50 protein-coding genes (2 of these 50 only partly in view) are annotated in these 57,671 nt (G+C 67.2%); 19 read left to right on the top strand and 31 right to left on the bottom strand.

Features of this window, described 5'->3' with window-relative positions:
• Positions 1 to 78, bottom strand: partial view of a 1-deoxy-D-xylulose-5-phosphate synthase gene (locus EV643_RS36105; RefSeq protein WP_238166043.1) — the 5' portion only. 1,800 nt of this gene lie to the left of the window's left edge; 78 of the gene's 1,878 nt are visible here — the first part of the coding sequence; the start codon lies at positions 76 to 78; its stop codon lies off the left edge, out of view.
• Positions 1 to 977, bottom strand: partial view of an adenosyl-hopene transferase HpnH gene (hpnH, locus tag EV643_RS36100; RefSeq protein WP_238166051.1) — the 5' portion only. The gene continues 22 nt to the left of window position 1, outside the view; 977 of the gene's 999 nt are visible here — the first part of the coding sequence; the start codon lies at positions 975 to 977; its stop codon lies off the left edge, out of view. The genes EV643_RS36105 and hpnH overlap by 100 nt, the downstream gene beginning before the upstream one ends.
• Before the next feature lie 8 nt (positions 978 to 985).
• Positions 986 to 2,503 carry a 4-hydroxy-3-methylbut-2-enyl diphosphate reductase gene (gene ispH / locus EV643_RS36095; protein WP_133804708.1) on the bottom strand — a complete coding sequence of 506 codons (1,518 nt, stop codon included), beginning with the start codon at positions 2,501 to 2,503 and terminating at the stop codon, positions 986 to 988.
• On the bottom strand, positions 2,500 to 4,434 hold the full coding sequence (gene shc, locus EV643_RS36090; RefSeq protein WP_133804707.1) for a squalene--hopene cyclase: 1,935 nt from the start codon (positions 4,432 to 4,434) through the stop codon (positions 2,500 to 2,502). Before shc ends, ispH begins: the two co-directional genes overlap by 4 nt.
• Entirely contained in the window at positions 4,431 to 5,444 is a 1,014-nt protein-coding gene (locus EV643_RS36085) for a polyprenyl synthetase family protein (protein WP_133804706.1), read from the bottom strand. The genes shc and EV643_RS36085 overlap by 4 nt, the downstream gene beginning before the upstream one ends.
• Positions 5,441 to 6,781, bottom strand: coding sequence for a hydroxysqualene dehydroxylase HpnE (hpnE, locus tag EV643_RS36080; RefSeq protein ID WP_133804705.1), 1,341 nt, complete (start codon positions 6,779 to 6,781; stop codon positions 5,441 to 5,443). Before hpnE ends, EV643_RS36085 begins: the two co-directional genes overlap by 4 nt.
• On the bottom strand, positions 6,778 to 7,638 hold the full coding sequence (gene hpnD / locus EV643_RS36075) for a presqualene diphosphate synthase HpnD (protein WP_133804704.1): 861 nt from the start codon (positions 7,636 to 7,638) through the stop codon (positions 6,778 to 6,780). The genes hpnE and hpnD overlap by 4 nt, the downstream gene beginning before the upstream one ends.
• A complete protein-coding gene (hpnC, locus tag EV643_RS36070; protein ID WP_133804703.1) occupies positions 7,635 to 8,513 on the bottom strand; it encodes a squalene synthase HpnC in 879 nt (292 codons plus the stop codon). The genes hpnD and hpnC overlap by 4 nt, the downstream gene beginning before the upstream one ends.
• A gap of 176 nt (positions 8,514 to 8,689) precedes the next feature.
• On the opposite strand from hpnC, the gene EV643_RS36065 reads away from it, so the two are divergent.
• Positions 8,690 to 9,874: a PucR family transcriptional regulator gene (locus EV643_RS36065; RefSeq protein ID WP_133804702.1), complete on the top strand. Its 1,185-nt coding sequence runs from the start codon at positions 8,690 to 8,692 to the stop codon at positions 9,872 to 9,874.
• Here EV643_RS36065 and EV643_RS36060 read toward each other — a convergent pair.
• Positions 9,830 to 11,752: a bifunctional phosphatase PAP2/O-acyltransferase family protein gene (locus EV643_RS36060; protein WP_166665710.1), complete on the bottom strand. Its 1,923-nt coding sequence runs from the start codon at positions 11,750 to 11,752 to the stop codon at positions 9,830 to 9,832. The two genes, EV643_RS36065 and EV643_RS36060, sit on opposite strands and share 45 nt — an antisense overlap.
• An 81-nt stretch (positions 11,753 to 11,833) precedes the next feature.
• Positions 11,834 to 12,604 (bottom strand): SDR family NAD(P)-dependent oxidoreductase, encoded by a 771-nt coding sequence (locus EV643_RS36055; protein WP_133804700.1) that lies wholly within the window; start codon positions 12,602 to 12,604, stop codon positions 11,834 to 11,836.
• A 108-nt stretch (positions 12,605 to 12,712) separates the two neighbouring features.
• Between EV643_RS36055 and EV643_RS36050 the strand changes: the two genes are divergently transcribed.
• Complete coding sequence (locus EV643_RS36050) at positions 12,713 to 13,009, top strand: hypothetical protein (protein WP_133804699.1); 297 nt, start codon at positions 12,713 to 12,715, stop codon at positions 13,007 to 13,009.
• Between the two features lie 369 nt (positions 13,010 to 13,378).
• On the opposite strand, the gene EV643_RS36045 is transcribed toward EV643_RS36050, so the two are convergent.
• Both EV643_RS36045 and EV643_RS46135 read right to left on the bottom strand, forming a co-directional pair.
• Positions 13,379 to 14,638: an IS701 family transposase gene (locus EV643_RS36045; RefSeq protein ID WP_133804698.1), complete on the bottom strand. Its 1,260-nt coding sequence runs from the start codon at positions 14,636 to 14,638 to the stop codon at positions 13,379 to 13,381.
• A 1,030-nt stretch (positions 14,639 to 15,668) separates the two neighbouring features.
• On the bottom strand, positions 15,669 to 15,848 hold the full coding sequence (locus EV643_RS46135) for a hypothetical protein (protein ID WP_238166042.1): 180 nt from the start codon (positions 15,846 to 15,848) through the stop codon (positions 15,669 to 15,671).
• On the opposite strand from EV643_RS46135, the gene EV643_RS46130 reads away from it, so the two are divergent.
• On the top strand, positions 15,847 to 16,350 hold the full coding sequence (locus tag EV643_RS46130; protein ID WP_238166041.1) for an oligopeptide/dipeptide ABC transporter ATP-binding protein: 504 nt from the start codon (positions 15,847 to 15,849) through the stop codon (positions 16,348 to 16,350). The two genes, EV643_RS46135 and EV643_RS46130, sit on opposite strands and share 2 nt — an antisense overlap.
• Here the strand turns inward: EV643_RS46130 and EV643_RS36035 are convergent.
• The 5 genes from EV643_RS36035 to EV643_RS36015 are packed head-to-tail and all read right to left on the bottom strand — an operon-like array spanning position 16,281 to position 21,861.
• Positions 16,281 to 17,741 (bottom strand): hypothetical protein, encoded by a 1,461-nt coding sequence (locus EV643_RS36035; protein WP_133804697.1) that lies wholly within the window; start codon positions 17,739 to 17,741, stop codon positions 16,281 to 16,283. The genes EV643_RS46130 and EV643_RS36035 overlap by 70 nt on opposite strands.
• A gap of 18 nt (positions 17,742 to 17,759) precedes the next feature.
• Positions 17,760 to 18,734, bottom strand: a complete 975-nt coding sequence (locus EV643_RS36030; RefSeq protein ID WP_133804696.1) for a carbohydrate kinase family protein — start codon at positions 18,732 to 18,734, stop codon at positions 17,760 to 17,762.
• Between the two features lie 3 nt (positions 18,735 to 18,737).
• Positions 18,738 to 19,796 carry an ABC transporter ATP-binding protein gene (locus tag EV643_RS36025; protein WP_202869911.1) on the bottom strand — a complete coding sequence of 353 codons (1,059 nt, stop codon included), beginning with the start codon at positions 19,794 to 19,796 and terminating at the stop codon, positions 18,738 to 18,740.
• Complete coding sequence (locus EV643_RS36020) at positions 19,789 to 20,808, bottom strand: ABC transporter ATP-binding protein (RefSeq protein WP_133804694.1); 1,020 nt, start codon at positions 20,806 to 20,808, stop codon at positions 19,789 to 19,791. Before EV643_RS36020 ends, EV643_RS36025 begins: the two co-directional genes overlap by 8 nt.
• Before the next feature lie 15 nt (positions 20,809 to 20,823).
• Complete coding sequence (locus tag EV643_RS36015; protein WP_133804693.1) at positions 20,824 to 21,861, bottom strand: LacI family DNA-binding transcriptional regulator; 1,038 nt, start codon at positions 21,859 to 21,861, stop codon at positions 20,824 to 20,826.
• A gap of 323 nt (positions 21,862 to 22,184) precedes the next feature.
• Here EV643_RS36015 and EV643_RS36010 point away from each other — a divergent pair, with 323 nt between their 5' ends.
• The 8 genes from EV643_RS36010 to EV643_RS35975 all read left to right on the top strand — a co-directional run bounded on the left by EV643_RS36010 (position 22,185) and on the right by EV643_RS35975 (position 32,632).
• Positions 22,185 to 24,158, top strand: a complete 1,974-nt coding sequence (locus tag EV643_RS36010; RefSeq protein ID WP_133804692.1) for an ABC transporter substrate-binding protein — start codon at positions 22,185 to 22,187, stop codon at positions 24,156 to 24,158.
• Between the two features lie 30 nt (positions 24,159 to 24,188).
• A complete protein-coding gene (locus EV643_RS36005; RefSeq protein ID WP_133804691.1) occupies positions 24,189 to 25,172 on the top strand; it encodes an ABC transporter permease in 984 nt (327 codons plus the stop codon).
• 10 nt (positions 25,173 to 25,182) lie between these two features.
• Positions 25,183 to 26,424 (top strand): ABC transporter permease, encoded by a 1,242-nt coding sequence (locus EV643_RS36000; RefSeq protein WP_133804690.1) that lies wholly within the window; start codon positions 25,183 to 25,185, stop codon positions 26,422 to 26,424.
• Between the two features lie 25 nt (positions 26,425 to 26,449).
• Positions 26,450 to 27,883, top strand: a complete 1,434-nt coding sequence (locus EV643_RS35995; RefSeq protein ID WP_133804689.1) for a glycoside hydrolase family 32 protein — start codon at positions 26,450 to 26,452, stop codon at positions 27,881 to 27,883.
• Positions 27,880 to 29,361 (top strand): glycoside hydrolase family 32 protein, encoded by a 1,482-nt coding sequence (locus EV643_RS35990; RefSeq protein ID WP_133804688.1) that lies wholly within the window; start codon positions 27,880 to 27,882, stop codon positions 29,359 to 29,361. The genes EV643_RS35995 and EV643_RS35990 overlap by 4 nt, the downstream gene beginning before the upstream one ends.
• A gap of 15 nt (positions 29,362 to 29,376) precedes the next feature.
• Complete coding sequence (locus EV643_RS35985) at positions 29,377 to 30,465, top strand: glycoside hydrolase family 172 protein (RefSeq protein WP_133804687.1); 1,089 nt, start codon at positions 29,377 to 29,379, stop codon at positions 30,463 to 30,465.
• Positions 30,466 to 30,745: 280 nt separating this feature from the next.
• Positions 30,746 to 32,356 (top strand): GH32 C-terminal domain-containing protein, encoded by a 1,611-nt coding sequence (locus EV643_RS35980; RefSeq protein ID WP_133804686.1) that lies wholly within the window; start codon positions 30,746 to 30,748, stop codon positions 32,354 to 32,356.
• An 84-nt stretch (positions 32,357 to 32,440) separates the two neighbouring features.
• Positions 32,441 to 32,632, top strand: a complete 192-nt coding sequence (locus EV643_RS35975) for a hypothetical protein (protein ID WP_133804685.1) — start codon at positions 32,441 to 32,443, stop codon at positions 32,630 to 32,632.
• A gap of 433 nt (positions 32,633 to 33,065) precedes the next feature.
• Here EV643_RS35975 and EV643_RS35970 read toward each other — a convergent pair whose 3' ends face one another.
• From EV643_RS35970 to EV643_RS35960, 3 genes are read right to left on the bottom strand one after another with little or no spacing between them, the layout of a single operon-like run.
• The gene (locus EV643_RS35970; protein WP_133804684.1) at positions 33,066 to 33,893 is read right to left on the bottom strand and encodes an alpha/beta fold hydrolase; all 828 of its coding nucleotides are present in this window, start codon (positions 33,891 to 33,893) and stop codon (positions 33,066 to 33,068) included.
• Between the two features lie 39 nt (positions 33,894 to 33,932).
• The gene (locus tag EV643_RS35965; protein ID WP_133804683.1) at positions 33,933 to 35,396 is read right to left on the bottom strand and encodes a benzaldehyde dehydrogenase; all 1,464 of its coding nucleotides are present in this window, start codon (positions 35,394 to 35,396) and stop codon (positions 33,933 to 33,935) included.
• Positions 35,393 to 36,937, bottom strand: a complete 1,545-nt coding sequence (locus EV643_RS35960; RefSeq protein WP_133804682.1) for a GMC family oxidoreductase — start codon at positions 36,935 to 36,937, stop codon at positions 35,393 to 35,395. The genes EV643_RS35965 and EV643_RS35960 overlap by 4 nt, the downstream gene beginning before the upstream one ends.
• A gap of 142 nt (positions 36,938 to 37,079) precedes the next feature.
• On the opposite strand from EV643_RS35960, the gene EV643_RS35955 reads away from it, so the two are divergent.
• Entirely contained in the window at positions 37,080 to 38,027 is a 948-nt protein-coding gene (locus EV643_RS35955; protein ID WP_166665709.1) for an AraC-like ligand-binding domain-containing protein, read from the top strand.
• A 78-nt stretch (positions 38,028 to 38,105) separates the two neighbouring features.
• Positions 38,106 to 38,981, top strand: coding sequence for a PaaX family transcriptional regulator (locus tag EV643_RS35950; protein ID WP_202869910.1), 876 nt, complete (start codon positions 38,106 to 38,108; stop codon positions 38,979 to 38,981).
• A gap of 2 nt (positions 38,982 to 38,983) precedes the next feature.
• Here the strand turns inward: EV643_RS35950 and EV643_RS35945 are convergent, their stop codons facing one another.
• From EV643_RS35945 to EV643_RS35905, 9 genes are all read right to left on the bottom strand, one after another.
• Positions 38,984 to 39,979 carry an NAD(P)/FAD-dependent oxidoreductase gene (locus EV643_RS35945; RefSeq protein WP_133804679.1) on the bottom strand — a complete coding sequence of 332 codons (996 nt, stop codon included), beginning with the start codon at positions 39,977 to 39,979 and terminating at the stop codon, positions 38,984 to 38,986.
• 1 nt (position 39,980) lies between these two features.
• Positions 39,981 to 41,663, bottom strand: coding sequence for a 2,3-epoxybenzoyl-CoA dihydrolase (gene boxC / locus EV643_RS35940; protein WP_133804678.1), 1,683 nt, complete (start codon positions 41,661 to 41,663; stop codon positions 39,981 to 39,983).
• A complete protein-coding gene (boxB, locus tag EV643_RS35935) occupies positions 41,663 to 43,141 on the bottom strand; it encodes a benzoyl-CoA 2,3-epoxidase subunit BoxB (RefSeq protein WP_133804677.1) in 1,479 nt (492 codons plus the stop codon). The genes boxC and boxB overlap by 1 nt, the downstream gene beginning before the upstream one ends.
• Before the next feature lie 79 nt (positions 43,142 to 43,220).
• On the bottom strand, positions 43,221 to 44,771 hold the full coding sequence (gene paaZ, locus EV643_RS35930; RefSeq protein ID WP_133804676.1) for a phenylacetic acid degradation bifunctional protein PaaZ: 1,551 nt from the start codon (positions 44,769 to 44,771) through the stop codon (positions 43,221 to 43,223).
• Positions 44,772 to 44,873: 102 nt separating this feature from the next.
• Entirely contained in the window at positions 44,874 to 45,314 is a 441-nt protein-coding gene (locus tag EV643_RS45130; RefSeq protein ID WP_202869909.1) for a DUF6158 family protein, read from the bottom strand.
• Between the two features lie 11 nt (positions 45,315 to 45,325).
• Positions 45,326 to 45,850, bottom strand: coding sequence for a gamma carbonic anhydrase family protein (locus EV643_RS35920; RefSeq protein ID WP_133804675.1), 525 nt, complete (start codon positions 45,848 to 45,850; stop codon positions 45,326 to 45,328).
• Between the two features lie 3 nt (positions 45,851 to 45,853).
• Positions 45,854 to 46,711, bottom strand: coding sequence for an amidohydrolase family protein (locus EV643_RS35915; RefSeq protein WP_133804674.1), 858 nt, complete (start codon positions 46,709 to 46,711; stop codon positions 45,854 to 45,856).
• Positions 46,712 to 46,719: 8 nt separating this feature from the next.
• On the bottom strand, positions 46,720 to 47,049 hold the full coding sequence (fdxA, locus tag EV643_RS35910; protein WP_133804673.1) for a ferredoxin: 330 nt from the start codon (positions 47,047 to 47,049) through the stop codon (positions 46,720 to 46,722).
• An 11-nt stretch (positions 47,050 to 47,060) separates the two neighbouring features.
• Positions 47,061 to 48,632, bottom strand: a complete 1,572-nt coding sequence (locus EV643_RS35905) for a benzoate-CoA ligase family protein (RefSeq protein ID WP_133804672.1) — start codon at positions 48,630 to 48,632, stop codon at positions 47,061 to 47,063.
• 954 nt (positions 48,633 to 49,586) lie between these two features.
• Here EV643_RS35905 and EV643_RS35900 point away from each other — a divergent pair.
• Positions 49,587 to 49,832: a hypothetical protein gene (locus EV643_RS35900; protein WP_133804671.1), complete on the top strand. Its 246-nt coding sequence runs from the start codon at positions 49,587 to 49,589 to the stop codon at positions 49,830 to 49,832.
• A 234-nt stretch (positions 49,833 to 50,066) separates the two neighbouring features.
• Here EV643_RS35900 and EV643_RS35895 read toward each other — a convergent pair whose 3' ends face one another.
• The gene (locus EV643_RS35895; RefSeq protein WP_133804670.1) at positions 50,067 to 50,693 is read right to left on the bottom strand and encodes a TetR/AcrR family transcriptional regulator; all 627 of its coding nucleotides are present in this window, start codon (positions 50,691 to 50,693) and stop codon (positions 50,067 to 50,069) included.
• Positions 50,694 to 50,852: 159 nt separating this feature from the next.
• Between EV643_RS35895 and EV643_RS35890 the strand changes: the two genes are divergently transcribed.
• The 4 genes from EV643_RS35890 to uidA all read left to right on the top strand — a co-directional run bounded on the left by EV643_RS35890 (position 50,853) and on the right by uidA (position 55,843).
• Entirely contained in the window at positions 50,853 to 52,139 is a 1,287-nt protein-coding gene (locus tag EV643_RS35890; RefSeq protein ID WP_133804669.1) for a sugar ABC transporter substrate-binding protein, read from the top strand.
• 59 nt (positions 52,140 to 52,198) lie between these two features.
• The gene (locus EV643_RS35885) at positions 52,199 to 53,092 is read left to right on the top strand and encodes a carbohydrate ABC transporter permease (protein WP_202869908.1); all 894 of its coding nucleotides are present in this window, start codon (positions 52,199 to 52,201) and stop codon (positions 53,090 to 53,092) included.
• Position 53,093: 1 nt separating this feature from the next.
• On the top strand, positions 53,094 to 53,966 hold the full coding sequence (locus tag EV643_RS35880) for a carbohydrate ABC transporter permease (RefSeq protein ID WP_133804667.1): 873 nt from the start codon (positions 53,094 to 53,096) through the stop codon (positions 53,964 to 53,966).
• An 86-nt stretch (positions 53,967 to 54,052) separates the two neighbouring features.
• The gene (gene uidA, locus EV643_RS35875) at positions 54,053 to 55,843 is read left to right on the top strand and encodes a beta-glucuronidase (protein WP_133804666.1); all 1,791 of its coding nucleotides are present in this window, start codon (positions 54,053 to 54,055) and stop codon (positions 55,841 to 55,843) included.
• 360 nt (positions 55,844 to 56,203) lie between these two features.
• Here uidA and EV643_RS35870 read toward each other — a convergent pair whose 3' ends face one another.
• The gene (locus EV643_RS35870; protein WP_133804665.1) at positions 56,204 to 56,623 is read right to left on the bottom strand and encodes a VOC family protein; all 420 of its coding nucleotides are present in this window, start codon (positions 56,621 to 56,623) and stop codon (positions 56,204 to 56,206) included.
• 97 nt (positions 56,624 to 56,720) lie between these two features.
• Between EV643_RS35870 and EV643_RS35865 the strand changes: the two genes are divergently transcribed.
• Positions 56,721 to 57,098, top strand: coding sequence for a winged helix-turn-helix transcriptional regulator (locus EV643_RS35865; RefSeq protein WP_166665708.1), 378 nt, complete (start codon positions 56,721 to 56,723; stop codon positions 57,096 to 57,098).
• The last annotated feature ends 573 nt before the right edge of the window (positions 57,099 to 57,671 follow it).

The following is a 57,671-nucleotide window of genomic DNA, read 5'->3' as shown; positions in this document are numbered from 1 at the left end:
ATGGTCTCCCGCAGTGACCGCATGGTCGCCACCACAGCCGTCGGCTCGTAGCCGCAGTGCGCCATACAGTTCGCGCACCGCGGATCCTTGCCGCGACCGTACGCGTTCCAGTCCGTGTCCTCGAGCAGTTCCTTGTACGTCGCGACGTACTCGTCATCCATCAGGTAGCACGGCCGCTGCCAGCCCTTGAGCGAGTACGACGGAATCGCCCACGCCGTGCAGGAGAAGTCGACCTTGCCCTCGAGGAAGTCCAGGAACAGCGGCGAGTGGTTCAGCCGCCACTTCTTCCGGCGCCCACCGGCGAAGGCCTTCGCGAACAGCTGCCGGGTCTCCTCGGGACCGAGCCAGTGCTCCTGGTCCGGCGCCTTCTCGTACGCGAACCCGGGCGAGATCTGCATGTTGTCGACGCCGAGCTCGTCGTTGAGATAGTCCAGTACGTCGATGACGTCCTGCGGCGTGTCGGTGTCGAAGAAGGTGGTGTTGGTCATCACCCGGAACCCGGCGGCCTGGGCCTGTTTGATGGCGGCGACAGCCTGGTCGAAGACACCGTCCTTGCACACCGACGCGTCGTGGCGCTCGCGCAACCCGTCGATGTGCACCATCCAGGCGAAGTTGCGGTGCGGCGTGAACTTGTGCAGATGCTTGGGCAGCAGCAACGCGTTGGTGCACAGGAAGACGATCTTCCGCCGGGCCAGCAGTTGCCGGACGATCTCGTCGATCTGCTGGTGCATCAACGGCTCGCCGCCGGCGATCGACACCATCGGGGCGCCGCTCTCCTCGATCGCGGCGACCGCCTGCTCGACCGGCATCCGCTGCTTCAGGATCGAGGCGGGGTGCTGGATCTTGCCGCAGCCGGCGCAGGCGAGATTGCAGGCGAACAGCGGCTCGAGTTCGACCAGCAGTGCGAACTTCTCCCGTCGCAGCAGCTTCTGCTTGAGCAGAAAACTACCGAGGCGGATCGACTGACGCAGCGGCATGGCCACGGTCAGCTCACCTCCCGGGGCAGAGTGAATCGGATGTGCTCGTCGACGACGCTGATCTCGGTGACAGTCACCTGGCCGAGGCCGGACAGACACCGCACCAGGTCGTCAACGAGCCGGGGTGGTGCGGATGCTCCGGCGGTGACGCCGATACGTCGTACGCCGCGCAGCCAGTGCAGGTCTACGGCGCTCGCGTCGTCGACGAGATGCGCCTTGACCCCCTCGGCCACGGCGACCTCCGCGAGCCGATGGGAGTTGGACGAGTTCGCAGATCCAAGCACGAGGACAAGGTCGGTGTCTCGCGCGACGGCGCGGACCGCCTGCTGCCGGTTCGTGGTGGCGTAGCAGATGTCGTCGCTGCGCGGACCGGTCAGCGCGGGGAACCGGTCACGCAGAACGGTCGCCGTCTGCTCGGCCTCGTCGACGGCGAGGGTGGTTTGCATGACGTAGGAGACTCGTCGCGGATCGGCGACGCTCACCCGCCCGGCCTCGTCGGGATCGGTCACGACGATCACCTGACCGGGCGCCTCACCTTGAGTGCCGACGACCTCCTCGTGGTCGCGATGACCGATCAGGAACACGGTGTTGCCGCGAGCAACAAAGCGGCGTACTTCGCTGTGCACCTTGGCGACCAGCGGGCAGGTGGCGTCGATCAGCCGGAGGTTGCGTGCGGCGGCGTCGGTACGGACCTGCGGGGCGACGCCGTGGGCGGCGAGCACGGTGATGCTGCCCTCGGGCACCTCTGCGACCTCCTCGACGAAGACTGCGCCGCGCCGCTCCAGCTCACTGACAACGTGGATGTTGTGCACGATCTGACGGCGTACGTAGACCGGCGGCCCGAACTTCGCCAGCGCACGTTCCACGATCTCGATGGCGCGCTCGACGCCCGCGCAGAAGGACCGCGGACCCGCGAGGACGACCTCGCGATCATCGGTCGCGGCGGCCCAGGCATCGATAACCGGCGCCGCGCGACGCAAGGCCCACAAGGCTTTCGGCCCGCGAACCAGCGTCCCTGGACGGAGTAGCCGGTGGCCCGCCGTGTCGACGACGGCGCGGATCACGGCTGCCTGTCCTGGTGGTGCGGCAGCGGCCAGCAGGGCCGACTCCGTGTCGACAGCGAGAGCGCCGGTCACTCCGAGCGTACGGCGGGCATCCGGCGCATCGACGATCCGCGGGGTCGTCTCGACGGGCCCGTGGTGTACCCGCAGGCCGGCACGCCGCAACGAACCCACGAGGAACGGGGACGCATAGCTTGGAATCGGCTCGGCGCCACCCCGGATCTCGTCCGCGACGACCAGGTCGCCGGGCCGGAGTTCGTTGCCGAGACCACCGGCCACCCCGGCCACCAGCACCGGCCGCCTGCCGGGCGGTCCGGCCAGCTCCGCCTCACCCTTCTCCTCCGGTTCTCCGGTCTGCCCGAGTCCGCCGTCCGAGGAGCGTCCGGTGCGGAGAACGTCGGCCGTGAGCCGGTCGCGGAGTGCGAGCCACTCGGACAGCAACGGCGTACTGACGATTCCGGTCATCGGGTACTCCGCGCGACGAAGCGGCCGAGCGCCCAGATCGGGAAGACGAGCCGGTAGATCTCGTAGTTGATGTAGAAGTCGCCCGGAAAGCCCGTGCCGGTGTACAGCTCCTCGTCCCAGCCGCCGTCCGCCAGCTGAGTGCGGACGAGGTACTCCACACCCTGGTCGACCGAGGCGGTGTCTTCACCGGCGGCAAGCAGAGCGAGCAGCGCCCAGGCGGTCTGTGAGGCGGTCGACTCACCTCGACCGATCCAGGCCGGATCGTCGTACGAGCGCAGGTCCTCGCCCCAACCTCCGTCATCGTTCTGGTGATCCTCGAGCCACCTCACGGCTGCTCGCACCGCCGGCGCGCCGGCCGGTATCCCCACCGCAATCAGCGCCGGCACGACAGCGCCGGTGCCATAGACGTGATTGGCACCCCAGCGACCGAACCACGATCCGTCAGCCTCCTGCGCGTCGAGCAGCCACCGTACGCCGTGCCGGCACGGCTCCTCGGCCGTACGGCCTTCGGCGGCGAGCATTTCGACCACATGTGCGGTGACGTCGGCCGACGGTGGATCGATGACGGCACCGAAATCGCAGAACGGCAACGCGTTCGCCAGCGTGTGGGTGTTGTCCGCGTCAAACGCGCCCCACCCGCCGTCACCGGACTGCATCCCGGTCGTCCACACGACCGCACGATCGATCGCCGCCCGCACCCGCGCGGCATCCGGGTGATCCACCCGGCGCAGGGCCAACACGATCTCGGCGGTGTCGTCGGTGTCGGGATAGTTGTCGTTGGCAAACTCGAAGGCCCACCCGCCCGGCGGCAGCCTGGGACGGCGCACTTGCAAGTCACCACCGGCCAGAATCTGCTCGTCCAGCAACCAGTCGGTCGCTCTGAGGACGGCCGGATCGTCCGCCGGAACGCCTGCGTCGAGCAGGGCGGCGAGTGCGAGCCCGGTGTCCCACACCGGCGACTGGCACGCCTCCAGCCACCGCACAGGTCCGTCGGACGAGGAGGCCTGGACAGTGAAGCCTTCGAGCCCTTCGATCCCGGCACGCATCGCCGGGTGGTCGAGCGAGTACCCCATCCGGTGCAGCGCGATGAGCGAATACACCCACGGCGGCTGGATGCCGCCCCAGCCGCCGTCGGCTTCCTGACGCGCCAGGATCCACTCGACGGCGAGGCGCATCGCCTTCTGCCGCAGGTGTTTGAGCGGCCGACGCCCGTAGCTGTGCAGCACAGGGTCGAGCCGCTGGAAGAACCCAGCGATGCTGTACGCCGGTCGTCGTGGCGGCGGCGGTGCCCCGGTCTTCAGCTCTGCAATGCCGAACTCCACGGGATGCACGGGCTCGAGGGCGCTGACGATGGTGAGCGGCACGATGGTCTGACGAGCCCAGCAACCCCAGTTGTAGATGTTGAGAGGCGCCCACGCCGGCAGGTACATGATCTCCGGCGGCAGCGCAGGACAGTCGTCCCAGCTCCACAGCCCGAACAGCGCGAGCCAGATATGGCTGAACACGCGAGCCCGCTCGACCCCACCCTTGGACCGGACGAACTCGGCGGCCTGGCGCATGTGCCGCGCATCGGGCTGATCACCGGCGAACCGCAGGGCGACCCACGCCTCGACAGTGGTCGACAGGTCGCCTGGCCCACCATGGAACGTCGCCCATGACCCGTCCACCCGTTGCTGGGAACGGATCCAGCGGGCCGTCTCCTCGTTCGTCCGCTGCGTCGCGATGCCGAGGAACGCCCGGAGCATCAGGTCCTCGGCGTCCATCGTCACGTTGGTGGCCAGCAGACCCTTCCACCAGCCGTCCTCGTGCTGCTGCCCCCGCAGGTGTTCCACCGCCGCGCCCAGGGCCGCCCGCGCGTCGGCCGCCGCACCAACCGCGTCAGGCGCCGTACCGATTGCGGCAGGTGGGTCGATGCGTTCCCCAGCCGTCATGACTGCCTCTCGATCACGAAGCGGGCGACCTGACCGAGCCGGTTCCGGACGACGTCGTCGAGCCCTGCTTGGTCGAGAGCATGCTCGGCCAGGCCGATGCGGTCCCGCGCTTCCTGAGTTGCCCAGTCCCGACCACCGGCACGCTCGATCAGCTGAGCGGCGTACCGGAGCTCGTCCTCCGTCAGACCGCCGTCGCGGCGCAGCCACGCGGCCAGCTCCCGCCCGGCCTCGCCACCGTGATCGAGCGACCAGGTCACCGGCAACGTCTTCTTTCGCGCGACCAGATCGGCGAACACCGGCTTGCCCGTGACCACAGGTGATCCCCAGATCCCGAGCAGGTCGTCGACGAGCTGGAACGCCATCCCCAGCTCGGCACCGAACCTGGACAGCCCGGCGACCACCGCCTGCGGCGCCCCGGCCAGAATCGCGCCGATCGCCGCGCTGACCCCGAGCAGGGCGCCGGTCTTGCCGGCCGCCATCTCGAGGCACTCGTCCAGCGTCACGTCGTTCCGCTGCTCGAAGGCGAGATCCAGCACCTGCCCGCGAATCAGCTCCCGAGTGGCGATCGCCACTGCCTGGCCGGCTGCTTGCCGGTACGGCGATTCGCTCTCGGTCAACACCTCGTGGGCAAGGGAAAGGAGCGCGTCACCAGCCAGTACGGCGGTCGCGTCGCCCCAGACAGCCCAGACGGTCCGGCGGTGGCGGCGCTCGGTGTCGCGATCCATCAGATCGTCGTGCAGCAGGGAGAAGTTGTGGACGAGCTCGACCGCCACTGCGCCCGGCAATCCCGGTTCGGGCACGCCCGTGACCGCTTCGGCCGCGAGCAGGGCGAGCGCGGGTCGCAGGCTCTTGCCCGGGTTGGCCTCGGTCGGCCTCCCGTGCTCGTCCGACCAGCCGAGGTGGTACGAAACGACCAGCCGAGTGAAGGGATCGAGGCGCTCGACGGCCTGGCGCAGGGCCGGCGCGACCAGGCCGCGACTGCGGTCGAGGGTTTCCGCGGTGATCGTCATACCACTGCCTCCCGACGTTCAGCTGGGCACCGTTGGAGCAGCGCGGCCACTGCGGCCGCTCCGCTGCGGACAGCGCCCTCCATGGTTGCGGGCCAGCCGGTGTCGGTCCAAGCACCGGCCAGGTAGAGCCCGGGTAGCGCCGTACGCGCCGACGCACGCAGGCCGACGGTGCCCGGCCGCTGCCGGAAGGTGGCCTGCCGTTCCCGGGTGACGAAGAACTCCAGTACACGGGTCTCGGCGGAGACCCGCAGCAGACGTTCCAGGTGTGGAAGGAACCGGTCGCGCAGCGCCGAGACCGGTGTATCGACGATGTCGTCCGCCGCCGACAGCGACACCGCGATGTACTGCCCCTGACTGAGTCCAGCCTGGCTGGAGCGGTCGAACACCCACTGCAGCGGGCTGTCGACCGCCGCGAAGAACGGCTCGTCGAGCACGACCCGGTCGTAGATGACGTGGAGGTTGACGATCGGCGTGCTACCGAGCTCCTCTGCCCAGCCCGGCTCCAGCTCAATCGCGCCTGGCGGGGTGAGTGTCTCCACGGCCGCTGGAGGAACGGCGAGTACGACGTCGTTGAAGGCGCCACCGTCCACCGTCCAGCCCTCACCGGCCGGTACGACGTCACGGACCTTGCACCGGGTTCGCACGGTCACCCCCGCCGCGGTCAGCGCACGGAAGGCCGCGTCGCCGTGCAACTCCTGGAGCGGTACCAGGGACCAACCGATGTCGGCTGCGGCGGCTGACTCCAGCAGGCCGACCTGGAAGACCGTCGCGGCGAGTGCCAGGGACGCACGCTCAGCCGGAGCGTTCAGCGTCGCGATGCCGATCAGGTCCCAGACGGCCTCGATGGCCCGCCGATCCTGACCGTGCGCGGTGAGCCAATCACCGAAGGACCGACGGTCGACCTCGGGATCTGTGCGATCCACCCGACCAAGCGCCAAAGCGGCGCGCACCACTCGCGCCTGAGCCGTCGGGCTCAACCATCGATAGCGCGCCAAGGTAGACCCGAGGTGGAGTGGCGCCGGCAATCCCGTACGGCGAAGTCGCCCGGCTCGCGCATCGAGCTCACTGCGGACCGGTACGTCGAGCCGGTCCTGCACGGTGACCCGGTCAGCGACGCCCAGCCGCTCCAGAAATCCCTGATACGCCGTGCAGCACCGCAGGAACACATGTTGGCCGTTGTCGATCCACAGTCCGTCGCGCTGGAACGAGTGAGTGAGCCCACCGAGCCGGGGTCGTGCTTCGAACAGCGTGACAGCACAGCCTTCGTCGGCGCATCGCAGTGCCGCGGTGAGGCCGGCCAGGCCACCCCCGACGACTGCGACGCGCCGGGCGGTCATCGTCCTCCCCCGGCCAGGGCGGTCACGGCGACGCGCGCCTTCTGGGCGACGCTGAGCGACAACCTTTGGTCGTAGACGAGGACCGGGTCGGCAGCGATACGGTCGAGCAGATGGTGGTAGATCCCGGCCATTGCCCGGCAGCATGCCGCGCTGCGCCGGTCGAGGTGTGGGACGAGCCGCAGGCCGAGCGAATACCAGTCGCCCGCGCGCCCGGCGGCGTACCGGATGTAGGCGGCCAGCCTGCCCGCTGGGTCGTCCAGCGCGCCGAGGTCGTCGACACGCAGTTCCACGCCGTACCGGTCGAGCTCGTCCTGTGGGAGGTAGACGCGGCCGTTGCCGAGGTCTTCGCGGATGTCGCGCAGGATGTTGGTCTGCTGCAGGGCGACCCCGAGTTGGTCGGCGTACAGCGAAGTCCTCGCGTCCGTTGTGCTGCTGCCGAAGATCGACAGGCACAGGCGGCCTACGGAGCCGGCGACGTGGCGGCAGTACACGACAAGCTCGTCGAAGTCGGCGATCCTGACCTCGCCCAGGTCCATCTGGACACCGTCGATGAGCTCCTCGAACGCGGTGAGCGGCACCGGGAACCGGCGTGCGGCGTCGTTCACCGCGGTGAACACCGGGTCGCTGCTCTCGTCCAGCCTGCCGAGGTCCTTGCGGACCGCGGCGAGGGCCGTCTCCTTGTCAGCGGTCGCGCCATCGCCGTCGCCGATGTCGTCGATCCGGCGCGCAAGCGCGTAGACCGCGCACAGGGCGGATCGTTTGGATGGCGGCAGCAGGCGGATGCCGTAGTAGAAGTTGCCTGCCTCGGTCCGGGTGATCTGCTCGCAGGTGGCGTACGCCTGCTCGATCGTGCTCATCGCACCGACCGCCGGCTCGCCAGCAGGCCGAGGATCCGGATCGCTGTGGTCAACTGCGACGGCCGGGCGGACCGGTCAAGCACATCGCCGTCGGCGCGCCTCAACGCCGACACAGTCGCCTGTCCCCCGGCGACGAAGCCGGCCACGCTGATCCGCCCCCATCCCTGCAGGTGCTGCACGATCGCCGTCCCTTCACCGAGCAGTCCGGCGGCCCGTTCGATCTCGAACCGCATCAACTCGCGGAGCCGTCGGCCCGCGCTCGACTGATCCAGGTCACGCTCACTGACGCCGTACCGACGGAGATCTTCCTGCGGTAGGTACACGCGACCGGCGCGCCGGTCCTCGCCGACGTCCTGCCAGTGTTCGAGCAGTTGCAACGCCGTGCAGACCTGGTCGGATCGCGCGATGGCCTCCGGGGTTGCCTGTCCAAAGATCTCCAGCACCATCCGGCCGACCGGGTCGGCGGACAGAGCGCAGTACCCGCGCAGGTCGTCGAAGGTCTCGTACCGCGACACCACCTGGTCCAGCAGGTTCGCCTCGATCAGCCGCTCGAACGGCTCGGCTGACATCCCCCGCTCGCGCACTGTCAGGGCCAGCTTCCGGACTATGGCGTCCGACGGCTGACCGCCTGACCAGATCGTGCCGAGGTCCGCCGCCACCTCACGCAGCCGGGCCGTGCGGTCGCCGGTGTACGCGTCGCCGATCTCGTCGACCATCCGGGCGTAGGCGTAGATCGCGTGCAGGTCGTCGCGATGCTGACGCGGCAGGAATCGCAGCGCGACGGGGAAATTCTCGGCGTTCTCGCGGGTGCGCAACGCTCCCTCGTCGATTGACGAGGGAGCAGTTCTGGGCGGCCGGTGACGCGAGCTGGCCATGTCAGCAATCTTCGGTCCGTCCCAATCGCCAGGTCTGCCGCTGCCGGAGTGATTCCTGGACCCGAAAATTGTCACGACCGTACAATCCAGAGCGCGGCTGGGCGTTCAGAGCTGGACGAGCGGCAGGACGTCCCAGGGCGCGACAGGGCTGTCTAGAGCACTACGGGGGGCGGGCGATGGGCACCGACGCGGCGCAGGGCCGGGCGAGACTGGAGCTTGCCCTCGACAACCGTCTGCCGGAGCTGCTGGCCGAGGTCCGGGACCTGCTCGCCGACGGTATGCCCGAGTACGCCGCGTTCCTCGAACACAATCCGCACGGTATGCGGGAAGCCGCCGAGCTGTTCATACACCGACTCCTCGACATGGCCGAGCACGGCCGGTCGGCGTCGCGAGACGACAGTCTCGAGGGCGCGCAGACGATCCAGATCGTGTTCGAGCAGATCGGCCGCCGCCAGTGGCAGGCCGGTCAGGACCTCACCCGCCTGCTGACCGCGTACCAGCTCGGCGCCCGCACCGCCTGGCGGCACGTCTCGGACACGGCGCTGGCACTCGGGGTCCGGCCAGGTGTCCTGGCGGCGCTCGCCGAGGCGGTGTTCGACTTCGTCAACCAGCTCTCCTCGGCATCCGCGCGCGGCTATGTCCTGGAGCAGAGCGAGGACGCGTCGGCTCGGGAGCGCAACCGTGAGGAGCTGGCCGAGCTGCTGCTCTCAGATCGCTCGAGCATGAACGCGATCCGCGAGGCCGCCGCCCGGGCCAACTGGCCGATCCCCGCGACCGGGGCTGTCGTACTGGTGGACGCAAACACCGACGTCGCCCGGCGCGTGCTGGCCCACGTGGATGCGGGATCCCTGCCCGTGCGGCACGAGCAACTGTCCGGCACCATCGTCCCCGACCCCGGGCTGCCGGGCCGCCGGGACCAGCTCCGCCGCGCACTCCGGGGCGCCAATGCCGTGGTCGGCCACACCGTGGCCCTGGAGCACCTGCCGCGAAGCGTCGCGATCGCGCAGATCGCCGTACGGCTCAAGCAACAGGGCATCCTGACCGACGAACCGGTGTTCGCCGACGAGCATCTCGACACGATCATCGTCTATCGCGACGAGCGCCTGATGGGGTTCCTGCGCGACCAGCTGCTCGCGCCGCTCGACGACCTCCCGACCGGAGCGCGGGCGCGGCTGATCGAGACGCTGACCGCGTGGCTGCGGCACATGGGCGACCGTACGGCGATCGCCGAGGAGCTGCACATCCACCCGCAGACCGTGCGCTACCGGGTCGCCCAGCTGCGGGAACGGTACGGCGATCAGCTGGACTCGCCGCGGTCACGCGCGCGACTCTTCCTCGCGCTCGTGTGGCCGTTCCGGTGAGACGCCGAGGACCTGTTCGATCCGCGCGGCCAGAACACCTGCGTCCAATACCGCGGGATCGGTGGCCAGACCGATCCCGAGCGAGCCGGCCCAGCTCAGGGCGCCCACCGCGAGCGGCGACCCGGGCGCCAGCGGCAAGATCGGGTAAACGGACGCAATCGGGACCCCGTCCATCGACAGGGACTGCGTCGAGCCGGGCATGTTCGACACGATGGCGTGGAAGAAGCGGCGTCCGTAGACGGTCCGCGCGAACCATCCGGCCGACGGCTCCGGCAACGCGCGCAGCCCGGTCGCCATCACGAACCGCGAGGCCACGGCCCGGCTCGGCGTCCTCAGGCGCGCGGTGCGACGGCTGATCTCGGCGAGCAACTCCTCGAACGGGCGGCCGTCCAGCGGTATGTCGACCATCACGGCCGCGGTCGCGTTGGTCTCCGCGGCCGCACCGGGGTCGCGCACCATCAGCGGCACCGCGACCCGCATCCGGCCGCGAAGCCGGGTGGCGACGTCAGGATGGGTAGCGGCGACCGCGTCCGCGATCAGGCCGAGGACGAGATCGGTCACCCGGACACCCCGGCTGGACGCGGCACGTCGTACGGCGGCCAGCTCTAGATCGGCGGTGGCGAACTCCCGTCGCGTCGACGCGCAGTCGAGATGCGCGCCCGCTCCGCCGTCGGTGGCCAGCTGGGCCAGCCCCGTGATCGTTGCTCCAAGCAACTGTGCGCGGCGCGGCGCCGGACCGCGCACGCCGAGCAGCTCGATCCGCGGACGGAGCAGGTTCAGCGCCTGGATCACGGTGCCGATACCGTCCGCGACGGCATGGTGCAGGAGCAGGATCATCGCCGACACCCCGGGCGCCACCTCGCGGACCATCACGATCCGCCACATCGGGCGATCCCTTGCCATCGGCGTCTCGGCCAACTCTGCGACGATCCGCCGTAGGCCGGCCGGGCCGTCCGCCGAGTGACGATCGCTGATGTGTAGCGGCCAGTCGATCTCGGCGACGTCGATCCAGCGCTGACGGCGCCAGCGCGACGCAGGCCCCAGCCGCTGGCGGAACCGGGGCAATAGGTCGAGCTCACCTTTCACCAGCTCTGTCACGCGCTCGACCGACAACGCATCGCCATCACTCGGCTCGAACACGACCAGCCCACCGACATGCTGAGGCGCGGCAGCGGTCTCGACATGGAGGAAGAAGGCGTCATGCGACGGGACAACCACCCCCGGGCGGGCGACGCGATCGTGCCAACCATTCGCCATCACGACTGACAGCGCGACCAGTACGACGGCGGCAACGACATCCAGCACGTAGTGGTTGGCCGTCGCAAAGACGACCAGAACGGTCACTATCACATGGATGCCGCTCACCACCTGCACCCAGGCGCGCCCCAGCCGGAACAGGACCATGCTGACCCACACCGCCCAGCTGACGTGCAGGGATGGCATCGCCGCCAACTGGTTGGCGTGGTCGACCAGCTCCGACCACCATGCATTGCCCTGGGCAACGGTATCGACGAGCCCGAGCTCGGGCAGCAGACGGGGCGGCGTCACAGGGTAGAGTACAAAGCAGGCGATGGCGATCACGTTGAGGACGACGAACGAGTCGCGGGCTTGGCGGAAGGCGTCGGGGCGCCGTACCAGGATCCAGACGAGCAGGGCGAACGCGCCGATGATGTAGGTGAAGGCGTACCCGTAGTTCGCGAGCGTGGACAGAACCTTGTGCGGAGCGAGCCAGTCGTTCAGCGGCCGCTCGATGTCCAGGTGGAGGCGCTGCTCCAGCGCGTAGAGGTCGCGTCCGTGACGGTCTGCCGTCGCCTGCCTGGTCGATCCGGGCCGGTCGACGAGCAGGTAGACGCCGAACAGCGCCAGACCGAGCACCACCTGGCGCCAAACCCTGAACCTTTGTATCGATCCTCCGTCGTCGACGGCCACGCACTTTTCATAGCACACCCTGGATCCGGATCACCCAGACCGGATCGACTCTCCGAAGCGGGCGGCAAGCCGCCGGTAACCGCCCGGGAACACCACCCGTACGACGGCAGCGAGCCGGATCCAGCGCGGTATCCAGGTCTCGGCCCGGTCCTGTTCGATCGCCCGGACGATGGCACGCGCGACCGTCTCAGGCTTCACAGGTCGGGGTACGCGCCGGTCGTAGGCGCGACCGCGCCGGTCGAAGAAGCCGGTCGAGACCGCAGCGGGAACGACGACGCCGACCTGGACACCCCTACCAGTCAGCTCCAGCCGCAGACTCTCCGCGAACGCATCCAGGCCCGCCTTCGCCGCCGCGTAGACCGCCTCCCCCGCAACGCCGGTTCGCCCCGCGACCGAGGCCACCAGCAGGAGACAGCCGGTACGACGTTCGACCATCCCCGGCAACAGCAACCGAGCCAGTCGCATGGTGGCGACGAGATCCACGGTGATCAACTCCGCGATCTCCTGGTCGCTCATCTCAACGAACGGCCCGGACCACCCGAGCCCGGCGTTTGCCACCAGCACATCCACCCGACCATGCGCAGCCAGAGCCTGCCCGGCGAGAGCCTGCACAGCGTCGTTCTGACGCAGGTCGGCCAGCACCGCGACGCCGTTCACCTGGTCCGCAACATCCTGCGTACGCCGCCCGTCGCGCCCATGCACCACGACCGCAGCCCCCGCCACCGCGAGCTCCAGACAAACAGCACGCCCGATCCCGGCCGACCCGCCGGTCACCAACACCACCGCGCCGCCCAGCTCCACGACCCGACCTCCACTGCTCCCGCCACGCTCTGTCACGATACTCGCCCGGCGCCCGATCGTGGCCCGGAGCAATCAGCTCAGCTGGGAGCGGCTGGGGTCGCCAGCGGCGTGGTAAGCGCCGTTGTCCGCACGAACTGCTACCAGTACGACGACGCGCCAAAGCCGTACCTCGTACTCAAGCTGGATTTCGACTGCGCTGTCGTTCCTGCCTCCTTCGGTGACAAGGCGGCAGTGACAGCCAGGTTTGAGCTCCGCAGACGCCGACCTACGCTCTTCGAGCACACCCGGCAGCAGCTGCACGCGGCGGCGGAGGTCGACGTCCCGATGCTCGCCGTGGCGCTGGACGGCCCTGCGCAGCCTTCGCCGGCGCCCGCATCACCTGAAGCCGCCGAATATCTGGCCTAGCTCCAAACGTGTGGTTAGCGTGCGTGTCCCTCCTCGGACACTTGGGGTTCATGTCCCTAGAGACATGAACCCTTTCTCATCTCTCAGCGCACCTTCGTCGCTGCGGCTGCACCACGCCTACCGCACTCCGCTGCTTGTTTACGGCACCACTATCGCCGGACGCCGCACGGCTCCGAACCCGGAAACGGAGATCCCGGACTCCTGGAACAGCCGAAATCAGAGCGCAGAGGCTCAACGCGCGTTCACCATCGACTGCCTCCACACCCCTAGTAGTACTTTGTTAGGTTGGGTAGTGCTGGTGGCAGGTGGGGCAGGCGCCGATCCAGTACGCCAGGAGTTGCTGCAGTTTGTGCAGTAGGGCGTAGAAGGTCAGGCCTGCCCAGCCTCTTTTGGGCGGGATAGTCGCAGGGTGGTCAGGAAGATGTGGGCGGCGGTAGCGATGGTGGCGTGGTGGTGCCAGCCGGTCCAACTGCGGCCTTCGAAGTGGTCCAGGCCGACGCCGGTTTTGAGTTCCCGGTAGTCATGTTCGATGCGCCAGCGGATCTTGGCCAGGCGGACCAGGGTGGCGATCGGGGTGTCGGCGGGCAGGTTGGAGATCCAGTAGTCGGTGGGTTCGGTCTTGCCGGGTGGCCATTCGGCGATCAGCCACCGTTCGGGCAGTGATCCGTCGGCGGCGCGGTCGATGTCGCGGTTGGCGGGCCGGATCCGCACGGCGGTGAACTTCGAGCGCATTGCCGCGGTCCGGTTGCCGGGGGTCGTCTTGGTGCCGTGGCGCCAGGTCACCTGCCGCAGTGCGTTTCGGCCGGCAGCGACGACGATGTCCTTGCAGTTGACCGGCGGGTCGGGGTAGCGGGCTGTGGGTGGGCGGCCCCGGCCGGAGTAGGGCGCGGTGACCGGCTCGGCGGCCGCCGGGTAGGCGCTGGTGGTGCCCTTGATCGCCAGGACGTAGCCGATGCCGCGTTCTTCCAGGCCGAGCCGGAACGCGGTGGCGTCGCCGTAGCCGGCGTCGGCGACCACGACCGGCGGGCGGTGCCCCCACTGCCCAAGCTCGTCGAGCATCTCCAGCGCCAGTTGCCATTTCCGGCGGTGCCGCTCGGTCTCGGGGATCCGGCACTTGCTTCTGCGCCTGCGTACCGCCTCGGCCTCTTCCGGCGTGGCGGCGAGCTTGTCGTCCCAGCTCTCCGGCATGAACAGCCGCCAGTCCAGCGGCGCCGACGCGGCGTCGGTGACGGCATGGACGCTGACCGCGACCTGGCAATTCCCGACCTTGCCCAACGTGCCGGAGTACTGCCTGGCCACGCAGGCCGAGGAATCACCGTCCTTGGCGTGCCCGGTGTCATCGATCACCCACGCGTCCGGGTGAACCACCGCGGTCGCCAGACCCACCAGCGCCCTGCGCACCGGGGTCACGTCCCACGGCGAATCGGTGATGAACTGCTGCAACCGCTGATGATCCACCCCCAGCCGCGCCGCCATCGGCTGCATCGACTTACGACGCCCGTCCAGCATCAGCCCGCGAAGATACAACCCACCCACGGCCCGCTGATCCGACCGCGCGAACGACGAGAACACCTGCTCCACAAAGGAATCCAGGCGATCCCCCACCGCGGCGAACCCAGCAGCATCCACACCCCGATCCAACACCAAATCCCTGCACAGCAACGCAAACACGCCGACCTAACAAAGTACTACTAGTGGGCTGCGACGGCGGAGACCGCACCCGCTGGCCCTCGCCTCGGGTGCAGCTCCCGGTTCCCGGTATAGACGGCTGTGCCCAGAACCCCTCGGAAGAATTGGAACCAGACGACGATCTCCACGAGGAACGGCAGGTCTCGGATCGAGGTCGACAACTCCTCGAACCGGTCGGCGCGTCAGGACGAAGAACGCCACCCACATTCCGACCATCCAGACAAACCACAGCTTCGAGCTGGCTCACCTGCTCGACGGTCGCCGCCTCGGTCAGCTCCACTGACAGGTTGGTCAGCGAGCCGTCCTCGACCAGCACCCGGACCGCCACTCCGGGCTGGCCTGGTCCAGATGCTCGTGCAAGAACTCGGCAGGGTCGATACTGGGCCGTGCGATCATCGCAGTGCTCTTCGCTTCGAGTGGGTTGTGAGAGATTCCTCGAAGAATCACGCGGTGACCGCACCCACGTCCACGCCTGGGCCGGCCACCTCGTCGTACACCACTCTGCTGGACGCAACCCAGATGCAGGCGCTCGCCCGTGGTGCCATCGCGTTCCTGGACTGGCTTCATGCGCAAGACCTCACCCTCGGCGACTGCCAGCAAGCCGACCTCGGTCGCTGGCTCACCGACGAGTCAGCCACCTACCGCGAGGAAGCAGGCCGGCTCATCCGCTGGGCCCACGCCAAAGAACTGGTCGCCGCTGCTTATCTACTTCATGATCGCGGTTCCTGGCCGTCGTCTCCTGGGGAGGCCTGGCGCGACAGGTCCGCGGCGTGGTGCTGTCGTTACGGGACAGGGACTTCGTCGTCGCAGCCCAGACGCTCGGAGCAGACATTCCCGCATCGTGCGCCGCTACCTGATGCCGAACATCGCCAGCCACCTGACCGTTGTCGGCAGCCTCGCCGTGCCGCAGATGATCGTCGCCATCCATCGGCTGGGTAGCAGGGCCGAGGTCGAGGAACGGGTGTCCTACCTACTGCAGATCGTCGGCCTCCGGCCCGAGCAGCGAAGGCGGTTCCCGCACGAGTTCAGCGGCGGGCAGCGCCAGCGGATCGGCATCGCCCGCGCTGGCCCTCTCGCCACGGCTGATCGTCGCCGACGAACCCGTGTCCGGCCTGGACGTCTCGGTCCGTGGCCAGTTGCTGAACCTCATGACCGTCCTGCAGGTGCGGTTCGACCTGACCTATCTGTTCGTCTCCTACTACCTCGGCGTCGTCGAGCACCTCGCGGATCGGGTCGCGGTCATCTACCTCGGCCACGTCGTGGAGCTCGGTGAGGTACCGGACGTCTATGGACGCCCACTCCATCCCTACACCGAAGCGCTGCCCTCCGCGATTCCGACTCCGGATCCCGATGTTCGACCTCAGCGCATCGTTCTCCAGGGCAGCGTCTCGCCGGCCAACCCGTCGCCTGGCTGCCCGTTCCAGACCCGCTGCCCGTACGTCCAGGAACGTTGTCGTCACGAGCCACCGCCGCTTCGAGCGTCAGCTCCTGGCCACCTGATCGCGTGCCATCGCGGCGCTGAACTGCACCTCGCGGGCGTCGAGTCATCGCCTGCCGGATCGGGCAAGGAGCAGGGAAGGCTTCAGTCGATCGGGCCGCTCGCACAGAATCCCCCGCTGATGCCCGAGCGATCGCTGAACCAGAACGAGTAGAGCCTGGCGTCACCAGTGAGCTCGAACTCCAGGGTGACGTCATGCTCCGAGTATGCGCCGTCGAGCCCGACCGGCAGACCGAACGCGGTGGAGTCGGTTCCAGGTCCGAGCGTGACGGTGTGATGGGTCGACGAGCGGTGATCGAGCACGGAGACGCCGATTCCGCCGCGACCCGTCGTCGCGTTCACGAACAAGTGCTCTCCTCGAACGCGGAGGCGTTTGGACTCCGCGCCACCATGACCGGTCGCATCGGCTCCCAGCGAGGCGAACCCGTCACGCCGGAGCTGCGCGAGTCCCATCGAGCCGCCGGCGTACATGTGCTCACCGAGCGACGGCGAAACACCGGAAAAGGCCGTGTAGTAGATCCGCACCAGGTCGTCGACGGGAATCAGGCCGCCGTTCACCATGTGCAGGTAGCCCCGGTCCCAGCTACCGGGACGACGCGACGACACCAGAAGCGGGCGGGGACTCAGGCTGTAGTGGTACCCATCGCGGGATGAGCCGAGATACAGGTCGATGATCTTGGGCGTACCTCGCTCCTCGGCCCAGTCGTTGCTGGGTCCCCGATAGATCGCGAAGAACCCCAGCATCTGGCTCTCGTAGGGCATACAAGTGACCTTGTAGATCTCTGGCGACGGCAGGTCCTCGACGGTGTTCTCGTGACCAGCGCCGTGACTAGCCACCCAGGGGACGACCTCTTCTGGCGACCACGTGGCCGCTGTGGCCAAGTCGGAGTCCGAGTGCCAGCCGCGGCCACGGCCGAAGCGACCGAGATGGGTGCGAATGCTGAAGACCCATTCCTTTCTGAACGGGTCGTAGAAGAACGTGGTGTTGTCCCCACACGGCCCGACCGCGGTCAGATGATTCCAGTTGACGCCATCGGAGCTGCCGTAGAGGTCTGCTCCTTCGGCTACGACCGGCGAAGCGTGATGGGGCAGGGTGTCGACCGCGAAGTCGGACGGGCGTTGGCGGACGTAGCGGAGCAGCCGATATTCTCTGCGGGCTCCGGTGTAGTCGACGCAGACGCTGACACCATCTCGTTGCAGCAGGCCACCGTCGCGGCGATACGGCAGTCCGAGCAGGTCGACCGGTTCATCGGCGAACCAGTCGACACCGTCGACGGATTCACGCAGATGCGTACGGTCGAACCATCCAGACATGTACCAGACCTTCCAGAGACCGGTACTGCGATCGAACGCGATGCCGTCGTCGAACGGCGCGGCAATGGGGCAGCGCCCGCCGTTGAGATCGGAGTCCGAACTCGGATGAAGAACTGGGTTCGTGGCGTTGACCTCGACCGGGTGCCAGGTCCTGACCAGGTTGTGGCTGCGGAACACGTGGTCGTCAAGCAGCAGCTGCCGCCCCGCCGTTGCGTCGATGTTTTCGGTCACCCCCTTCACCCCCGGTGCTCACATCCGGGTGGTTGTGTGTTCGGTGCCTGTTGGCGGGTCGGCGCCGTGTCGTGTGCACGTGATCGCGGCGGCCTTGACCGCGTAGGCGATGACCTCGCGCAGCGCAGACTCGTCGATGCCGTTTAGCCGGGTACCGCCGAGCAGTCCACGCGAGAGGAGGCCAGCGATCAGTGCGGCCATGAAGGAGTCGCCCGCACCGACGGTATCAACCACCTCGACCGGCGGTGCGTCGACCTCAACGCGAAGCGTTCGAGTGTGACCGATCGCGCCTTCACCGCCGCGGGTGATCACCACACATTTGGTTCGGTCCGCCATAAGGAACTCCGCTGCGACTTCTCCGAGCGAAGCCCCGGGCAAGAGGAATGCACAATCCTCATCGCTGAGCTTGATCAGATCTGACGCTGCGGCAAGCGTCTGGATTGCCGACCAGGCGGCCGCGGGGTCTGGGGTGATCGTCGGGCGTGCGTTCGGATCCAGGGTGACTGTAACGGGTTGTTCCGTCAGTCCGCGGACGAACTCGCGGACTGCTTTGGCACCCGGTTCGAGCAGACTTGCGATCGAACCTGTGTGGACGACCCGGCATCCGGGCTTCAGGATGGGCGTCGGCGGCTCCCAGACGATGTCGAACTCATACGATGCGATGCCCGCCGGGTCGAGTGTCGCCGTCGCCGTGCTGGTCCGGACGCCCGGCTCGACCGATCCGGCCGCGAGGTGGACGCCGTTGCAGAGCAGGTGCGCGGCGAGCTGGTTGCCGTGTGGGTCGGTTCCGAGGCGGGTGACCAATTCGGTGGGGATGCCGAGTCGGGCTAGCCCTACGGCCACATTGGCTGGAGATCCGCCCGGCGTTGCCTGGGGCCCGTCGTCGAACTTACCTGAACCAACGATATCGACCAGTGCCTCGCCGACGATGAGCGCAAGTGGCGCTACTGAGGCGGATGAGCCCGTTGAGGTGTGCAGGTCGCCCTGTGCCATCGCTCAGACCGGCACCTTGGTCGCGTGGGGTTCGGGGTCTGTCCATCCGCTGGTAAGAGTCAGTTCGTCGGCGCGGTGGCATGCCACGTGATGTGCCGGTGATATCTCTCGCCATACAGGTGCTTCGACTCGGCAGCGGTCGATTGCATAGGGACAGCGGGGGTGGAAGTAGCAGCCGCTCGGTGGTGCGGACGGGCTGGCAACCTCACCACGCAGCACAATCCGCTCGCGGTGCCGGTTGGGCTCGGGAATAGGCGCTGCCGACAGCAGGGCCTCTGTGTAGGGGTGCCGTGGCCGGCTGAAGAGTTCGTCGGTTGGTGCTTGCTCGACGAGCTGGCCGACGTACATCACCGCGACGCGATGGGCGATGTGTTCGACGACGGCTAGGTCGTGGGCGATGAATAGGTAGGAGATGCCGAGCCGCGCCTGGAGGTCTTTCAGGAGATTGAGGATCTGGGCCTGGATCGACACGTCGAGCGCGGAAACGGCCTCATCGCAGACGATCAGCTTTGGATCGCAGACCAATGAGCGGGCGATGCCGATCCGTTGCCGCTGGCCACCACTGAATGCGTGCGGGTAGCGGTGCAGGTGCTGGCTGCTCAGACCGACGAGCTCAAGGGTTTCCAGGACGCGTTTTCGGGCGACGGCGCCGCGGGCGAGATGGTTGTGGATGAGTGGCTCCAGCACGATGTCCTGAACTGTCATCCGGGGATCCAGGGAGGAGTAGGGGTCCTGGAAAATCATGTGGAAGTTGCGCCTCGCTGCCCTGAGCTGGTCGCCCTCGGCGGCCGTCAGGTCCAGCCAGTCTTCATCGTCACCACGCAGCTTGACCCGGCCGCTGGTGGGTTCGATCGCCCGGACGATCATTCGGCCCAGCGTCGTCTTGCCGGATCCGGACTCTCCTACCAGTGCGAGCGTTTCGCCCTTGTCGACGTGCAGGTTCACTCGATCGACTGCTCGGACCACCGCGGAATGGCGGCGCCATAGACCCTTCCGGATCGGGAAGAACTTGGTGAGCTCGTCGACGGCGAGCACGCGCCGGTCATCGGTTTCGTCAGACATCTGCCCAGTCATCCTTCGGCTCCTGCTGTTCGTCGTAGAGGAAGCACCGCACGAAGTGGCCTTCTTCGACCTCGGTCAACGCTGGGACGGCGCCGTCGCAGATGCCTTCGAGTGCACTGGGGCAGCGTGAGACGAAACCGCACTGCGGCGGCAAGCCGATCGGGGTGGGCACCGACCCCTCGATGACATCCAGCCTGTCGACGCGCTTTCCTGGCCGGGGGACCGATCTGAGCAGTTTTTGGGTGTAGGGGTGGAGGGGCTTTTCGAAGAGTTGCTCGGTGCTGGCGCTTTCGACCACCCGACCCAGGTACATGACGTACACGCGGTCGACGTACTCGGCCACGACGCCCAGGTTGTGGGTGATGTAGATCGCAGACAGCTCCTCCTGCTCCTGTAGGTCCTTCAGCAGCTCCAGGATCTGCGCCTGGATGGTGACGTCGAGGGCCGTGGTCGGTTCGTCCGCGACGACGATCCGAGGCTTGCATCCGAGTGCCATGGCGATCATCGCGCGCTGCCGCATGCCACCGGACAGCTGATGCGGGTACTCGTCGTAGCGCTGCTCGGGACTCGAGATCCCCACTCGCGCGAGCAGTTCGAGCACCCGGTCACGGATCTCTGCAGGTTTCAGATCGGTGTGCAGGCCGATCATCTCACTGATTTGGAAGCCGATGGTGTGCACCGGGGAGAAACTGGTCATCGGCTCCTGGAAGATCATCGAGATCTCATTGCCCCGGATCGAGCGGAGCTCAGCGGAGTCCGGCTCGAGGGAGAACACGTCGGTGGTTCCGCCGTCCTTGCGGCTGAGTACCGCGCTGCCTTGGACTACTTCCCCTGGCGGAACGATGAGGCGCAGCAGTGAATGTGCCATCGTGCTCTTGCCGCAGCCAGACTCGCCGATCACACCGACGATTTCGCGTTCGCCGACGCTCAGACTGACCCCGTCGACTGCCTTGACCACACCTTCGTCGGTGAAGAAGTACGTCTTGAGATCCTGGAGCTCGAGTAGGTTCATAAGTCGTCGTTCCCGTCAGTTGGGTGGCGGTCCCACGGAGTCGCGAAGGACGGCCGGGCAGTCGATCTCGTGGACGGTGCTGGCCTGTCCGTTCGAGGGTGCTCCTTCGAGCAGGTACTGGGCCGCCGCGTAGCCCATTTCGTAGTGAGGCAGCTGGATCGTCGTCAGCGGCGGGCTGGCGTAGGCGGCCAATTCGAGCTGATTGTCGTAGCCGACAACAGAAACATCACCTGGGATCGAGAGACCGAGCTGCATGATCGCGTAGTAGGCGCCAACCGCTGTGCGATCGTTTGCGCAGAACAACGCTGTTGGCGCGTCATCCCTACGAAGAAGCGTCAACGCCTGCTCGTAACCGCCGTCCGATTGATAGTTGCCTTGCCGCACCAGGCTCGGGTCGTAGCGGATGCCAAACTCCTTAAGCGCCCGACGGTGACCCTTGAGGCGCTCCTTGGCAGCGTAACCAGCGGGTCCGTTGATGAAACCGATCCTGCGATGGCCAGCGTCGGTCAAGATCTGCGTGGCGGTGCGTGCCCCCTCCTGCTCAGCCGGTATGACTGAGATGTAGTCGGTTCCGGGCGCGTAGCAGTTCAGCAGGACAGCGTGGCTTCGCTCCAAGCTTCGTGGTGGTGGTGACACCTCACGGGTGTACATCGCACCGAAGATGATCCCGTCGACCTGGCGCCCCAGCATCATCTCGATAGCGGCCTCCTGCACCGATGGGTCGCCGCCGGTGTTGAACACAGTGAGCAGATGGTTGCGTTTCCATGCATACTCTTGAGCGCCACGGATCGTGTCACCGGCGAACGGCGTCGTGGCGATCTCGTCGGTGATGAACCCCAGCGTCTCGGACTTCTGCGTCCGCAGCCCACGTGCCGCGTAGTTCGGCCGGTAGCCGAGCGTCCTGATCGCCTCGGCGACCCGATCACGGGTAGGCGCGGAGATGCTGGTGGCGCGTGGATCATCGTTGATCACCATCGAAACCGTGGTCGGCGACACTCCAGCCAGCTTGGCCACCTGAGCCATCGTGGGCCGCGGGGTCTTCTGTGACACCATGCCAGCTCCTCTAATGCGATTTAGTAAAAGGATTCAGCCAGGCAGCACCGGTGTCAAGCGCTGGGCACCGACATGTGTCACTCAGATAACCCAGACGTGTCCAGCTCTTGACGAGCTGAGCAAGCCACTGTATCAATTTACTAAATCGTAACACCTAGCTCACCCCGCAGGACCCTTGCGGAGCTGACTTCGCCCGCCACCACCCCCGTTGCGGGCGACCTCGAAGGCGCGCAGGTCGGGCCTCTCGGGAGAGGACCGTCGTGGTCCGCCGTTCTCTGACAGCCGCCGGCGCAGGCGCTGATCATCAAGGAGTTGCATCGCAGATGAACCGAAAGCTGAGGCGCTTCATCGCGCCAGGTGTACTCGTGGCGCTCGTGCTCGCCTTCGTGGTGGTACGCCAGTCGACGGGGGATGACGAACCGGCGGGCGCCAGCGCAGTGAATGAAGGACCGAAGTCGGCGCGCGGATTCCTCGAGCCGCCGGCGCTGGCGGCGAAGGTGGCCGCCGGCAAGCTGCCGCCGATCGACCAGCGGTTGCCGGAGCAACCCTTTGCTGTCGGGGATGGAACGCTCCTGCAGAAGGAGCACATGGACTGGCAGGACGGTAAGTACGGCGGGACGTTCAAGGGAGCCGCGACGTTCCCGACCGGCTGGGTGAACATCGCCGGTGGCGCGACCATCTTAAGATCGCCGAGTCAGTCGACCGGAGTCAGCGCTCCGAACATCGTCAGCGAGTTCTCCTACACCGATGACTACAAGACGTTCAAGTTCACCATTCGCAAGGGACTGCGCTGGTCCGACGGCGTCCCGCTTACGACTGATGACGTGCGGTTCGCGTTCGAGGACATGTATCAGGACAAGGAGGTGCAGCTGCCGTGGCCGACCGAGCTCTTCACACAGGGCGACGCCAGGCTTGGTCCGGCCAAGCTCAAAGTGGTTGACAAGTACAGCTTCGAGCTCGAGTTCTCCAAGCCCTACGGCTACTTCATCGCCAACCTGAACTCCTGGATCCCGTACTACAACATGCTCTTCAAGCCGGCCCACTACCTGAAGCAGTTCCACCAGAAGTACGCCAAGCCCGATGCGCTGGCCGCCCTGGTGAAGAAGAACCGGCGGGCCAACTGGGTGCAGCTCATCACCTACAAGGATGTGCCTCATTGGGACGTCGGTGCTCCCCAGGCGCTCGGGCTGCCGACGCTGAACGCGTGGGTGCTGAGCCAGTCGACGGAGAACCGCAGCGTCTACGATCGCAACCCGTACTTCTGGCACGTCGACAAGTCTGGGCATCAGCTCCCGTACGTCGACCAGGTCGTCATCGACCGGGTGGTCGACCCCGATGCCTTGACCAACGCAGTTCTGGCAGGACAGGTGTCCCTCGCCTCGGGCGGCGAGGTGAGCCTGAACAAGATGCCGGTCTACAAGCAGAACGCCGAACGCTCAAAGTTCCGGGTCTTTACCAGCAAGTCGTTCAACAACCCGCTGCTGTTGTTCCTGAACCAGGACTACCAGTACCAGAACCCGGCTGGCGCCTGGCAGAAGCTGATGGCCGATCCAGCCCACCGGTTCAGCAAGGCTGTCGCGGCCGCGGTGGATACCGAAGGCATCAGCAAGTCGGTGTACTTCGGGCTGTACGAAAAGTTGGGCCCCGAGTGGCAAGGGCACGACCCCGGACTGGCGAAGCAGCTACTCGACGAGGCGGGTATGAATCGCACGGACGGCAAGGGGTTCCGGCTCGGCCCGGACGGCAAGCCCTTCGTCCTGCGGCTGACCCACGCGGCAGGATCCCCCGACTTCGACCCGGTCGCAGAACTGCTGAAGGAACAACTGGAGCAGGTCGGTATCAAGGTCGAGATCGAACGAGTCGAGGGCACCCTATTCGACCAGCGCAAGGCGGCCAACCAGATCATGGCGTCGATGGCCTGGAACGACGGCCCGGCCTGGGCGTCGGGCATCTCTGAGGACTACCTGCCGGCCAGCAAGGGCCCCTGGTCGCCCGCTACCTGGACGTACTTCACCTCCAACGGCAAAGAGGGCCGCAAGCCGCCGGCGAACATGCAGAAGTTCTACGAGTTGGCGACCGCGCGCAAGGCGTTCCCGCCGGAGTCGCCCGAGGGCAAGAAGCTGTACGAGGAATTGGTGACCTGGCTGCGCGAGAACTACGCCTTCATCCCCACAGCGGGCGTGCGGGTCACGCCGAACATCGTCGATACCCGGCTGCGGAACGTGCCGAAAGAGGGCTCGCCGTACGAGCTGGACACCTACATCAACGCCGAGGCGTTGTGGTTCGCCGATGAGTGAGTCAGACCAACCCGGAAGGGAGGCACTCTGATGGCTCGGTTCGTGCTCCGCCGTCTGCTGATGCTCATCCCGTTCCTGTTCCTGATCTCGGTCGTGTCGTTCGCGGTGATCCAGCTCCCCCCGGGCGACTTCGTCGATACCTACGTGCGCAACCTGGAGGTTCAGGGCGGCACGGTCAACCAGGGGCAGCGTGCCGCGATCGAAGCCCAGTACGGCCTGGACAGGCCCGTGTACATCCAGTACGGCATCTGGGTCAAGCACATCGCCCAGGGCGACTTCGGCAACTCGTTCCTCTACGACCGCCCGGTCGGCGACATCTTGAAGGAGCGAGTACCGCGCACCGTCGGCATCGCCTTGGCCGCGATGCTGCTGACCTGGGTGATCGCCGTCCCGATAGGCATCTACTCCGCGCTGCGGCAGTACTCGGTCTGGGATCACCTGTTCACTTTCATCAGCTTCGTCGGGCTGGCCGTCCCCGGATTCCTCCTCGCCCTGGTGCTGATGTACGTGGTCTACGAGAAGACCGGGTGGCTTGTGACCGGCATGTTCTCGCCGGAGTACCGGGCCGCGCCGTGGTCGGTGGCGAAGTTCGTCGACATGCTCAAGAACCTGTGGCTGCCGCTGCTGGTTCTGGCAGTGACCAGCGCGGCAGGGGTGATCCGGGTGCTGCGGGCGTCACTGCTGGACGAGGTCAAGAAGCAGTACGTCACCACGGCGCGGTCAAAGGGCATGCCGGAATGGAAGCTGGTCATGCGCTACCCAGTGAGGATCGCTATCAACCCCCTGATCTCCACGATCGGGTGGATGCTGCCGGCCTTGGTGGGCGGCGAGGTCGTCGTCTCGAAGGTCCTCAATATCCCGACAACCGGGCCGGTGCTTCTCGAGGCCATCCTGTCCCAAGACATGTACCTCACCGGGGCGCTGGTGATGATCCTGAGCGCGCTCACGGTCATCGGGACGCTGGCATCCGACGTCCTTCTGGCCGTCGTCGATCCGCGCATCCGGTACGAGTGAGGTGCACGCGATGACCGAGACAGCAACTCACAAACCCCAACCCCCATCCGGGGGCTCCGGCAAAAGGCAGACCAGAAGCCGAGCCGACCGGCACTACGTCAACCGCCGTGGCGCTGAACTGCTCAAGGAGCAGAGGTCGGCACGCGGTCGGCGTCAGCGGCGGATCGAAGAGCGGCTGAGGGAGGCATCGCAAGCGCGACTGGTGCGCGCGAGGTTCACCAAGCACCGCCTCGCGACCGCGAGTCTGATCCTGCTCGCAGCCTTGTACGGCATCGCGCTGTTCGCCGACTTCGTCGCGCCCTACGACAAGCTCCAGCGGTTCGACGACGCGCAGTACACCGCGCCCACCCGTGTGCACCTGATGGACCAGCAGGGCAATTGGCACCGGCCCTTCATCTACGAGACGCGGAACGAGCTGAACCAGGAAACGTTCCAGTACGAGCAGAAGGTGCCCGAGGAAGCGCAGCGTTATCCGATCAAGCTGTTCGTGAAGACGGAGCCGTACAAGCTCGCCGGCGTGGTGTCAATGGAGCACCGGCTCTTCGGCACCGAAGGGCGACCGGTGTTCCTGCTGGGCAGTGACCACTTGGGCCGGGATCTGTTCTCCCGGTTGGTCCATGCCTCCCGGGTTTCACTGCTGATCGGCCTTGGCGGTGTAGCGCTCAGTTTCGTGCTGGGCGTCGTGCTCGGTGGGATCTCGGGGTACTTCGGAGGGCTGGCCGACTCTGTGATCCAGCGGCTGATCGACTTCCTCATCAGCATCCCGTTGATCCCTCTGTGGATGGCGTTGTCCGCGGCGATCCCACAGGGCTGGTCAGGAATCCAGACCTACTTCGCGATCACCTTGATCCTTTCCCTGGTCGGCTGGACCGGGCTGGCGCGCGTGGTGCGCGGCAAAGTGATGTCGCTGCGCGAAGAGGACTACGTGACGGCCGCACGAATCTCCTCGGCCGGGCACCTGTCCATCATCCGCAGACACCTGCTGCCGGGTGTGACCAGCTTCCTCGTCGTCCACGTCACCCTCGCGATCCCGGGCATGATCCTCGGCGAGACCACGCTGAGCTTCCTTGGGCTAGGCATCAGCGCCCCGGACGTCAGTTGGGGAACCCTGCTGCAGCAAGCCCAGGATGTCACCGTCGTGGCGAACTACCCCTGGCTCCTCGCGCCGGCCGCCTTCCTGGTGTTCGCCGTCGTCTTGTTCAACTTCGTCGGCGACGGCCTCCGCGACGCCGCCGACCCGTACTCACGCTGAGCCCTCGAACGGTTGGGAAACCTCCATGCAGATCTTTCACAAGCCCGTCCCCGGTGTCGTCGGCGACTGCATCCCTTTCTACGCCGACGGTCGCTACCACGTGTTCTACCTCAGGGACTATCGAGACAAGGACTCCTACGGCATCGGCAGCCCGTGGCATCACGTCTCGACCGACGACTTCGTCACCTTCACCGACCACGGCGAAGCGCTGTCGAAGGAGACCATCGACGACCAGGACCTCACCGTCGCCACCGGGTCGGTCATCACCGATGACGACGGGCTGCATCACATCTTCTACACCGGAATCAACCCATACTTTCGCGACGCCGTCCACCGCGAGCAGGCCATCCTCCACGCCACCAGCAAGGACCTGATCAGCTGGACCAAGGTGGCTGGCGAAGTGTCCTACGCCGACGAGACGCTCTACGAGCGCCACGACTGGCGCGACCCGTTCGTCTACCAGGACCCCGACACCGGTCGTTACAACATGCTGATCGCTGCACGTACGGCGAGCGGTCCTGTCTCCCGCCGAGGCTGCACAGCGCTCCTCACCAGCGATGATCTGACGAACTGGACTGTCGAGAAGCCGTTCTACGCTCCGGGCCGGTATCACGGTCACGAGTGCCCGGACCTCTTCCGGATGGGCGATTGGTACTACCTGGTGTTCTCCGAATACACCACACGCACCGCCACCCGGTACGCGATGAGCCGTTCACTGCAAGGACCATGGCTCACGCCGTTCGACAACCTGTTCGACAACCGTGCCTTCTACGCCGCGAAATCCGCCGGGGACGAGCAAGGCCGCAGATACCTGTTCGGCTGGAACCCAAGCAAGGTGGGCGACGCCGACGGCGGCGACTGGCAGTGGGGCGGCAACCTCACTGTGCACGAGATCGTGCAGAACGACGACGGAACCCTAGGTGTCCGGATGCCCCAGACCCTGGCGGCTGCGTTCTGGCAGCCGAGCCGGCAGGAACTTCAGCTGAATGGCTCAAACTGGGTCTCCACACCACAGGGCTACCGCGCGGACTCCCCCCATGCCTACACGGCGGCCTATGGCGAAGACATGCCGGCGAGCTGCCTCATCGAGGGGGAACTCACCTTCAACAAGAACGCTGGCGAAGCGGGTGTCCTCCTACGAGTCGATGCCACCGGCGACACCGGATACTTCCTGCGCTTCAATCCCGACCGACAGGCTGTCCAATTCGGGAAGATCGGCGGCTACCGCGACTGGTACGTCGACCACATGCCCGAACTCGACCGGCCACTCCACATCCAGCCAGGCATCCCAATCCGGTACCGCATCGTCGTCGACGGAACTGCCCTGGTCGCCTACGTCGACGACCAGGTCGCGCTCAGCGGACGGCTCTACACCTCACGACCAGGACGGGTCGGGTTGTACGCAGATGGCGCCACCGTCACCGCCACCGCTCCGAGCCTGCGGCGAGGAGTGCGATGACGCACGAGACCGAGCTCCCGAAGGCTGCCGACCTCGGCGAGCTGGCCTGGCTGGACCCCCACCGGCCGCGGTTCCACTTCGTGTCGCCCGGCGGCTGGCTGAACGACCCCAACGGCGTCACCCAGTGGGGCGACACGTACCACCTCTTCTACCAATACAACCCCGACTCCACGCGGCACGAGCGCATCCACTGGGGCCACGCCGTGAGCAAAGATCTCGTGCATTGGCACGACGAACCAATCGCCCTCGCCCCAGAGGATGGACCCGACGCGGACGGCTGCTGGTCCGGCGTCCTCGTGAACGACGGCGGCGTCCCCACCCTGATCTACTCAGGCCGCCGCGACGGCGCAGAACGCGCCTGCCTGGCCACCGGTGATCCAACCCTACGCAGCTGGCGCAAAGAGCCCGGCAACCCGGTGATTCCCGAAACTCCGAGCGACCTCGACCTGGTCGCCTACCGTGACCACTGCGTCTGGTACGAAGGCGGCCAGTGGCACCAGCTCATCGGCGCCGGCATCACCGGGCGCGGAGGGGCGGCGTTGCACTACACCTCCCCCGACCTGCGCGACTGGCAATACGAGGGCCCGCTGCACTCCGCCGATGTCGACGTGCCGGGCACGCTGTGGACCGGAACCATGTGGGAATGCGTCGATCTATTCGCGCTCGGCGAGCGTCACATCCTGCTCTTCTCGGTCTGGGACAACGAGACGACGCACTACCCGGCCTACTACGTCGGCGACTACGCCGACGGCAAATTCATCGCCGCCTCGCTGCACCAGCTCGACTACGGCCTGCGCCACTTCTACGCCCCGCAGTCGATGACGGACTCCAACGGGCGCCGGATTGCCTTTGGCTGGATCCAGGAAGGCCGGACCGAGGCCGCCACCCAGCGGGCTGGCTGGTCCGGCGCGATGTCGCTTCCAAGACAGCTGACCATCGGCAGCGACGGCCAACTCGTTCAGGCACCCGTCACGGAGATCACGGCGCTACGACGCGACCACGTGCCCGTGCAGCCGCAGACGCTCGAGCCCGGACCAGCCATCGACCTACACGACATCGCAGGCGACCAACTAGACATCCATGCAAGGCTCGTCATTCCCGACGGCGCGCGCGCCGAAATCGCGATTCGCTGCTCACCGGACGGCTCCGAACGCACGGTCATCTCCCTGGACCGAACAGCCGGCGAACTTCATCTCGACCGCGCGAACAGCAGCCAGGATCCCGACGTCGACCGGACACCGCTTGCAGGCGCACTACCGATCCCGGTCGACGGGCAAGTGGAAGTCCGGATCATCATCGACCACTCAGTGCTGGAGATCTTCGCCAACGGCCGGGCTCTCACCGCGCGGATCTATCCCACCCGGTCGGACGCCACAGGCGTATCCCTGCTCGTTTCGGGCGGCCCTGTCCGGCTTGAGCAACTCGACGCCTGGACCATGGCCGACATCTGGACCGGCCCGCGCCCACTGCGGCCCTGACAAGGAGACAACGACTTGTACGAGTTCGCACCACTCATCCGGCCGGGCGTGGTCAGCCGCTCGATCACCGCCGAGAACCCGACCGGATCCAAAGGCGCCGGCGGCCAGGCAACTTCACAGCTCGGCGCCGGGCGGAAGGGCAGGCCGTGCCTGACCCTGCCCGCGGGCGAAACAACCGAGCTCGCCCAGATCGAGGGCAGCGGCCGGATCACCCACCTCTGGTTCACCCTGCCCGACCACACCGACGCGGTCGGTTTCGTCCTCCGCGACCTCGTCCTGCGCGCCTACTGGGACGGCGAAGACACCCCGTCGGTCGAGGTCCCCATCGGCGACTTCTTCTGCTGTGGCGCGGGAACCCGGGCGCTAGTCACATCGGCGCCGATCACAGTCGCGCCGACCGGCGGCATGAACTGCTACTTCCCCATGCCGTTCGGGACCTCCGCGCGGATCACGATCACCAACGAACATCCGGTAGAAATCGGCGGATTCTTCTTCCAGATCGACTATCAGCTCGGCGAGTCCTTGCCCGCCGACACCGGTCGGTTTCATGCCCAATGGCGACGGCAAAACGCCACCCAACCGGGTATCGACTACACCATCCTGGACGGCGTCCGCGGCCGCGGAGCCTACGTCGGCACCTTTCTCAGCATCACCGCCCTCGAGCGCTATTGGTGGGGCGAGGGCGAGGTGAAGTTCTATATCGACGGCGACGATGAGCACCCCACGATCTGCGGAACGGGCACCGAGGACTACGCCGGCGGCGCCTGGGCCTTCCAAGATCAGCTGAGCTCCACCGTCGAGCCCCACGTCCTCACCTTCAGCGCACCCTTCTCCGGGTACCCGCAATACGCCACCCGCGACACCTCGAAACAGGCGGTGTACGCGACCGCGATGGCGCCCGTGCATGGCATGTACCGGTGGCACCTCCCGGACCCGATCCACTTCGAGCACGATCTGCGCGTCACCATCCAGCAGATCGGCCAGGTCGGACCGGACCTGTTCGAGCGCAGCGACGACGTCTCGTCCGTCGCCTACTGGTACCAGATCGAGCCACATGCGCCGTTCCCACCATTCCCCAGCAGAAACGAGCGGAGGCCACGCTGACCGACGGCAAGCGCAGCAGACATCACTTCACCGCCGAACAAACAATCCGCAGAGACGCCAGGTACGGGATTTCTACTGCCTACACAGCGCCGACTACCACCAGCGCCGCTGCGTGGGGAAGGCGGCCACCACTGAATGTCGCGGTTGGTGCGCTCGGCGGTCCGGTGTCACGCGGCTCGAGACCGGCGCCTGGAGTGCGTCAAGCAGGTACGGCGCGGCATCTGACCCGTGAGCCGCGCCGCAACACCCACGCAGTGCAAGCAACCCGAAAGGCGATCCGATGACCCATCCCCAGCACATTTCCCGCCGCGGCGTGGTGGCAAGCGTCGGCGGCCTCGCGCTGGGCGGCGCGGCCGCAGTGTTCTTCAGCGCGCCGGCAAACGCCGCGCCCGGACCGAGCGGACCGGCGGGCGCACCCGGCAGACCGGGCGAACCAGCGGGCGCACCCGGTAGAGCCGGCGGGCCAAGCTACCGCCCGGCGTTCCACTTCAGTGTGCCCGACAACTGGAAGAACGACCCCCAGCGGCCCATCTACCTCAATGGCGAATACCTGTACTACTACCTGTACAACGCCGACTACATCGACGGCGGGCCAGGCACCGCCTGGCGGCTCGCGACGACGCGCGACCACGTGCGGTTCCGCGACCGCGGCATCGCAATCCCGAAGAGCAGCGACGGCAACGGCGACTGCTGGTCGGGCAGCCTCGTCGTCGACGAGCACGGTACGGCCGGCTACGGGCGCGGCGCGGTCATCGCGCTCGTCACGCAGGCGCCAAAGGGCGTGCAGGCGCAGTACCTGTGGTACTCGACAGACGGCGGCCGCACCTTCCAGCCCGGTCCGACCGACCCGGTGCTGCCGAATCCCGGCGTTCGCGACTTCCGCGACCCGAAGATCATCTGGGATACCGACCGCTCGCGCTGGATCCTCGCCAACGCCGAGGGGCAACGCATCGGCTTCTATGCCTCGCCCGACCTGCACTCATGGCAGTCTGTAGGCGAGTTCGTGCGCACGGACATCGGCCTGCTGGAGTGCCCCGACCTGTTCAAGATGACCGCGGACGACGGCACGCAGCACTGGGTGCTCGGCGTCAGCGCGAACGGCAAGGCTCGCGGTCTACCCGCTACATACGCGTACTGGACGGGAACATTCGACGGCACGTCCTTCGTACCCGACGCCGACGAACCGCAGTGGCTCGACCGCGGCTTCGACTTCTACGGTGCCGTCACCTATCCGCAGCATGACGCAGACGGGAACGAGGACCCAGCGCTCCGGCACGCGATCGGCTGGGCCAACTTCTGGGACTACCCGCACAACACCCCCTCGCTCGTAACCGACGGCTACAACGGCGACGACATGATCACGCGGGACGTCCGGCTGCTGCGGACCGGCGCAGGCTACGCGCTCGCCTCGTCGCCCACGGCAGCACTGCACGACTATGTGACTCGCACGCACCGGATCGGCGACGTACGGCTCTCCGGTGTGCGCGACATCGACGTCCGAGCCACCGCATACGAGCTGTCGTGCGAGCTCGAGTGGGATCCTGCGTCGGCGCCATCGAACATCGGCTTCGAGCTGCGTCGCGGACCGGAAGGCGGCCGCCACGTTGCAGTCGGCGCCTTCCTCAACGGACCCTACGCCTACGTCAATCGGCGCCCGACCGTGAACCCGACTGGCGGCGAGTCGCAGACGCCCATCGACCCCAAGGCGGGTCGACTGGCGATCCGCGTACTCGTCGACCAATCGAGCGTCGAGTACTTCATCGACGACGGCCGTGACGTGCACTCCCATCGTGCCTTCCCACTGCCAGGCGATGACCGCATCCGGCTGTTCGTCAACGACGGAGAGGCGACCTTCCGCGACCTCACGATCCGCGAGCTGCGCGTCGACTGAAGGCGACACCGCCGCGACCCTTCAAGACTGGTCACGAGCTGCTGGCCGCCGCGCCGCAAGACAGCAGCTCGTGACCGGTGTCGAGTGCGGAGGCAGCATGTCGCAAACACCTACGGCCAGATCTTCCTGCAGTCGGGTACGAACACACAACCCATCGCCCTCCGGATTCGCCGAGGTCAGGAGCCGGAGCGCGCCACCACCGAATGGGTCACCCTGGACCCCCTCGACACCGTCAGCGACGTCCTCACCACAACCATCACCAACCACACCGCCTAAAGCAGCACGTCCGATCGCCAGTGCCCAATGCACCTAATGACGCATCCGACTCTCAGTCAGGCGTTGAGCTATATGGATGTGGTCAAGGTGCGTGTTCCTCCTCGGACACTGAAACAATTGTTTCAGCCTTCCGGGCGGCACTGATGTGGCCGCCCGGTGCTGCTCGTGGCAGGCAGACGACGAATGAGCAATCAGGGATTGCCGTCAGCAACGGTAATCACCAGGCCGACTACGCCACCACGAACTCCTTGAGCTAGGGCCGAGCTCCGGCGGCAGGTCAGGCTCTACCCACGGGCATGAAGATTGGCATCATCAGGCCTGGTCGTCAACAGCACCCTCTGGCGCTCGCCGTCGCATTGGAGCGCTCGCCCGGGCTCCGGGAAACGAGCTCCAGCGACGACGCCTGACTCTGCCGATGCCATGCCGCTGCATCTCAGCGCGGTGGGGCCGAAGCTAGCGGCGCCCAGCTCTCTCGTACGGCCGCGATGAACTCGTTCGGCCGGTCGAGGTGAACGAGGTGCCCCGCTCCTGGAACCAAGACCGTGCGGATGTCCGGTCGACGCCGTACGACGCGATCGTGCAAGCCGGCGATCCACGGCGAACTCTCCGTGCCGAGGATCCATGTCACGGGCAACGGCAATCGGACCACCGAGCGCAGCGGCAGGTGCTCGTGCATGACGCCGAAGGGATGCGGATCCCATTCCGCGAGCACGGGCTCGGCGTTCGCCCGCAGGTTCTCGCGGACGTCTTCAGGGGCATCGTCATAGCTGTTGCCGCCGGACCGCAGGGCGGATCCGAAGCGGAAGAAGGTTTCTGCTGCCTCCAGCCGTCTGCCGCGCAGCTGAGTGAACTTGAGTCGCAACGCTGTGGCGAGCACCGATCGGTCGGCGTGGCGGATTCCGTGAAAGGGCGCCTCGACGACGATCAGCGCAGAGAACAGTTCGGGGTGCCGGGCCGCAGCCGCCAGGGCGATGTTCCCGCCCGAACTCCATGCCACGACCGCGGCGGGTTCCCCGGCCACCTTCTCGAGGACCGCTGTCAGATCGCGTGCGTGGACGCGGTGATCACGAACCGGCTTGTGCCGGGACTGCCCATAGCCACGACGGTCATAGGTCACCACACGGCGGTCACGAGCGAGTTCCCCGACGACGCCGTCCCAGGTCGTCCGGTCCGTTCCTGAGCCGTGGACAAGAACGAGCGGAGGACCCTGGCCCGCCATGCGGTAACTCAACGTTGCTCCGGGCACCTCAAGGGCGGGCACAGGGCCTCCTCGGTTTCACAGGGGATGGACGGTACGGCGTCAGAACGGGAAGCCGTGCGCCTCCTTGCGAGAAGTGACCCACTGCCACTGGGTGAACTCGTCCCAGCTGCTTTGTGAGCCGAACCGGCTTCCGTTGCCCGAGGCACCGGTACCGCCGAAGGGTGCGTAGGCGTCGTTGTTCAGGGTCTGGTCGTTCACGTGGACGATCCCGGTCCGGAGCCCGCGGGCGAGGTCCAGGCCGCGGTCGACCGAGCCGGTCTGGATGGCAGCGACGAGTCCGTACTCGGTGTCGTTGGCAACCCGCACGGCCTCGGCCTCGTCGCGAACGACGACGACCGGAGCGACCGGACCGAAGATCTCTTCGCGAAAGGCCGGCATGGTGGTCGTGACGCCGGCGAGCACGGTCGGCTGGTAGAACAGCCGCTCGTAGTTGCCCCCGGCACGGATCTCGGCGCCCGCGGCAACGGTTTCGGTGACGATGCGGTCCACGTTGGCCAGTTGACGCTCGTTGATGAGCGGGCCGAGGGCGACCTGCTCGGTGTGCGGATCGCCGACCGGCAGGTTCGCCGCACGCTTCGCGAGCCGCTCGAGGTACTCGTCCGCGATCGACTCGAGAACGATGTGGCGTCCTGCCGTCATGCAGACCTGGCCCTGGTGCAGGAAGGCGCCCCAGGCACCGGCCGAACTCGCCACTTCGAGGTCCGCGTCGTCGAGAACGATGAGCGCGTTGTTGCCGCCGAGCTCGAGCGAGACCCGCTTCAGCGTCCGGCCCGCGACAGCCCCGACCTCGCGACCAACCGCGGTCGAACCGGTGAAGGCGATCATGGCAACGCTCGGATCGGCGGCCAGCGCCGCACCGGGCTCGGCGTCACCCGGTAGCACGTGCAGCAGGCCGTCCGGCAGACCGGCAGCCTCGAAGAGTCTTGCCACCAGAGCGCCGCCGGAGATGGCGGTCTGAGCGTCCGGCTTCAGGACCACCGCATTGCCGAGGGCGAGCGCGGGCGCGATGGCCCGCACCGACAGGATCTGCGGGAAGTTCCACGGACTGATGACGCCGACCACACCAAGAGGCACTCGGCGCGCGATGCTCTCGCGACCCGGCTCGCTCGTCGGCAGCAAATGCCCCCACGGCTGCGTCGGCAGCGCGGCGGCTTCCCACAGCTCCCCGAGCACAAGCTCGACCTCGAAGGCCGCCTTGCCCGGTACGGCGCCACCCTCGCGCACCAACCATCGTTCGAACTCCGCGCGGTTGTCGCTCAGAATCGCGGCCGCCCTGCGGATCAGTGCGGCACGAGCCGGCCCGGTCTGTTCTGCCCAGGAAGGCTGTGCCTCCGCCGCGCGTGCGGTCGCGGCAGCCACATCCGCGGCGTCGGCCTGACCGACCTGCCCGAGTACGGCGCCAGTGGCCGGCTCGGTGCTGTCGAGTACGCCGCCGCTCGCGTCCCGCCATCCATTGCTGTAGAGCTTGCCCTGCCAGTCGACCTGGTCGAGGAGTTCGGTCATCGCGCACTCTCCATCTGATCTGTCTGCTTCTGCACTGTGGATGTGCGGATCAGGTCCGCGGCCTTCTCGGCGATCATGATCGTGGCGGCGTTGGTGTTGACCGAGACGATCCTCGGCATCACCGAGGCGTCGGCCACTCTGAGGCCGTCGAGGCCGTGCACCCGCAGATCGGGGGACACGACGGCGTCGGCCCCGATGCCCATCGCGCAGGTGCCGACCGGGTGGTAGTAGGTACCGGTCCCCCGGGCTGCGAAGTCGCGCAGATCCGACACGTCGGAGCCGGGCAGCACCTCACGACCGCGCCACGCGGCGAAAGGCTCGGTCGCCGCCAGCTCCCGGGCGACCTCGATGCCGTGCACGATCCGCCGTACGTCGGACTCCGCGCCGAGGTAGTTCGGGTCGATGAGCGGCGGTGTCTCCGGATCCGGGCCACTGATTCGGACGGACCCGCGGGCTTCGGGCACCGTCGCGATGCCGAAGGTGAAGCTGTTCGGTGGCGCCTGCAGGGTCGGCGGATGAAACGGCACGTGGATGAACATCAGCTGCATGTCGGGCCCTGGCAGTGTCGGATCGCTCCGCCATTGCATCGACACCTCGGCATGGTTGGTCAGGCCGGCCGGAATCTCCTGGCTCGCCTCGTACACCACTCCGCACAACGGGTGGTCGTGCAGGTTGCGGCCGACACCGGGCAGATCGTGGACCACCGAGACGTCGGCCCGGTCGAGGTCGTCGGCCGGACCGATACCCGACAGCAAGAGCAGCCGAGGTGAGTCCACGGCCCCGCTACTGACGATGACCTCGACGTCGGCGTTGGCGGTCACCAGTTGTCCGCCCCGCTCGAACTCGACTCCGGTACAGCGGGTGCCGCTGAACAGCAGCCGCCGGGCACGGGACTCCGTCGAGATGGTGAGGTTCGGACGGCTGCCCCGGATCGGGGCGAGGTACGCGGCCGCCGTACTCTGCCGTTGACCGCCCGAGATCGACAGGTCGTGCCAGCCGGCGCCTTCGGCCACCGCACCGTTGAAGTCTTCGGTCAGGGGGTAACCGGCCGCGGCCGCCGCGTCGAGGAAGACCTGGGACAGCGGATTCGGCTGGGCCGACGGCGCCGGGAACATCGGGCCGCTGTCGCCACGGAACTGGGCGTTCCGGCCGCTGACAGTCTCCATACGTCGGAAGTACGGCACCAGCGAGTCGTAGTCCCAACCGACGCAGCCGGCCTTGGCCCACGCGTCGAAGTCGGCCGGATGGCCCCGCAGGTAGACCATCGCGTTGATGCTGCTCGAACCGCCGAGGGTCCGGCCGCGCGGCCAGTTGTGGACGGCACCTCCGGTACCTGGTTGCGCGACGGTGTCGTACGAGTAGTCGACCTCGGTTCCCCACAGCGCCGGCCAGGCGGGCGGCACGGAGATCTCCGGTTTGACATCGGGCGGTCCCGATTCCAGCAGCAGAACTCGCGCGTCGCCGTCCTCCGACAGCCTTGCGGCGAGTACGCAGCCGGCCGAGCCCGCCCCGATCACCACGTAGTCGTAGTGGGTGGACATCAGGTACCTCCGCAGTCCTTGAAGGGCAACACAGCCTTGATCTGCTACACAGTCTTGTCAGATCTGTTACGTTGGTGTTGACTTTTCGCGCCACGGTTCTTGCCGGATGACGACACGTCATCCCCTCTGTCGGGAGGAACGGATGCCGGTCGACATGCCCCACTCGGCCCTGTCGGGCCGCGCGGAGGCATGGCGGGCGGAACTCGGCGGCGCGTTCGGGCAACTGACGCCGGTGGCGATCGGCGAGCGGTCCCTGGACGGCCGGTTCGCCGGGCAGCACCTTGGCTCGGTGGCCGCCTACCAGGTGAGCGGCACCCCGCAGATCGTCCGCCGGACACCCACCGCGATCCGGGCCGTGCCGATCGACCTCTACAAGCTCTGCGTGCAACAGGCCGGGCGGGCGACGGTTCGCCAGGGCGACCGGGAGGTGGTTCTCGAACCCGGGCAAATGGCCATCTACGACACCGGTAAGCCGTACGAGCTGCGGCTGGAGCAAACCTGGACCTGCGCGGTGATGGCGTTCCCACGGTACGCACTGGGCCTGCCCGAGCCGATCGTCGCGGCGGCGATGCATCACGCCTACGCCTTGAACGAGGGGCCCGGAACGGTCCTGGCCGGCTTCGTGGCATCGGCCGTGGCAGGTGGCACGGTTCATCAGGCAGCGGCCGAGCGGCTCGGCGAGGCGGGCCTTCACCTGGTCGCCGCGACCCTGAGCGAGTCGGCCCTGATGGCGCACGAGGACACCGCGGACGCACTCCGGCTGCAGATCCTCGGATACATCCGGAACCATCTCGCCGATTCCGGCCTGTCACACAACCAGGTCGCGGCCGCCCACCACCTGGGCCCACGTACCCTCCACCGGCTGTTCGAGCACGAGCCACGGACGGTGACCGACCAGATCAGGTCACTCCGCCTGGAAGCGGTCCACCGCGATCTCGCGGACCCACTGCTGGCCAATCGCAGCATCGCCGCGCTCGCGGCCCGCTGGTGCTTCACCGACCAGGCACACTTCACCCGCGCGTTCCGCGCTCGCTTCGGAATGACCCCGTCCCGCTCACGGACGCTGCGAGGTCACGAACCGGAGGAATGAGCAGCCCGCGGACCTCCACGCATGACACAATCGGTTCCGTACCGCCAGCCTCATGTCGTATACCTATCGGAGGTCCGTGTGCCCGCACAGCGCAGCGCGGGAGTGCCCCAGACCGCGCCGCCGAACAGGCGCCGCCAGCTCGGGTCCGCCAGCGCCAGGTCACTGCTGCTGACCTTGCTGGGCGAGTTCGTGCACCCGCGCGGTGACTCGGTCTGGACCGCGACGCTGGTCGAAGCGCTGGCAGCCTTCGGCGTGGAGGAGAAGGCGGCCCGGCAGGCCCTGACCCGGACCGCGGCGGAGGGGTTGCTGGAGTCCTCGAGGCACGGCCGCCGTGTGCTGTGGGAGCTCACCACCGAGGGCCGCACCCTGCTCGAGGAGGGCACCCGCCGGATCTACGGGTTCATGCGGGAGCGGCATCCTTGGGACGGTCGCTGGCTGGTCGTGACGGTCGCGATCCCGGAGACACAACGACAGCTCAGACACCGGCTGCGCACCCGGCTGACCTGGCTCGGTCTCGGCTCCCCCGGCTCCGGGCTCTGGATCAGCCCGGACGCCGGCAAACACGACGACGTCCAGACCGTGATCCGCGAACTCGGCCTGGAGAAGCAGGCGTTCTCCTGGGTCGGGCCAGCCGGCGGCATCGGTGACGAGGCCCGACTGCTCGCCGACGCGTGGGATCTGGAAGAAGTGGAGAACCGGTACCTCCAGTTCCTGGCCGACTTCGAGGACCGGCGTGCCGACGGCACGCTCGAGGCGTTCATCGCTCAGGTCGAGATGGTTCACGAATGGCGACGCTTCCCATTCCTGGATCCCGATCTGCCCGCCGAGCTACTCGATCACGACTGGCCGGGCCCCCGTGCGGCAGCGGCGTTCCACGACCGGCACGCCCGCTGGCATCGCGCCGCCCAGTCGGCCTGGTCCACGTTCGACACCGAGGGCGGCCCAAAGCCCTAGGCTCAGACCGGCATCGGGTTGTCCGTCGAGTGACCCGGGAAGAGTTGCGCGTCCGGATCGAGGTGCACCGCGGCGTTGTTGACCGCCGTCGCCACTTCGCCGAACCCGACGGCGATCAGCCGTACCTTGCCGTCGTACTCGCTGATGTCGCCGGCGGCGAAGATGCCCGGAACGTTGGTTCGCATCGCCGCGTCGACCACCAGATGGCGGTTGTCGTGCAGCTCGAACCCCCAGTCGCGCAAAGGCCCGAGGTTTGCGGTGAAGCCGAGTGCGGCGACCAGTCGCTGGCACCGGATGGTCCTCGGCGCGGGCTCACCGGTGACCGCGACATCGATGCTGGCGAGTTCCCCGTTGCCCGAGGCCGCGGTCACCTGCGCGTTGGTGATGATCTCGACTGGCGACGTGCGCAGGAGCTCGACCGATCCATGGTGCGCCCGGAATGCCTCGCGCCGGTGGACCAAGGTGACGCTGGCCGCGACCGGGTGGAGCATGAGGGCCCAGTCGACCGCGCTGTCTCCACCGCCGACGACGACCACGTCGCGTCCGGCGTACTCGTCGCTGGAAGGGACGAAGTACTCCAGGCCACGGCCGAGGAAGCTCTCGCCGGCGGGCAACGGGCGCGGCGTGAAGGTGCCGATCCCGCCGGTCACCACAATGGCGCCGGCGGCGATCTCCGTACCAGCACTGGTCTTGACGACGAACAACCTGTCCTGAGCGACCCGATCCAGCTGCTGCGCCTCCTGGCCGAGCAGGTAGATCGGCTTGTACCGCGACGCCTGCCGCACCAGGTTCTCCACCAGCCGGCGACCGGACACCGCAGGGAATCCGGCGATGTCGAAGATCTGCTTCTCCGGGTACATGGCACTCACCTGGCCGCCGACCTGGCTCAGCGAGTCGACGACAGCCACCCGCAGACCGCGCACCCCCGCGTAGTAGGCGCCGAACAGACCGACCGGGCCCGCGCCGACGATCAGCACATCGACTTCGATGGCATTCATGTCACACCCGGTTGAGGTCGTAGTCACCACGCTGCCCGGTGCCGAAGCGTCGCAAGGCGCCGTCGGGCCCGGATGCGTTGGGCCGGATGAAGATCCAGTTCTGCCAGGCGGTCAGCCGGCCGAAGATCTTGGTCTCGATCGTCTCCGGTCCGACGAACCGGTGGTTGGCCTCCATCCCGGTCAGCGCGTCCGGCGACAACGACGCCCGCTCCTCCAGCACGATCCGCAGTTCGTCGGCGAAGTCGATGTCGTCCAGTGCCACCGTCACCAGGCCGAACCGATCCGCCGCCTCGGCATCGAGCGGCTTGCCGAGCTCGGCCCGTACGGCGGCCAGCCCGTCGCCGTGTCCCCAGAAACGAGACTCCAGCCGGGACAGGCCGTTTCCCATCGGGTACGCCCCATCGTTGCTCGCGGCAACAACGATCGTCGCCGGCTCGGCGTCCGGGTCGACATCCTCGTACACGCCTGCGAGCATGTACTGCCGGTCGGCCGCCAACGCCAGCTCGAGCAGCAGCCCGGCGAAGCAGCTGCCCGGCTCGATCACGGCGATCAGGCTCCGGCTGCTCACGTCGAGACGCTTGAGGGTCCGCTTGAAGTAATGCCGCACCTCGTTGACGAACCAGTCGTCGGCCAGTTCGGCGAGCTGCTCGTCGTACGCGAGGACTGTTCCGCTGTCGCCGGCGGTGCGCAGGACCCACGTACCGATCAGGTGCTCGTTGGTCCGCAGGCGCAGGATCAGGTCGTCCAGTTGACGAGTCACAGCGAGCGGCCAGTAGTCGACGCCCAGCGCCAGCACGGCCGCGGCATCAGCCGGCGGCCGCTCGGCGGGCGCCTGCACAGTGATGTCGACCCGCCGGGCATCGCGGTCGATCCGCGCCGTCACATGCGAGTAGCTGATCGAGTCGCGGTCCTCGGTTCGTGCGAGCGGCGTCAGCACGACGCCGGTCGCCTGCCGTGGCCGCCGAGAGTTCGCCGCAGCCGCCTGGGCTCGGCCGCGGACCACCTCGTCGAAGCGGGCTCGCGGGACGGTCTCGTCGATCAGTCCCCACTCGACCGCGGTCGCACCGCGATACCCCTCCGACTTGGTGGCGAACAGGTCGGCCCGGTCCTTGCGCACATGCCGCTTGTCCACCACCCGGGTCAGTCCGCCGGTACCCGGCAGTACGCCGAGCAGCGGGACCTCGGGCAGCGATACGGTCGACGAGCCGTCATCGACCAGCACGATCTGGTCACACGCCAGGGCCAGCTCGTAACCACCGCCGGCGGCGGTGCCGTTCAGCGCGGCGATCCACGTCTGGCCGGAGTTCTGGGTGGCGTCCTCGATCCCGTTGCGGGTCTCGTTGGTGAACTTGCAGAAGTTCACCTTCCACGCGTGCGAGGACTGGGCCAGCATCCGGATGTTGGCACCCGCGCAGAACATCCGCTCCAGGCCGCCGGTCATCACGACGGACCGGACCTCGGGGTGCTCGAACCGCAACCGCTGCACTATGTCGTAGAGCTCGATGTCGACGCCGAGGTCGTAGGAGTTCATCTTCAGCTGGTAGCCGGGCACCAGGCCGCCCGCCTCGTCGACCAGCAGGTTGACGGTGGCGATCTCGCCGTCGAGGTCCAGCCGCCAGTGCTTGTAACGGTCGGGCGCCGCGTCGAAGTCGACGGCGGCCCCTTCGGTGGTGGTCAACGTCATCAGACCAGGCCCTCCTCGGCGAGGTGGACGTAGTCGAACTCGACCGGCTGGTCGTTGATACCGGTCTGCGGTGGCGCGATCCAGCCGGCGAACTTGCCGTACTCGTACTCCGGCACCATCAACGCGGCGACCGCCTGGCGGTCCTCCGCGGTCGGCAGCCACTCACCTTCGCTGGCCTGCCAGGCCGCCTCGTCGAGCACCTCACCGTCCGGGCTGACGTGATGGCCGGCGTACACCCCCACCTTGCGGTTGAAGCCTTCGTGCGGCAGGGTCAGCCGCTCGTCGAGACCGGCGTCCTCCAGCGCCTGGTTCCAGCGCCGTACGCCGTTGGCGCAGTCGGCGACGTACTCGTCGCGCAGGTCCAGGTTGAGCGCGCTCAGCATCGGCACGGTCTTCGTCACGATCCGGCCGTCCTCGACGAGGCGCATCTCGCGGGTGTCGTCGAGCAGGACGTGGTCGTCCTTGCGCCGGGTCTCCTGCCAGCGACCCTTGACGCCCGAGGTGTAGTAGTTGCCGGCGTTGGTCGACTGCTCGGAGCCGAACAGGTCGAGCGACACCGAGTACTGGAAGTTGAGGTACTTCTGGATCACCGCCAGCGGGATCCCGCCGTACGGCAGGATGTCGGCGGTGCCGTGCTCCTTCATCAGCTCGGCCGTGCGCTCCACCGTCCGCTGCACGCCCGTCGTGCCGACGAACATGTGGTGCGCCTCCTCCTTCAGCATGAACTCGCAGGTCCGCGCCAGCGGGTCGAACGCTGACTCCTTCAAGGTGCCGAGCTGGTACTTGCCGTCCCTGTCGGTGAAGTACGTGAACATGAAGAACTGCAGCCAGTCCGTGGTCTCCTCGTTGAACGCTCCGAGGATCCGGGGCGCGTCCACATCGCCGGAGTTTCGCTTCAGCAACTGCTCGGCCTCCTCGCGCCCCTCCCGCCCGAAGTACGCGTGCAACAGGTAGACCATCGCCCAGAGGTGGCGCCCCTCCTCCACGTTGACCTGGAACAGATTGCGCAGGTCGTAGATGCTCGGCGCCGTCTCGCCCAGGATGCGCTGCTGCTCGACCGACGCCGGCTCGGTGTCGCCCTGAATCACGATCAGCCGCAGCAGGTCCGCACGATGCTCACCAGGCACCTCCTGCCAGGCCGGCGCGCCCTTGTGCTTGCCGAAGTTGACCACCCGGTCCGGGTCGCGCTCGGCCAGGAAGATGCCCCAGCGGTACTCCTCCATCGGCACGTGGTCGAAATGCGCCCAACCGTCCCGGCCGACCGCGATCGCGGTCCGCAGGTAGACGTCCTTCGTGGGCAGCGCCGGGCCGAGCGTCTTCCACCAGTCGAGGAACTTCGGCTGCCAGCCCTCCAGCGCGCGCTGCAGGCGCCGGTCCTCGGCGAGGTTGACGTTGTTCGGGATGCGCTCGCTGTAGTCGATCGTGCTCAGCGGTCCGGTCGGAGCGGGCGCGGGCCCGGTACGAGGGTCGATGGACATCGCGGGTCTCCTCGGATGGGTGAGTTCTGAACTCTCTACGTTCTACACTTCCTTGGCGATCTTGCCAAGTTGCTGTCGACTATTTGTCGCCGAACAACTCACCCAGCAGGTCCGGGCCGGCCTGCACCGCGGTCCGCTGGAGATGGCCGTAGACCGCCCGCAGGCCGCCCTCCTCCTCGCCACCGCCGGCCCGGCCAGGACCGCCATGGACCAGTTGCGGCATGGGTGTCCCATGCCCGGTCGACTCCCCCGCGTCGTCGCGGTCCAGCACCAGCAAACGTCCGTGGTACGGCGCAGCGCCGAGTACGACGTCTCGCGCGAACCCACGATCGTGAGTCACGACCGAGCCGGCCAGCGAGCCTTCGCCCCGCGCGATCTGGTCGAGCAGTCCGGCGGTGTCGTCGTACGGAAGCAACGTGCTCACCGGGCCGAACGCCTCGATCTCGTGCGGTTCCGGCCGCGCGGAATCGATCACCTCGAGCAGCACCGGCGCCATGAACGCACCGACCTCGGCGTCTGCCCCGACCACCTCGACCCGGCGCGGGTCGCCGGACACGATCCGCCCGGCGGCCGCGAGCGAATCCACAGCCCGGCGGACGTCGTCTCGCTGGCCGGTGCTGACGAGCGCTCCCATCGTCACGCCTTCGACGCCCGGTGCGCCGACGACTATCTTCGACAGGCGATCCACCAACGCCTCGGCGACGTCGGACCGGCCCGCGGCCGGCACGAAGGCCCGCCGGATCGCGGTGCACTTCTGCCCCGCCTTAACCGTCATCTCCCGGACCAGCTCGGTGACGAACAGGTCGAACTCAGGCGTTCCCGGTACGGCGTCCGGGCCGAGCACCGAGCAGTTCAGCGAATCCGCTTCGGCGTTGAACCGGACCGATCTGGCCGTCACCGCCGGATCGCCGCGCAGCAACTCCGCGGTGCTCGCCGAGCCGGTGAAACCGACATGATCCTGCCCGCCGAGCAGGTCGAGGAAGTCACCGAGTGATCCGTTGATCAACTGGAGCGCGCCCTCGGGAAGCACCTCGGCCTCATCGAGGATCCGCACTGCGTGCGCCGTGATGTACGCCGTCTGGGTGGCCGGCTTCACCACTGTCGGGACACCAGCCAGCAGCGCAGGGGCCAACTTCTCGAGCATGCCCCAGACGGGGAAGTTGAACGCGTTGATCTGCAGCGCGAGCCCATGCGGCGAGGTCAGCACATGCTGCGCCGCGAAAGTTCCGCCTTTACCCAAGGGCTCCTGCGAATCCTCCACCACGACCGAGCCGACAGGCAGCCCCTTGCGGCCGAGGCTCGCGTAGACGGAGGTCGTACCGATACCGCCATCGACGTCGACGGTGGCATCGCGGCGAGTCGAGCCGGCTCGCGCCGACAGCAGATACAGCTCGTCCTTGCGCGCATCGAGTGCTGCCGCGACCTGCTTCAGCACGGCCGCACGCTGCCCGAAGTTCATCGCCCGCAGCGTCGGCCCACCGACCTGGCGGGCATACCGGGCCACGCCCTCGAGGTCGAGCCCGTCGCTGCTGACCCGGACGACCTCGTCACCGGTGACGGCATCGCGAACCACCTGCCCGTCCCCCACACCAGCTTTCCACCGGCCTTCGACAAAGCTCTCCAGCACCATCGACACTCCTCGATCCAGGGCTACGCGAGCCTCCGGCGCTAACCAATGGTCTACACAACTTCAGTGATTTGGTAGATCTCCGTCGACTATCAGCGCCACGGCTCAGTGCGTGGCGAGCCACTCCTGGCCGGCGTCGGTGACGACGCGATCCTGCTGCTCGGTGGTCAGCAGCGGCGGGTCGGCGGTGTACAGCTTCGCGAGCGTCGCGCGGTCCAATCCGACCTCGCGGGCCAGCTGGTGCACCTCCAGCTTGTGCAGGCGACCGCCCGGAGCGGCCGCCAGGCGACGGAGCAACTCAGCCGCGGGATCGTCGTACGACGGACTCCCGTCTGCGGCGCCGGATCCCTGCCAGGTGCGTTTGGGGTACCGCCGGAGATACTCCTGCTCGAGCTCGAGCATCCGTGCCGTGTGGGTGGCGAACTGCTCGGCCGTTCCGTGGAGGAAGACCCAGTTGCGGGTGGCGTGGGCGTTCGTACCCTGCTGCTCCAGCTCCGCGTCGGTCAGTTCGGCCGCCGGCCTGCCGAGGTGATCGGGTGTGGTCATTGGCGTGCTCCTCAGTCCATGAGCCTGAGCTCGCGGCGGTAGCGCCGGGCGTTGTCGCGGTACTCGCGCACGGCGAAGTCGATCCACTTCTTCTGCTGCCCCGGATCAAGTGGACGGAGCCGGGCCGGTACGCCGAGCGCCATGCTGCCGGCCGGTATCTCGGTGTCTTCGGGGATGAGTGCGCCGGCGCCGACCACGCTGCCGGCCCGTACCAGCACCCGGTTGAGGACCACAGATCCCGACCCGATGAGACAACGGACCTCGACCGTACAGCCTTCAAGGTGGGCGTTGTGGCCGACGACGCAGTCGGCACCAATCAGCGTCGGCCACTCCTCCGTGGTGTGCAGCACTGTGCCGTCCTGGATCGAGGTGCGCGCCCCGATCGCGATCCGGCCGAAGTCGGCCCGGAGTACGGCGCCCGGCCAGATCGAGGCCTCGGAGCCGATCGTGACCGCCCCGATCACCACCGCGTCAGGGTGGACGTAGGCCTCCGGATGGATCTCGGGGGTGAGATCTCCGAGGGCGTAGACAGGCACGGTTCAGACCTCGATTCCAGCGTAGACGGACAGCGCGTTGCCACCGAGGACCGCCGCTACGACCTCGTCGGGAAGCCCCAACCCGGCAACCGCGCGGGCGTTCTGCGCGGTCCCGGGCACACCCGGCCAGTCGGTGCCGAAGATCCACTTCCGGGCCAGCCTGGCCAGATCGAACCGGGCGTAGTACTCCGGGAGGCGTTTCGGCGGCAGCCCGGACAGCTCGATCCACACCCGCTCGTTCGACAGCGCGAGGAAGGCGGCCGCGTCGTACCACCAGCCCCGGCCACCATGCGCGAGAACCACGTCAAGGGTGGGGAAGTCGCGGAGCACCGAGAGGAGCAGCTGTGGATCGGCGAGCTCGTTCATCGACCCCGGGAAGGAGCTGGTGCCACAGTGCACGACCAGCGGTACACCGCGCCCGGCCAGTACGTCGTACACCGGATAGAGCGCGCGATCGTCGCAGCGGAACCCACCGTGCACCGGATGCAACTTGAGTGCGGCCGCACCGTGGTCGAGCTGCCGCTCCAGTTCGTCGGCGATCGGGAAGTGCAGATGCGGGTTCACGTTCGCCACCGGCCGGAACCGGCGCGGATTGTGCTCGACGAGCGGAAGCAGGTCGTCGAAGATCTGCAGGCCGGTCGCCTTCGGGCTGTACTCGCAGAAGAGCAGTGCGACGTCGACACCCTGCTCCTCGAAGACGGCATCAAGCCGCTCGGGCCGCGGTCGGCCGGCGATGTCCCACAGCGTCTCCAGCTGTCCCGCCGGTCCGAAGTCTCGCGCCCAGTCGAGCCAGGCCGGGCGCAGCGTCCCGAGCACCGGGACGTGCACGTGTGCATCCACCAGTACATTGCCGTCGAGCACGACGCGTCCTACCGGTCCGCGACCAACGGAGTGTCGATCCCGACCGGGCCGACCTTGTTCGAACCGCCCGGCGCGCCCAGTGGCTCGTCGCGGCCGGGCAGGACGGCGACGAAGAAACTCCGGTTGTCCTCGACGAACGCGTGGTCGTCCGCCGGCACCCGGCGGTCCTGGCTGATCGCCTCGACCGGACAGACCGGCTCGCAGGCACCACAGTCGATGCACTCCTTGGGGTTGATGTAGAGCTTGCGCTCCCCCTCGTAGATGCAGTCGACCGGGCACTCCTCCGTGCAGGACTTGTCCATAACGTCGATGCACGGACTCGCGATCACGTACGGCATGCAACTCCTCCTCAGGCCCGTACGCCGGACTCGGTCGCCACCAGGTCGCGCACCTTGAAGCGCTGGATCTTGCCGGTCGCCGTCTTCGGCAACTCGTCGACGAAGAGCACCCGGCGGGGGCGCTTGAACGCCGCGAGGCCTTCGCGGCACCACCCGACCAGGGCGTCCTCTGTCACTGGTTCGGCGGCCACCACGACCGCGACCGGCTTGTCGAGACCGTTCTCGTCGGGCACGCCGATGACGGCCACCTGCGCCACAGCCGGATGTTCCAGCAGCCGCGCCTCGACTTCGGCGGGCGAGACCCAGATACCGCCCGCCTTGAGCATGTCGTTGCTGCGCCCCAGGCACGTGTAGTAGCCGTCGGCGGTCTCGACGTACGTGTCCCCGCTGCTCAGCCACTCACCTTGGAACGCGTCCCGGGATGCCTCGGTACGACGCCAGTACCCCAGCGCCATCGAAGCGCCACGCACATAAAGCGAACCGGGCACACCCACCGGTACGACGACTCCGGCCGCGTCGCGCAACTCCACGTCGTACCCCGGAACCGGCCGCCCGGTAGTGCCCGGCCGGATGTCGTTCGGCCGGTTGGACAGGAAGATGTGCAGCGCCTCGGTCGAGCCGAGGCCGTCGATGATCTCGACCCCGAACCGCGCGGTGAACCGCGCTTGCAGGGCGGCCGGCAACGGCTCACCAGCCGAGGTCGCCAGACGAACCGAGGAGAACGCGTCGTCCGGCAATTCGCTGGCGAGTAGCGCGGCGAAGAAGGTCGGCACGCCGAAGAACAGCGTCGGCCGATCGGCAAGCAGCCGCTCTGCGATCACGGCCGCTGTTGGCCTGCGTGGCTCGAGCAGGGTGGTCGCACCGGCCGCCAGCGGGAAGAACGCCGAGTTGCCGATTCCGTAGGCGAAGAAGAGCTTCGCCACCGACAGACACCGGTCGTCCGGTCCGATGCCCAGTACCTGAGCGCCGTAGGTCTCGTAGACGTGGCGGATGTTCGCGTGCCGGTGCATCGCCGCCTTGGGGTGGCCTGTCGTGCCCGAGGTGTACAACCACAGGGCCCAGGAGTCGTCCGTCGTCGGTGCCGCGATGCGCAGCTCCGCCGGCGCATCGTTGCCGAGGGCAATCAGCTCGTCCCAGGAACGGGAGCTGACGCCCGACGGAGTCGGCAGCTCGCCCGGACCGCACAGTACGGCGTGCTCCACGTCCGGTGCGGCCGCGATCGCCGCCGCTGCCGCCCCATCAAACTCGTGGCCGGCGACCAGCATCCGCGCCCCGGAGTCGGCCAGCAGCCTCCCAAGTTCTGCGCCGGTGAGCATCGTCGACACCGGGACCGCGACCAGGCCCGCCCGGAACGCGCCGAGGATCCCGGCCAGCAGCTCCACATCGTCGGCCATCAGGAACATCACCCGATCGTCACGGCGCAGGCCCAGACGACGGTACGCCGCGGCCACCCGACCGGTCAGCTCACCGAGCTCGCGGTAGGTCAACGCCCGCGAACCACGCACGGCGACCCGATCACCGGCGCCGATCGACTGATGCCGATCAACCAAGTAGGTGGCCGCGTTGAATTTCTCGTCCGTCATGGGACCACCTCTCCGAAGGGCGGAACATCAGCGGGCCGCATGGGCACCCAAGTTGCCGATTACCCTACGCAGTTCTGGCGGTCCGTCAATACTTTGTAGCATGTCAGGCCGGTTTGGGCCCAGAAACAGGCATACCTCAGTTGTCTCGAACGCAAGCGCGTGACACGTTCGCCTCGATTCGACAGGTGTGCGTCCAGTACTGGCAGTCCACACCCTCAACTGAACCAGCACATGATCGCCTCACTGGCCAGCACCTCCTCAGCAGGCCGACTGCCCGTCGACACGCACGTTACGCTCGGACCTCCAGGCGTGTGGTCAGGGTGCGTGTCCCTCCTCGGACACTGTGGGGGTTCATGTTCCTGGGGATACGAACCCTTTCCTCATCTCTCGTCGTCTCATCGTCGCCAGGCGGTAGTGGTCTCTCTCACCAAATCTCGCCGTACGCCGAGCAGGTCTCAACCCGGTACAGCGATCCCGGACTCCTGGAACTGTGCAAGGCCTCGGAGCGGGCCTCGATGACCCCTGCTCGGCTCGTCCAAGGCGGCGGAGGACTATTTCATGGCCACGGACAGCGGTCATGTCTTCCGGCTCGCGCACCATTCGTGGGGGTGTCGACAGATGCTCCGGAACCTCGACGGCTCGCGCTGGGCGTGACTGGGTCGACGGCCGCGCCGACACGCTGCTCGCCGGGCTGGACGAACGCGGCATGTTCCTCCCGCGCCGCCGCCAGGGACCTCATCCATGAACGCGTGCAGTGTGTCTGCCCAGATGGGGATCTCCCCACCGCCGCACGCGCTACCTCATCTGCTCGGGATCCACAGCAACGACTCGATCGAGAGCACCGTGCTGACGCCGCCACCAGCATCGTCACCTCTGCTGGGCCGCCGCCGATCACGCCGGGTTCGCGGAGATAGGTGGCCCCAGTCGTGAAGCTGCACTCGGGCGAGATCATGAATGGCAGCCGGCCTACGATCGGACGACCAGTTCACGGTCACGCTCGGCAGCTCCGTGGTTGCCGCCGACAACATCCTCCGCGAAGCCATCCTGCGCGAGCTGCCCTGCAAGGTCCCACAGGTGAACGTCGTCACCCAGCACGCGATCCCGATCCTCGGAACCGTCCTCGACGCCCTGGCGGAAGGCGGCGTCGCGCCCATTCCTGCCGTACGACACACCGTCCTCAACTCGAACCCCGGCTGCTGACGCGGTGTGCTTCGACACTCCGCCAACTTGCAGCAGCTGCGAGGCTCGGGCGGTTGCAGGCTTTGCTGCGCGGTGGCGAGCTGCGGATCACTGGGCTTTCTACTCGGGCGGCCCGATTCCCCCGCCAGCTGCTGCGGCCGAGGCGTCGTCCATCCCCCGCGGTTCCGACGAAGACCGTGGCCGGCCCCGCCGCGGGTGGCGTTCTGGGGCTACTTCCCTTGGGACGCCCGGCGTCTACGCGTCGGGGAGGGCGTGGGGTCCGAGCAGATCTTTCAGCGCGGCCGTCATCGTCGCGACGATGTCGCGGTGCGGGTCGATGAGCCACTGGAGTTGGAGTCCGTCCCATAGGGCCACAAGGGACTCGGCGATGCCCCGCGAGTCCCGGGCGTTGGAAATACGACCCTCCTCCTGGTCTCGGCGGACGGCGATCGCCAGCATGCCGATCGTCAGCTCATACCTGTGACGGAACCACTCATGCGCCGGATGGTCCGAAGCTGACGACTCTGCGGCCATGAGAGCAAGCAGCCTCAGCATTTCGGGTCGGTCGACGTTCCGGCGCACGTACTGCAGCACGGCGTACGCCACGCCCTCCTTCTGGCTATCCACTTGGAACGAGTCGGTGTGCGCGGAATCGGCGCTCTCGAGGACGGCCACGAGGAGAGCGCTCTTGCTTGGGAAGTGGTGAACGACAGTGGTCAGACTGAGGTCGAGCTGCTTAGCGATCTCACGCAGTGACCCGCCTCGGTAACCGCGCGTCGAGAAGACGGACGTCGCGGAGGCGACAATCTCGGCCCGGCGGTGCGCGCTTTTGGCGTAGGGCCCGCGCCGAGTGCCTGGTCGACTCGCTGTCTCATCGCTCATGGAACCAACCCTATGTGCCCGTGCGCGCGTCGCCGGTGAATCCATCCGATCGAAACTATGGCACCTGTTCGGTTTTCGCGGTAGGGTCCTGCTCACCCACAACACGACGTACGGAAGAAGCGGCGACGCTTCGACCCGGGCGAGAGGAACGGGACCTCGATGTTCACCTCAAGCGTTGCGAAGACACTCGTCGGCGGTATGGCTGTCGCACTGCTCCTGGCCGGCTGCGGCCGGTCCGACGCCCGGCCGGCGCAGGCCGCGGCGGGCGCGCCCATCGACACCAAGCCCGCCAGCGGCACCATCACCGTGTGGGCGATGGGAACCGAGGGCGAACTCTTGCCCAAGCTGGCCGCCCAGTTCAGCAAGGAAAATCCTGACGCGAAGGTCGAGGTGACAGCTGTTCCCTGGCAGGACTACGCCAAGAAGGTGCAGACCGCGATCGCCTCGGGAGACACGCCTGACGCCACCATGGTGGGTGCGGTGGACCTCGCGGCGTTCGCGTCCACGGGCGGGCTGGACAAGGTCCCGTCCGACCTCGTCGACACCAGCTCGTTCTACCCCGGCGCCGTCCAGAGCACCACCTTCGAGGGAGCCGAGTACGGCGTCCCCTGGTACGTCGAAACCCGCTCCCTGTTCTACCGCAAGGACCTGGCACAGGCCGCCGGGGTCTCCGCACCCAAGACCTGGGACGAGTACGGCCCGTTCCTCACGGCCCTCCAGAAGCAAGGAGCCAAGTGGGGTCTTTCCTTGCCTACCGGCGCCACCGGGACTTGGCAGGCCGTTGTGCCGTTCATGTGGCAGGCGGGAGCCGAAATCATGAGTGCGGACGGGACCAAGTTCACCTTCGACACGCCTGAGGCGCTCGATGGGCTCGAGTTCTATCAGCAGTTCATCACCTCGAAGATCTCCAGTCCGAACGGCCCGGTGAGCCTGGGAGAGATCGAGCCGCAGTTCGTCGCCGGGTCTACTGCCGCGCTCATCTCCGGCCCCTGGGAGGAGAACCTACTGAAATCGGCTGGCGGCGCAGCCTTCGTCGACGACAAGGTGGGCATCGCACCGCTCCCGTCGGGACCGAAGTCCAATGCCAGCTACATCGGCGGCGGCCAGTGGTCGGTGTTCAAGGACGCGAAGAACCGGGAAGGGGCATGGAAGTTCATCCGGTGGGTGGCCACTCCTGAGGTCCAAAAGACCTGGTACGCCCTATCCGGAGACCTGCCCGCCGTCCAGTCGGCTTGGAACGAGGGGAAGCTCGCGACCGACGCGACTCTGGCTGTCTTCCGTACCCAGCTGAAGACGGCACAGTCCGGACCCAACACCACGACATGGCGGCAGGTCACGGCCGTGCTGGATGCCGAGTTCGAGAAGGTCGCAAAGGGCGTCTCGTCGCCGGAAGCGGCCCTGCGGGAAATCCAGAAGAGGGCGTCTGCGATCGGAACCGGAGAGTAGGAATGACCTCGCTTGCATCCGCCCAACCCGCATCGAGCCTGGGCGCTGGACCGGAGCGAATGAGGCCACCGCGAGCTGGAGGCCATGCCCGGCGCACCTTGATCGCGTGGGCCTTCTGCGGACCCTTCATCGCGCTGTTCGCCACCTTCGGTGTGTGGCCGGTCATCTCGTCGCTGTCGATGAGCGTCACGGACATCACGGCCCGGGACATACGGACCCCCTTCAGTGTCAACTTCGTCGGCCTGGCGCACTACACCGCGCTCTTCGGAGATCCGACTTTCCTACGCGCGGCCGCCAACACGCTGTACTTCGTCGCCGTGGGAATCCCGCTGACGATGGGCATCGCCTTGGCCCTCGCCGTCGCACTCAATTCCGGGATCCATCGCGCGAAGGGACTCTTCCGGGTCGCCTACTTCGCTCCAGTCGTGACAAGCGTCGTGGCGATAGCGGTGGTGTGGAGGTACCTGTACGAGCCGGATGGAATGATCAACTCGATCCTGGCCGTCGTCGGGATCCACGGGCCGGACTGGTTGAACGACCCGAACTGGTCCATGCCGGCGCTCATCCTGATGGCGGTCTGGCGCCACTTCGGCATTCCTATGGTGATCTTCCTGGCCGGTCTGCAGTCCATTCCAGCGGATCTGCTCGAGGCGGCTCGCGTTGACGGCGCCACCCGCTGGCAAGCCTTCCGCAGCATCACGCTGCCGCTGCTCAGGCCGACGACGCTGGTGGTCGCGGTGCTGCTGAGCATCGGTTACCTGCAGTTCTTCGAGGAGCCGTTCGTGATGACGAGCGGTGGCCCGCTGGGCAGCACTACATCGATCAGTTACTACGCCTACGAGCAATTCGGCTTCGGCAACTACGGTATGGCCTCCGCCGCCTCGTACGTGCTGGTGGCTGCGATCGCGCTGCTCAGCCTCCTGCAGTTCCGTATCTTCCGAGCGAAGGCATGACATGACGACGATCGCGAGCACCGCCGCGGCCACGTCCGCCCGCAGCGCATCCCGTCCCATCCGGCCCGCCCGCATCCTGCTGTACGGCGCCCTCTCGCTGGGCCTGCTCGCGACCCTTGCCCCGTTCGCGTGGATGTTCCTGGGATCGGTCAAGCCGACCGGGGAAATCGTCGCGAATCCGAGCGTCTGGCTGCCCCGCTCCCCGACGCTCGGAAACTTCGAACAGTTGCTGTCGAAGCAGAACTTCGGCGTGTACTTCTTCAACAGCACGCTGGTCGCCGTGACGTGCGTCGCGGGGAACCTGCTCTTCAGCTCCATGGCCGGGTACGCCTTCGCGAAGCTGGAGTTCGCCGGAAAACGGCTCTTGTTCGGCCTCGTCCTCACGATGCTGATCATCCCCGGCGTCACCACCTTCGTGCCGCTCTTCGTCCTCGTCAGCAACATGGGACTGAGCAACTCCTATCTCGGGTTGATTCTCCCCTTCCTTGTGACACCGCTGGGTGTGTTTCTCATGCGCCAGTTCATCCAGGACATTCCGGATTCTCTCGTCGAAGCTGCTCGCCTTGACGGCGCCGGTGAGACTGGCATCTTTCTCAGAGTCATCGTCCCGCTCTGTCGACCCCCTCTGGCGACACTTGCGATCCTGACCTTCCTCGCCCAGTGGAACAACTTCCTGTGGCCGCTGGTGATCGCGCAGACCGAAGATCATTACACGCTGCCGGTCGCGCTCGCCCTCTTCTCGGTGGGCGCCAACGGCACCAACTACGGTCTGCTGCTCGCCGGTGCGGTCACCGTCGTCACCCCAATCGTGCTGCTCTTTCTGGCCCTCCAGAAACAGTTCATCCAGGGCATCGCCAACACCGGCATGAAATAGGGCGGAACACCCATCGCAGCGAGCGGCCCGACGCTCGACGACTCGACCACCGCGTGACCACCTCGCGGAGAAATGGAGAACCGAAGATGCTTCGCCCGCAGGACGGACCTACTCGCGAACGCCGCTCTCTGGCTGGCTTGTGGAGGTTCCGGCTGGACGCCGAGGGAGCCGGCCGCACCGGAGGCTGGTGGCGCTCGCCGCTCACGAGGGGCGTGGACATCCCAGTACCGGCCAGCTACAACGACATCTACCCCGACGCGACAGTTCGGGACCACGTTGGCGACGCCTGGTATCAGACGAGCGTGTGGGTACCGGCTCGGTGGGCCGGGCAGCGCATCGTCCTGCGCTTCGACGCCGCGACCCACCGCGCGACCGTCTGGGTCAATGACACCGAGGTTGCCGAGCACGAGGGCGGCTACACCCCTTTCGAAGCGGACGTCACGGCACACCTGCGACCGAACGCCGAGAACCGTGTCACCCTCGTGGTCAACAACGAGCTGAGCTGGTCGACGATCCCACCGGGCACCATCGAGCAACGTCCCGACGGCCGTCGGGTGCAGCGCTACTTCCACGACTTCTTCAACTACGCGGGCTTGCATCGGCCGGTCTGGCTCTACACCACGCCCGCGGCGCATATCAGCGACATCACCGTGGCTACGACCTTCGACGACAGCACCGGCGTGATCGACTACCGGGTGGAGAGCAGCACCGGGGAGGCGGCCTCACTCCGCGTGGTACTGCGCGACGCTTCAGGCGCCGAGGTGGCCGCCGCCGGCGGCGCGGTCGGCACCCTGCGGGTTCCCGACGTACATCCGTGGGCGCCCGGCGACGGCTACCTCTACGAACTCGAGGCCTCGCTGCTCAACACATCCGGGGAGGTCATCGACAGCTACCAACAGCCGGTCGGCGTGCGCACGGTGGACGTACGCGGCAGGCAGTTCCTGATCAACGGAACTCCCTTCTACTTCAGGGGGTTCGGCAAGCACGAGGACGCGGCGGTGCGCGGCAAGGGGCACGACGACGTGCTGATGGTGCATGACTTCGCGCTGCTGGAGTGGATCGGCGCCAACTCCTTTCGTACCTCGCACTACCCCTACGCGGAGGAGGTTCTCGACTACGCCGACCGGCACGGCGTGGTCGTCATCGGCGAGACGCCAGCCGTCGGCCTCAACCTCAACATCGGAGGAGGTGTCTTCAACTCCGGCAAACGCGTGCCGACATTCTCCCCGGACAGGGTCGGCGACGACACCCAGCGCGTCCATCTGCAGGCGATCCAGGAGCTGGTCGCCCGCGACAAGAATCGTCCCAGCGTCGTGCTGTGGTGCGTTGCCAACGAGCCCGACGACGTCCAACCAGAAGCGCGCGACTACTTCGCGCCACTGGCCGCAGAAACCCGCCGCCTCGACCCGACCCGGCCCGTGGCCTACGCCAACGCACTGCTTGCGACGCCGGACCAGTGCGTGATCACCGAGCTGTTCGACGTCGTCCTGCTCAACCGCTACTACGGCTGGTACTGGGATACCGGCGACCTGGAAACGGCCGAGACCGCGCTGGAGGCCGAACTGCGCCAGTGGGCAGAGATGCACGACAAACCCATCATCATCACCGAGTACGGTGCCGACACCTATCCCGGTCTGCGCAGCATCCTGCCCAGCCCATGGACGGAGGAGTACCAGACCGACCTGCTCGACGTGTATCACCGTGTCTTCGACCGGGTCGACGCGGTGGTGGGCGAACACGTCTGGAGCTTCGCCGACTTCGCCACCATGCCGGGCGTTTTCCGCGTCGACGGCAACAAGAAGGGCGTTTTCACCCGCGACCGCCGGCCCAAGACCGCGGCCTTCCAGCTGCGCGCCCGCTGGCGCAAAGGCGAGTGAACTCCATCAAGCCCGGCCACGACTGATCTGCTGGGAGTTGAGCATGCGGGAGCAGAAGCATCAGGCCGTGCTGTCGACGGCCGCTCCCCTAAGCCGGAGCCAGCCGATTCGGAGCTCGTCTGAGCAAACTCGTGGCCGCTCAGACGTTGAGCTCAAAGCGTGTGGTTAAGGTGCGTGTCCCTCCTCGGACACTGGAACAGTCGTTTCAACTCAGGCATGCGCCGCCGGTGGTGCCGCCTGTTGTTGTCTCCGGAGCAGGTTGTTGCTGCGGGCAACGGGCAACGGCTGACCGACCGGCGATTCCCGGCCTCGCCTGAACAGGCTGTCACCGAACGAAGCCTCGGGACTCTCCGGGGCGGCTCAGGCGAGCAGACCCGTTGTCTGGCCGACCTCGATCAGGTGACCGTCCGGATCGCGCACGTACGCCCGGATCTCGCGCCCGTGGTCCTTGGGCTCGGTGAGGAACTCGGCCCCCTTCGCCGTCCAGTCCGCGTAGATCTGCTCGATGTCGGCCACCCGGACGTTGAGGAAGGCGCTCGTACGGTCGGGGTCGGCCGGAGTCTCAAGCGTGACGGTGGGCTTGTCGTCCGTCGGGCCGCCACCTGCGTTCAGGATCAGCCAACTGTTGGCGACCTTCATGATGACCGGATCACGCTCGACCAGCACCTGCGCGTCGAAGAGCGAGCGATAGAACTCGCGGGAACGTTCCTGGTCGGACACCACCAGGAAATGGGTGAGCACGAACCCCTCTTTGGGAGCGGGGAAGTCGTCGGGATTCACTGGTTCCTCCTACCGGTCGCTTCAGCTGGTGTCAATTGTCCTCCCACGCGTCACCGACCGTGCGCGAGCGCCGAGTAACCGCGCCACGCAGCGACTCATGGGCTCGACCTGCCCGATCAGTTCGGCGCTCGACGTCCTCGGCGACAGGTGGACCCTGCTGGTGATGCGCGATCTGCTGCTCGTGGGCAAGCGGCACTCCCGCGAGTTTCTCGCATCGGAGGAGCGCATCGCCACGAACGTCCTGGCCGACCGGCTCGAATCGTGCGGCATCATCGAGAAGACCACCGACGACCCACGCTCGGGCAAGCAGACCTACCACCCCACCGACAAGGGCCGCGACCTGATCCCGGTACTGCTGGAACTGATGAGCTGGAGCGACCGACACGACGCGGGCGCTATCGCCCCGCCCGAGCTCGTCGATGCCTATAGAGCCGATCGAGACGGAGTCGCAGCCGGCCTGCGCGAGGGCGGGTAGCGTGGCGAGCTATCTCAACTCGGGACTGCGGAGCTGACGCCACCGCACCAGCCGGGGGGACGACGGCTCCGTTCGCCCCGGCGGTCGGCCACGGCTATCGGTTCGGTCGCGCCGGCCGCACCATGCTCCGGTAACCCGCGCATAGCCGCGGACGATGCAGGCGGCACAGGATGTGGTTTTTGGACCGGTGAACAAGTTGCCAGCCTGGTCGCGGTGCCCAAGACCGACACGGGCTGAGTGCGGCGGCAAACCAACTCATGGCCTCGGCATTGTCGCCGGGCTACACGCGGGAGTAGTGTCCGGCTGTTAGGCATGCCCGGTCGCGATTTCACCCGGCTGGGGTGCGGAGTTGCTCATCGGTCACTTTTCCACCATGGATTGGCTAACGAGTTCGTTCGAGCAGTACAGCGTGGCCTGGCTTCTCGTGTCGGGATTCATCGGCGGAGTGCTGGGCTCGGCATCGAGGTTTTTCTTCGAGGTAACTGGTCAGGTTGTTGAAAGTGTGGGCAGCCAGGGTCGGCCCTCGGCGAGCATGACGAGGGTGTCGAAGAAGTGCTTGCCGTGTTTGGCGGC

This window comes from Kribbella caucasensis (assembly GCF_004361855.1).
In the GTDB taxonomy this organism is placed as follows: Bacteria; Actinomycetota; Actinomycetes; order Propionibacteriales; family Kribbellaceae; genus Kribbella; species Kribbella caucasensis.
This window is presented reverse-complemented; position numbering and strand designations above follow the sequence as displayed.

Excerpts from the sequence above, each read along its gene's own strand:
- EV643_RS35960 (WP_133804682.1), bottom strand. The coding sequence starts at position 36,937 with ATGTCCACCCACTACGACTACGTGGTGATCGGGGCGGGCTCGGCCGGC.
- EV643_RS35980 (WP_133804686.1), top strand. The coding sequence starts at position 30,746 with ATGACCCATCCCCAGCACATTTCCCGCCGCGGCGTGGTGGCAAGCGTC.
- EV643_RS36000 (WP_133804690.1), top strand. The coding sequence starts at position 25,183 with ATGACCGAGACAGCAACTCACAAACCCCAACCCCCATCCGGGGGCTCC.
- EV643_RS36025 (WP_202869911.1), bottom strand. The coding sequence starts at position 19,796 with ATGTCTGACGAAACCGATGACCGGCGCGTGCTCGCCGTCGACGAGCTC.
- EV643_RS46130 (WP_238166041.1), top strand. The coding sequence starts at position 15,847 with ATGACCGTCCTGCAGGTGCGGTTCGACCTGACCTATCTGTTCGTCTCC.
- ispH (WP_133804708.1), bottom strand. The coding sequence starts at position 2,503 with ATGACCGGAATCGTCAGTACGCCGTTGCTGTCCGAGTGGCTCGCACTC.
- EV643_RS46135 (WP_238166042.1), bottom strand. The coding sequence starts at position 15,848 with ATGAGGTTCAGCAACTGGCCACGGACCGAGACGTCCAGGCCGGACACG.
- EV643_RS36015 (WP_133804693.1), bottom strand. The coding sequence starts at position 21,861 with ATGGTGTCACAGAAGACCCCGCGGCCCACGATGGCTCAGGTGGCCAAG.
- EV643_RS35885 (WP_202869908.1), top strand. The coding sequence starts at position 52,199 with ATGAGGCCACCGCGAGCTGGAGGCCATGCCCGGCGCACCTTGATCGCG.
- fdxA (WP_133804673.1), bottom strand. The coding sequence starts at position 47,049 with ATGCCGTACGTGATCGCGAGTCCGTGCATCGACGTTATGGACAAGTCC.
- hpnE (WP_133804705.1), bottom strand. The coding sequence starts at position 6,781 with ATGACCGCCCGGCGCGTCGCAGTCGTCGGGGGTGGCCTGGCCGGCCTC.
- EV643_RS35955 (WP_166665709.1), top strand. The coding sequence starts at position 37,080 with ATGCCGGTCGACATGCCCCACTCGGCCCTGTCGGGCCGCGCGGAGGCA.
- boxB (WP_133804677.1), bottom strand. The coding sequence starts at position 43,141 with ATGTCCATCGACCCTCGTACCGGGCCCGCGCCCGCTCCGACCGGACCG.
- shc (WP_133804707.1), bottom strand. The coding sequence starts at position 4,434 with ATGACGGCTGGGGAACGCATCGACCCACCTGCCGCAATCGGTACGGCG.
- hpnC (WP_133804703.1), bottom strand. The coding sequence starts at position 8,513 with ATGGCCAGCTCGCGTCACCGGCCGCCCAGAACTGCTCCCTCGTCAATC.
- EV643_RS35905 (WP_133804672.1), bottom strand. The coding sequence starts at position 48,632 with ATGACGGACGAGAAATTCAACGCGGCCACCTACTTGGTTGATCGGCAT.
- EV643_RS35895 (WP_133804670.1), bottom strand. The coding sequence starts at position 50,693 with ATGAGCGATGAGACAGCGAGTCGACCAGGCACTCGGCGCGGGCCCTAC.
- EV643_RS36010 (WP_133804692.1), top strand. The coding sequence starts at position 22,185 with ATGAACCGAAAGCTGAGGCGCTTCATCGCGCCAGGTGTACTCGTGGCG.
- uidA (WP_133804666.1), top strand. The coding sequence starts at position 54,053 with ATGCTTCGCCCGCAGGACGGACCTACTCGCGAACGCCGCTCTCTGGCT.
- hpnD (WP_133804704.1), bottom strand. The coding sequence starts at position 7,638 with ATGAGCACGATCGAGCAGGCGTACGCCACCTGCGAGCAGATCACCCGG.
- EV643_RS35900 (WP_133804671.1), top strand. The coding sequence starts at position 49,587 with ATGGCAGCCGGCCTACGATCGGACGACCAGTTCACGGTCACGCTCGGC.
- EV643_RS36020 (WP_133804694.1), bottom strand. The coding sequence starts at position 20,808 with ATGAACCTACTCGAGCTCCAGGATCTCAAGACGTACTTCTTCACCGAC.
- EV643_RS36065 (WP_133804702.1), top strand. The coding sequence starts at position 8,690 with ATGGGCACCGACGCGGCGCAGGGCCGGGCGAGACTGGAGCTTGCCCTC.
- EV643_RS36005 (WP_133804691.1), top strand. The coding sequence starts at position 24,189 with ATGGCTCGGTTCGTGCTCCGCCGTCTGCTGATGCTCATCCCGTTCCTG.
- EV643_RS35990 (WP_133804688.1), top strand. The coding sequence starts at position 27,880 with ATGACGCACGAGACCGAGCTCCCGAAGGCTGCCGACCTCGGCGAGCTG.
- EV643_RS35880 (WP_133804667.1), top strand. The coding sequence starts at position 53,094 with ATGACGACGATCGCGAGCACCGCCGCGGCCACGTCCGCCCGCAGCGCA.
- EV643_RS35995 (WP_133804689.1), top strand. The coding sequence starts at position 26,450 with ATGCAGATCTTTCACAAGCCCGTCCCCGGTGTCGTCGGCGACTGCATC.
- EV643_RS35865 (WP_166665708.1), top strand. The coding sequence starts at position 56,721 with ATGGGCTCGACCTGCCCGATCAGTTCGGCGCTCGACGTCCTCGGCGAC.
- EV643_RS36085 (WP_133804706.1), bottom strand. The coding sequence starts at position 5,444 with ATGACGATCACCGCGGAAACCCTCGACCGCAGTCGCGGCCTGGTCGCG.
- boxC (WP_133804678.1), bottom strand. The coding sequence starts at position 41,663 with ATGACGTTGACCACCACCGAAGGGGCCGCCGTCGACTTCGACGCGGCG.
- paaZ (WP_133804676.1), bottom strand. The coding sequence starts at position 44,771 with ATGGTGCTGGAGAGCTTTGTCGAAGGCCGGTGGAAAGCTGGTGTGGGG.
- EV643_RS35890 (WP_133804669.1), top strand. The coding sequence starts at position 50,853 with ATGTTCACCTCAAGCGTTGCGAAGACACTCGTCGGCGGTATGGCTGTC.
- EV643_RS35945 (WP_133804679.1), bottom strand. The coding sequence starts at position 39,979 with ATGAATGCCATCGAAGTCGATGTGCTGATCGTCGGCGCGGGCCCGGTC.
- EV643_RS45130 (WP_202869909.1), bottom strand. The coding sequence starts at position 45,314 with ATGACCACACCCGATCACCTCGGCAGGCCGGCGGCCGAACTGACCGAC.
- EV643_RS36030 (WP_133804696.1), bottom strand. The coding sequence starts at position 18,734 with ATGGCACAGGGCGACCTGCACACCTCAACGGGCTCATCCGCCTCAGTA.
- EV643_RS35965 (WP_133804683.1), bottom strand. The coding sequence starts at position 35,396 with ATGACCGAACTCCTCGACCAGGTCGACTGGCAGGGCAAGCTCTACAGC.